The following is a 57,671-nucleotide window of genomic DNA, read 5'->3' on the forward strand; positions in this document are numbered from 1 at the left end:
GGGCATCTTCGCAATGGTAGCAAAATTGAAGCAGATTGCGAGTTACTTGGTCTTGATTCGTTTTCATTTCAATCACTCCTATTGTTTAAGTCGATAAGGGAATGTTCTTTCTGAGTTAAATATATCACACACCTCCTTCTAACAATGTGATTATTTTCACAATTATTTAAACATTTAATGCTTTTACAGAAAACAGCCATCTATCCCCAAACTCAGGAATAAATGGCTGTTGATTTTGCTATATTGCTATAGTACACGCCAGCTGACACCGCCGTCCACGGTTTGAAGCAATAATGAGCGTTTTTGATTGCTTTGGGCGACGAGCAGCCAGCCAACCTTGACCGTCGAGAACTCCAGTTTAACGATCTCTGGATAGTCCGTCAAAATCTTCGTCAATACCTTGCTTTCCGGCAAGAGCGTCCAAGTCTTGCCCTGATCTAAAGTATGATACATCTGGGAGTTCTGCAGCATCCACCCTTCCCCGCTGCTTATAAAGGCAGGAGCCAAAGATTCATTTAATCCGTTCTGCCAAAACGAATCAAATGGCGCCAAGCTCCATGTAGCCCCATTGTCTGCAGTGTAATAACCGTTGAATTTCGTGCTATCCTCTTTTACGCAGCCAATGGGTATCCAGCCGCTTAACGGTTCTGAAGAGAAATATTGCAGCTCCCCTGCCATGAACTTTTCGCAGGATTTATATTTTGCCGTAGAGAAGAAATCTTTGACTTCTGACCAGCTGATTCCGCCGTTATCCGTCGTATACAGCTTGGGAATGCCGGAACTGATCATGCTGACATAACCATGCATCCGGTCCCGGAATACCATGGAAAGCTCACTTCCCGAGCTTGGTAGCATATGCTCAAGAGCGGCATCCGACGTAGAAATGCTTCCCATAATTTTAGACCAGGTCGCTCCGCCGTCTTCCGTTTGATATAGTGTCTTCTCTTCCTTATCCGGGTAAGATTTCGCCGCCAATATCCAGCCATGCGTATCATCCGTGAAATAAATCGCGGCGACCTGCTCCGATCCCGGCAGCGAAGCGATTTTCCATGTAGCTCCTCCGTCGCGGGTACGAAGTACAATCGCATCGCTCGAACCAACCGGATTGCGGACGATCCAGCCATATGTTTCGTCTATAAAGAAAATATCCCGATTGTATTTAGGGTTATACGGAAATTGCACGGAGGCAGCCGGCGATATGCTCGCCCAGGTTTTGCCGCTGTTCTGCGTAAGATACAGACGCAGTTCGCTGCGTGTCGATCCCCAGGCAATGCCCGCGTTCTCGCTGAGAAGATGAAAGTCGGTTAGCCGTGTCTGAATTTGATACTGCTTCCCTTCATCTTTATCGGTAGACGTATGCTCCGTCAATACCTGAGGATTCTCGATCGTAATAACTTGCCCTTCCTCAGCGGCTTCATCCTGAACCAAACTTGGTGTTTCGCCTTGCTGGGAGGAACAGGCTGTCAGGAGCAGGCAAGAAATCAGTACCGCTCCGGTTAATTTATACCATAAACTCAAATATCAGCACCTCACTTACCAGGTTCAAGCTGCAATCATATTATATCATAAGACCGGAATCATAGATTAATAGCTTCGCAAACAGGAAATTACAAGCGGGAATCGCCAGCAAAATTGACGGAGAAATGCTGCTCCGGCTTATAGACCGCAAAGGCATAACCTTTATCCGTTAAATATTGAATGATTTGCGGCAAGGTTTCGACGGTCTGTTTTTTCTCATGCAGTAAAATGACTTCTACATCCCGGTGTGTCTGGCGCTTGATTTCTTGCATGATTTTATCCGGCTTATTAGTATATTTCCAATCCTTGGAATCTATGGTCCAATCCCACATTTTAAAACCAGCTTTTACGATATCGTCACTAAATGCCTTGCCAATCTGCGGTTTGCTGCCGTATGGTGCGCGAATGAGCCAAGGAGTGGTTCCCGTGATCTCCTCAACCATGCCCTGTACTTTCTTGAATTCTTTCAGAAAATTAGCGGAGCTGCCGCTGTTGTACAATATCTTCTTATTATGAGTCATGCTATGTAAACCGATATAGTTCCCCTGCTCTGATGCTGCTTTAAGGGAACCTTCGTAATCCTTGATCTGATTGCCGATCATGAAAAAGGTAGCATGGATCCCATGTTCGCTCAGTATGGCTACAATATCATCGGTATATTTGCTTGGACCATCATCAAAGGTTAGATAAGCTACTTTTGGCTTGGCAGCTTTGGGCGGCGTAGGCGGCTGAAGCGTACCGACTGCAGAATCCTTACCGTTTTGCGGATCATGGTTCTTCTCCGAGGGCTGTGCCGATCCGGCATCATTCTTGGTTTCATGAGTATTTGCGGCCTCGCCGTTCTGCCCTGCTCCTGCTGGAATTTTGTCCGGAAGCTGGGTTTTCTCGTTGCCCCCCGCCAATTTAGGGTTAACGACCGAAGCTCTATTCGTTTTAGCGGAATTGACGTTCATATACGATGTCGCTACAAGTACGGACATAATTAAAGCCACAGAGGATAATACTATTGCCAATAAAATAATGGGCTTTTTGAGTCGTCCGTTCGACTTTTTTCGAGTTCTTGATCTAGTTTCCATCTGTTTGTTATTCGACATCATCATTCATCACCATTTCCCTCTCTCTATGTGTATTACTAGAATAATATAAAAAGAGGGGTTACGTCCTTACAGAATGGTTACCCTCTGGTTACAAAGTTCTCATTAGAATTTGTGAAATAACTCAAAAAATAGCAAATGCCCTACGCCATTATTATTGAAAAAGCGCGGCACAAAGCTCAAATTTTAGTCACTTAAAACTTCGGGATGTGCTTTAAATTTAAATTGATTCATGTACAATGAAACTAGGTGAATACATATTCGTCATATGTTTAGAAGGAGATGAGAATTTGACAACACAATTACGATCTAGCCGAGTTGTTATTATTGGGACAGGTGCTGTAGGCGCGACCACTGCCTATACATTGCTGCTTCGCGAACGGGTATCAGAGCTGGTGCTTATCGACGCCAACAAAGATAGAGCGCTTGGAGAAGCGCTGGACATGAATCATGGCCTTCCCTTTACCGGCGGTGTCAAGCTGTGGGCTGGCGATTACAGCGATTGCAAAGACGCTGATATCATTATCATCGCGGCCGGGGCCTCCCAAGCGCCTGGAGAAACGCGGATTGACTTACTCAAGCGCAATGCGGGAATTTTCGACGTCATCATCAAGAACATCGTAAAATACAACAACCATGGGATCATTCTCGTTGCGACGAACCCTGTGGACATTCTGTCTTACGTATCCCTCAAGAAAAGCGGCTTCCCTTCCAACCGCGTTATCGGTTCCGGAACTCTCCTGGACAGCGCACGCTTCCGTTATTTGATCGGCCAGAATAAGAAAATCAACCCGCGCAGCATCCATGCTCATATTATCGGAGAGCACGGCGACACGGAAGTTCCTCTCTGGAGCTTGGCCAACGTCGCGGGAATTGATCTGGAATTCACGGAAGAAGAACGCAGCAATATTTTTAACAGCACCAAAAATGCAGCCTATGAAATTATTAACGCCAAAGGCGCTACTTTCTACGCTATCGCGCTTGCGCTGGATCGGATCGTCACTTCCATCCTTCAGGACGAAGGCTCCGTTCTTAATGTCTCTACCCTTCTGAGCGACTATAACGGGGTATCCGACGTATACCTTGGCGTACCAAGCATCGTTGACCGTACAGGGGTTCGTGAAGTGCTTGACTTGAAGCTCAGCGGAGAGGAACTGGAGAAATTCCAGCATTCCGCAAATAAGCTAAAATCCGAAATCGAAAAACTAGAGTTATAAGACGACAAACCTGGGGTTCTGAGACCTCAGGTTTGTTTTCGCATTAAAGCATCGCTAGATCAGAAATTAATGCTTGAGCCAAGTCTGGCAAACACATCGTTCACTCAGTTGGCTAACCTGACGGGGACACCGGCTATGAGCTCCCGGTATTTCTCGCCGAAACAGGTTTGCCTTTAAGTGTCTTTAAGTGTGCAAGTCACCTCTGTCAAGGGACGGGAACATGATTTGTTCCCCCTTGCCGATCTTCTAGAAAACTCTTCATTATGGGTCAGAAGCTCAATATTCTAGTCTTAGGTCATTAGTTCATACTAATTATTATTGCGAGTGCGGCCAGGCGGTTGAGTTACCCAGCGAGTGCGGCCCGACGGTTGGTGGGCGTTACTAACGATTGGCGTCTGATAGTTTGACGTTACTTACTGATAGCCGCTGACAGCTCAATTACCTAATGATATGATTGCCGCCTTACGGTTGACGTTATTTAACTGATTGCCACCTGACGGTTCACGCAATCTAACGATTGCTATCGTTGTTATTTCGCGGATTATTCACTGTTTGAGATTCTAACGGTTGTCTATGCGGCTATTCTTGCAAATTATTTCATGTTGCAGCGATTTCAGCGTGAATAACGTAGATTGCAACCGTTAGAATTCCTAAAGCCTCACTTTCGACGGATTAACGACTGTCGCAACCGTTAGTATTCCTTGCTTAAACGATAAGTAGAGTATCTCAAATTTCCGCTAGCAACATCTTGGCCACAAGAGAACGTAGAGTAACTTTGGTTCGATTCAGACAAAGCCCAGATGAGCGGCAAGTTCGCGAGCTTCAAATACGCGCATCAATCCGCGTACATATCGTAGCGTTTCGAATGATAGCACCAATTACTTGCACTTCCCCGGATCGTCACGAAATGGAAAGTAGGCAGTCGGCAAAAAGGACCACTCACCAAGCACCAGCATCGATTGCTTCACGCATAAATCTTAAATCTTTGAAACACTTAACCTCAACGTCCCTGGTGTAACTTCGATAATCGTGAATCTCCATGCGGCCTTTCAGCAAAATTGATCTGCTCTCGAAACTAGGAGCACTGCATCGAAACTAACCTTTGCGTTCTATATACCCCTTTTGTTAATGTCATTAATTATCTCGTATTTCAAACCTGCCTCTTTGTTATTCCTAATTAGTTAATGCCATTAATCCATCAGGATAATTAATCATGTTAAACGCGAGGCTCAGAAAGGAACATCATCATTATCGTCATCGTCCGTATCCTCAACCTTCTTCTCGGCAATTCGCTTCGCCACAATTTCAAACGGCTCCGGATGAAGCAGCTCAACGGGAGAAAAAGCTTTATCGAACACGAATGAATCTCCCTCCAATATAACGGCGTATCGTCCGTTCAACTGGGCAATATGGATTTGGTCACCGAATTCGGCGAGGCGTCCTTTGACCAGCGTATCCCCTATTTTGAATTTAAGCTCGATTTCCGGTTTGATCTCGACAATGCGCTCGGCAGCTTCCGCGACCTGTTCGGGTTCCCATTTCGCTTGGATGTCCCTTTTCTCGCTCGCTGCCCACAGCTCCAGCTCCTTCTGCATCAGTTGGCGTTCTTCTTCATTCTCATCCGGCCATTTCGCCTCTACATAGGTTTGTACATACTCCATAACCTGCTCGTTGACGATCTCCGGAATAGACATTTCATAGCTTACGAACTTGAGGAAATCCTCAAAATACCGGGCATGAGAAGATTGATGAATCTTGAGCTCCCATTCATCTACCATGCCCTCTTCCAGCATGTACGGATATTGGATAGACTTCATATTCCGCGCGCTAATAGCCATTTCCACCTGACTGATCAGACTGCGCTCATCGGATATTCTGGCGATTTTTTGTTCAAAATCGCATTTTAATACGAAGATGTACGGATCATCGGAATATTTCGGCAGAGTCGCCTGCACAACAATTAGTGCGCCACCGCGAACCGAGCTCGTATCCAAATAGCTTCGGACAAGGTCGTCGCAGGCATTCTTGAAATCCTCTTTATTATCAGCTCCGCGCAATCTCGCGAACATGTTGAAGTTCGGATTGCTATCGAGCTCATAGCCTGGCTCGACGATGAATCGGCCGATTTTGGTTGGAGCATGCTCGGCTGCCGGATTTTTCTCTACCTTACGTTTGGCGATCCGGGCAAATTCTCCGTCCAGAAATGATTTGATTTCACTATCGATGTATTCGTAGCCGTCTAAAGTTTGATAGTGCTTATACGAGTTAGTAGATTGCCCCTCTTTGCCCTCTATTTGCAATACGAAAAATGATAAATACATTACGTTAAAATTCATGAAGTAATGCCCCTTCTTATTTCACGTCAATTTCGTTGTTATTAATTAATTATAGCATGAGGGTCTATTCTTTAAGACTCCCTTTTTAACTTGATGAATTTACTAGAATGGGATAATTGGTGGATTATACTTAAAATAACTAAGCAGCGCCAAATAATTTGTTTTCTATTGTGAATTTTTCATATGTTGTAATTTTCATTTAGGTGCCGAAATCTACGCAAATTCGAACTAATTCCCTCTCGTTCTTTCCCACTTCGCCAGCGTGCGATTGGTTTATGCTACAATAGAAACAACATTGTTTGATTCGGAGGTAACGCCCATGAATATTCAAAAAGCGATCGATCGGAAAAAAATGGACGAAAGAGTCGTCCATATGCCCTGGTTCGTTCAGCAATTCATTGATTACAAGCTCCCTGATCTCTCTCCCTCGACCTTGCTGGAGTATATTCGCGATTATGAAGCATTCTTTGGCTGGCTCCGCGCCGAAGGCCTCTCGTCAGCAGCATCGAACGCCGAAGTGACACTGCTTGACTTGGAGACGCTGCGGATGGAGAGCATCGTAGGCTTCCGCCTTCACTTAACGACGCGGGTGGAAGGTACCAACTCCAAAATTACTGTATCGCGCAAAATGTCATCCCTGCGCTCGCTCTTCCACTATTTAAGTCAAATCGCCGAGGACGAGGAGTTCTATCCTCTGCTCAAACGCAACATTATGGCTAAAGTGGAGATTAAACGCATACATAAACCGAAGGATACCGCAGCCAAACTTAAAGGAAAGCTGCTGGAAGAGGATGAGCTGCTGGAATTCATCGGATATATCCGCGAAGGCTACGGAGCCGACGTGCATAATAACAAACAAGCGCTATATGCCCACGAGCTTAATAAAGAGAGGGACGCCTGCATCGCCAGCCTAATCCTGAATTCCGGCCTGCGTGTCTCCGAGGTCGTGAATCTGAATGTAGACGATCTCGATATCGCCGACAAAATCATTTATGTATTTCGCAAAGGGAACAACGACGAGAGCTTTAAAACGCCGGTATACTTCCGCGAGCAATCTAAAGACGAGCTGACCGAATATTTGGAGCTGCGCCAAACGCGCTATAATACGCCAAAACGGGAAAAGGCGCTGTTCGTCGCCCTTCCGAATGGCCAAAAGGAAGGTAAACGAATGACGAAACGCGCGATCCAGGCTATGATCATCAAATACGCAAAACGCTTCGGCAAGCCTTATTTAACGGTCCACAAACTGCGTCATTCGTTCGCGACGGACTATTACTTGCAAAATGATATTTACAAAACCAAGGAACAGCTCGGGCACGCTTCAACCGAGACAACAGAAGTTTATGCCCACCTGACCGACAAAACGATGTCCGAAGCGATCGAACGGCGGGCAAGCTCGGATTCCTAACACGACATGCCTTTCTACGTATCAAATCCCCCTCTGGGCGATCCGGAGGGGGATTTCTCGTCAGCTATTCAATGACAAGACTGATACGATGATCAGCTTGGCTAATTCTTCGACGTCGTCAATGTGGTGACAGGGAATATCTGAGCCGGCAACCACGCCACCGGTACCATCATTTTCTAAGCATTCCTCAGCCTCCTGCCTGAAAACAACGGCGCGTATTTCCGTTAGTTCCTCCAGCAGCGTAAGATCCCCCTTGTCGCGAATCAACACGATCTTCGGGTAGCTCTCCTTCTTAAACCCCTCTACGATGGTCAAATCATAGGCCTCGAAATGTTTGATCAAGCCGCTGAGCTTCGTTTCCCGCTCCTCTATGATCGCCGTGCGCCAGGGAGAAGTAATAGCCGTCGCCACCGCTCCTGCCCGGCGGTGACGAAATGTATCGGTGCTTTCACGGTCCGCTTCAAATCCATGGACGTCATGCTTTATGACGGCGACCCGCAAACTCATGGCATTGAGAATTTCCAGCAGCTTGCCGATCAACGTCGTTTTACCGCTGTTTTTGTAGCCAACGATTTGAATAACCGGCATACATGCCCCTCTCCCTTCTTTGCAATATTATGCGTAAGTTCAGTTGAAGCTTCCTCCTGGCAGCATGAGCACATCGACAAGTTGTCCCGCTTGCATTCCTTGATTGGTGGGCGGTATTACAATGAGTACATCGCTGTCCTTGATCGTTATCATCACGCTCGATTCATCCAGCGACGCCGGGTATGCAACGATCCGTCCATCCTCGAACGCCAGACTGCCCCGGACAAATCGGGTAAAATTGTTCACCTTAGCATATGTCTTTCCCAGCACCGCTTGAAATTTAGGCAAGAAAGGTTCGCGGACGCCAAGCATCAACCCGATAAACGGACGAACGAACAGTTCGCAGCCGACGAAGCAGGCTCCTGGATTACCGGAGAGGGCAAACAGCAGCTTCCCCTCTTTCACGGCAGCGGTAGTGACGCTGCCTGGACGCATCGTCACCTTGTTGAACAGCATTTCGAGCGACTGCTCCCGTACGAGTTCGGCCATGATGTCATAGTCGCCCACGGATACTCCTCCGGTCGTAATCACGATGTCATTTTCGACAAAAGCCTCCTCTACGCGCCGTCGTGCTACCGAGAGTTCATCCTCAATCGCTTCAAGCATATACGGCTCGCCCCCGGCCTCACGGATTTGATGGACCAGCATGTATGTGTTGCTGTTGCGGATCCTGCCGTCCTGCAGCGGTTCATCGACGGCAAGCAGCTCCGATCCAGTAGAGAAGATCGCTACTCGCGGCTTTCTTGCTACGGGAACCTGGTGGATGCCAAACGCAGCCAGCACCGATATTTCACCCGGCCCAATTCGCCGCCCCTTCTCCATGATCAAATCTCCTTCGGCAAGCTCGAAACCTGTCGGTGTAATGTTCTTGCCGGGCTCGATCTCCCGCTTGATGAGAATATACTTTCTCCCATCCTTCTCAAAGGCTTCAGTCATCTCGAGCATAATGACGGCGTCCGCTTCGTCCGGCACCTTCGCTCCGGTCATAATTCTGGAGGCTGTTCCCCGTTCAACGCTTGCTGAAGGAAGCGAGCCGCAGGGAATATCATCGATGACCTCCAATTGAACGGACTGACCGCTGTGGCACCCTTTCGTATCCAAGCTATGTATGGCATACCCGTCCATCCCTGATCTGCGAAAATGAGGAAAAGGATGCGGTGCTTTCACATCGCCGGCGAGAACGCGATTACCCGCCTCCAATATCGGAACAAGCTCGCTACCAACCGGCTGGACATGAGCCAGCACCCTGGCTTGGGCGTCCTGAACCGACACGGCGCTGCGCCGGAATTTATCTTCATTTATCTTCCCTAGCGTCAATGAAAATCCTCCATTCTGCCTATCCTGCAAATAAGTTCATGTTATCCATGTTAAAGCCTACCTTGCTCGAAAAGCAATGATAGGACGAAAAATAGAAGCTACCTGCAAAGTACGCTCCTATTCTTTACCCTAATTTGATTAATGTTCAAACCTGGTGCCCCCATCATGCCCCATCCGCCGGAGCAAGTATTCATCCATGAGCAGCTCGGCGCGCTCGCCAATCGCGATGATGTCCTCGCCGCTAAGCTGATCATAGTGAATGCCCATGACGAGCGTGACCGTCCGCCGCAGCTTCCCGGCGGCCCGTAAAGCCAGGCCTTCGCTTAATACATGTTCCTTATGGCCAGGCACGGTGCTAGTCTGTACATGGGCCCGGGCATCGTTCCAATAGGCGGTCGATGCCGCTCCAATATGCCGGTCTCCTCCAGTAATAATGAGCAGGATGTCTTTGCCAACAGCGATCTCTTGTAAGGCAATATCCGTAAAGCGCTCCACTTAAACAATCCCTCTAATCTCTTCTAGAGATAAGATTCCTTCCCGCTTCATGAAAGCTTGCAACCCGTTAACCAACTGCTCCCCTGCCCGCAGATGGACGAAATTATGCGTCCCCACCTGAACGACCGCTGCACCTGCCATAATGTACTCGACAATATCCTCCGCGCTTTGTATGCCGCCCATCCCTGCTACTGGGATGTCCACCGCTTTGCTCACCTGATGAACCATGCGCAGTGCAATCGGCTTAATCGCGGGACCCGACAGGCCGGCGTACAGATTGTCAAATACGCTGCGCCGCTTGTTAATATCTATCTTCATGGCAGAGAAGGTATTAACCAAGGAAACGGCGTTTGCCCCTTCCTCCTCGCACATGACAGCCATTTGCACAATATCTTCGGCATTCGGGGACAGCTTGACCATTAACGGCAGGGTCGTCGCCTGGCGAATCTCCCTGACGACCTCCCGGGCGACTGCCGTCTTGATGCCATATGCCATGCCGCCTGCTTTGACGTTCGGACAGGAAATGTTAAGCTCAATCATATCAACCGCTTGCTTTCCGGACGCGCTGCGGCGGAGACTATCCTCCTCAATCAGCCGCGCCCCTTCCACATAATCCTCCAGAGTGTTGCCGCCCAAATTAGCGATTCTGGCGAGATCCAGGCCTGCCCAATAATCGCATTCCTCGCGCAAAAATAACGCTACCCCCGGATTCTCCAAACCAACGCTATTCAGCATGCCGGAAGGCGTCTCAAATACGCGAATTCCATCATTCCCCTCCTTCGGATGCAGGGTTAATCCCTTTCCGGAAATGCCGCCTAACCGATTGATGTCATATAGAGCACCGTACTCCTGGCCGAAACCAAACGTTCCCGAGGCCATTACCACCGGATTTTTAAAATGAACGCCAGCGATGCTGCACGACATGTCGATCATTCGAACACCACCTCCTCCGCCAAAAACACCGGTCCGTCCGTGCAAGCCTTTCGCCGTTTATCCCGGCACTTTACGCTGCACACGAGACAAGCCCCGATTCCACAGGCCATTCGATTCTCCAGCGATACGTATACATTGGCCGGGCTGGCCGATTCCTGCTTCCTGCGCTGAACGGCTTTGAGCATGGGTTCTGGTCCGCAAGCAATAATCGTATCATAAGCATCAAAATCGACCTGCTCCAGCACCATGCCGCCTATGTCCACAATCACCTTGCCGCTCGTCGCTTCTTCGAATTGCTCAACCCAATAAGCCTCCCGGCTAAATCCCAAATATACGTCCGAGGCTGAATATTCACGAAGCGCATAAAACAACGGAGCTACGCCAATGCCTCCTCCGACCAGAGCAATTCTCCCGCCAGCCAGAACTTCCGGAAACCCGTTTCCGAACGGACCATCCAGTTGGAGTTCATCTCCTGGCCGCAAAGCGCTAAAAAGCCTTGTCCCTTCACCCGCTACCTGGTACAGAAACTCAATGCCGCCCTCGTCCCGGTCAAAGATGCTGAGCGGCCTGGAGAGCAGAGGATACTTATCCCAAGCCCGTACCATATAGAATTGACCCATCCGTCCCGTAAACGCTCCTGCCGCCTTCAGCCTGAATATGTTCGGGGCTACTTCTACATTTGCCATGACTTCTGCCATGCTTCTCACCTCTCTAGCGAATAAGCGCATCTACTGCTTCACTGCTTTATCTAAGATGCTATTTTTGGGTGGGCTAGTCTGTGACAATTAGCACACCTTTGCGAGGGAGGTCATATTTATGTGAAGTTTTGGGCATACCAGTAGATAACAATTCAGCGATCAAAGGAGAAGGTAATCCATGTCCAAACTCATCAAGGCGCCGCTCGTATGGCTAATGTGCCTGGCGCTTGTTACGGGAATGACCCCCGCATCCGTCGAACCCGTGCCAAATCCGGAACCCACCTCCTCCGAACAAACCGTGAATGCCGAAGCAAAGCCGTTAACGCTGGGAGAGCTCCGGCGGAAATACTCAGAAACGTTTAAATTCAGCGGTCCTGAGGTTAAGCAGGTCGCCCTGACCTTCGATGATGTTCCCGATCCCCGCTTCACCCCGAAAGTACTGGATATACTGAAGAAGAACGGCGTAAAAGCCACTTTTTTCGTCGTTGGCAGCCGGGCGAAGAAGCATCCTGAGCTGCTGCGAAGAATTCACCGTGAAGGACATATCGTCGGCAACCATTCCTACAGCCACCCTTTGTTTAAGAAGAAATCCGTCCAAGAATTCAAAAGTGAAATTGAGCGAACTGAGAAAGTGATCGAACGGATTATCGGCTATAAGCCTCGCTTCATTCGTCCGCCCTACGGAGAAATTAATGAGGATCAACTCAAATGGGCCAAGCAGCAAGGCTACAAAATCATTAACTGGAACGTCGATTCTCTCGATTGGAAAGCGCTCAGCAAAGAAAAGGTAAAACGTAACGTGCTCAGCGCCGTCGGGCCGGGATCGATTGTGCTGCAGCATGCCGGCGGCGGTACGGGTTCCAATTTGACGGGAACCATCGAAGCCCTGCCCGATATCATCAAGGTGCTGCGGAACCGTGGCTACCGCTTTGTAACGATCCCCGAGCTGCTATCTTATAAGAAAGCTTTGTAAGCGGACATTGCTTGCAATGCAAAAAAGGACTTCCATGCGGATCTCGCAGTGGAACGTCCTTTTTAAGATAAATAGTTTAAATCGTGACCAGGCTGATATTAATCCAAAATATAGAGCGTGACATCCTGAAAACCGAACTCGTTAACCTTCTGCGGGCTCGCCGGAATGAATATATCAATCCGGTCGCCTTTGATTGCGCTGCCCTGATCGGTTGCCGTGGCGACGAATGCATTTTTCGGCAAATCGGAATGGCTGTGTCCAGTGACTAGCACTTTCGTGCCCATCGGAATGACATTTGGATCAACAGCGATCGTTCCGAGCTTCAAAGGATTGCCGTAGTAATCGACGGCGCCCCATTTCCCATTTTCACTGGCTGCTGCGGAGTAAGCCGTAGCTTTGACTTTTTTCGTAGATTTGTAGTTAAACGATTTGCCCCAAGCCTGCACTACCCGGTCCGCAGAAAATACCTTAAGCGTGGACAATGTTTGGATTTCGCTGCCCGAAGCAGAAAGCGCCTGCATGTTTTGACCTGGAATCGTAATTTTCAAGCCCTCGTAAATATTCGTTGCTTCTATGCTTGGATTAGCTTGCATAAGCTTGTCCAAATTGACTCCGTACTGCTTGGCGAGAAAATAGAAGGTATCTCCACTCTTTGCCGTATGTACTGAATCCGCATATGCTGGCACGGCATGCAGTGCTCCCAACAACCCTGCTGCAATCACCGCAGTCTTAATCCCCATCCCCAATTTATGAAGACCTTTACGCTGTTTAAACATGATGCTCCTCCTTTAACTTTGCCTGCGGAGTTAGTTGTCGGATTCGGAAAAAAGGATAGCTCCCGGCGCCGGATTATGTAGCGCTTCACCCCGAGACAAGCCAAGCTGTTACCTTTGCATTTGCATCGCTTGTCATAAATCGTCCCCCGCACCTGCCTTAGCAGTGTTTCGGCCGTTATGAATATATCACAACTTTGTAACCTATGGGCCATGCAAATGTTACCAATGGTATAAAAACCAACATTTATCAAGGAAATACAATGACGGAAACCATGACAAAAAATTTAATTTTTACCCGCCAACGCAAAAAGGCATGACCAGTCGGTCATGCCTTTGCCAATCTATCTAATTACAAAACTTTGCTTAAGAAATCCTGAGTCCGCTGATTCCGCGGCGAACCGAACACCTGCTGCGGGGTGCCCTGCTCGATGATAACGCCTTGATCCATAAACAAGATGCGGTCGCCCACCTCGCGGGCGAAGCCCATTTCATGCGTAACGATTACCATCGTCATACCGCCCGTCGCCAGCTCCTTCATGACTTCAAGCACCTCGCCCACCATCTCGGGGTCAAGTGCGGAAGTTGGCTCGTCAAACAGCATCACATGCGGCTCCATCGCCAGGGCGCGGGCTATGGCAATGCGCTGTTTCTGGCCCCCCGACAATTGGGACGGATAAGCCTTGCTCTTGTCTTCCAGTCCAACCTTGCGCAATAGTAAAAGCGCAAATTTTTCTGCGTCCTGCTTGGTCTGCTTTTTTACCTGGACTGGAGCCATCATGACGTTCTCAAGCACCGTCTTATGAGGAAACAGATTAAAATGCTGAAACACCATCCCCATCTTCTCGCGGGTTTTGTTAATATTATGACTCTTGCCGGTAATAAGCTCTCCCTCGAAATAGATTTCACCGCTGGACGGCTCCTCCAACCGGTTCAAGCAGCGCAGGAACGTGCTTTTTCCAGATCCGCTCGGCCCGATGACGACGACGACCTCGCCGCGGTTGATTTTCAGGTCAATGCCTTTTAAAATATGCAGCTGACCGAATTTTTTATGCAAATTTTTAACGGTTATCACTAGCCTGCAACCTCCTTTCGAAACGACCCAAAATGCGGGAAAGCGTAAAAGTTACGATAAAATACATCACAGCAACGATCAGGAACGGCATCATGCCGTTATACGTAATCCCTTGAACAGCACCCGCCTGGAACATAATCTCGGTCACCCCGATAAAGGATACGATCGACGATTCCTTGACGATAACGACGAACTCATTGCCGATGGCCGGCAGCACGTTTTTGATCGCCTGCGGAATAATAATGAAACGCATCGTTTGTCCCTGCGTCATCCCGAGCGAACGCGCCGCTTCGCTCTGACCTCGGTCCACACCCTGAATGCCCGCACGGAATATTTCCGCCAAATAAGCCGAGCTGTTAATGGACAGCGTAATTGCTCCTGATTCGATTGGACTGAAGGCAATGTCGAACATGTATGACAAGCCGTAATGAATGATCATCAACTGCACAAGCATCGGCGTCCCGCGTAGAAACTCAACCCAGGCATGCCCGATAAATCGTACGATCCCCCATGGCGACATCCGGATCAAAGCGACGAGCAATCCGAGTATGAATCCGAATAATACGCCTAACGCAGCAAGCAATAACGTGTACTGCAGCCCAGTTAGAAAATAACTGCGGTATTCCCAAAACATCGTTCCAAACTCAGCAAAAAAGTTCATAACCTATCATACCTCCAATTAAAGCGCCCATTTCTTAAAAAAACAGAAAAATAGCGAAATTGCTCCGCTATTTTCTGCCAAGTTGTCTTATCATCGCATAGCCAACGCCAAGTTATCTAATGGACAGATCGCTGGCTTCTTGCACGAATTTCTCAATACTGCCGTCCTGAATCAGACGATCCAATGTGGCATTCACTTGATCAAGCAGCTCCTTATTGCCCTTCTTAATGCCTACGACGTAGCCTTCATCCTCAGTTACCGGCTCCGCATCCGTAATGACGATACCATCCACGTTCTTCACGAACGATTCGGCGACAGGCCCCTCAATAATTGCGACATCTACGCGGCCCGAGTTTAACTGCATAATGATGTCAGAAATCTTCGCCAGGGAGGTTAGCTTCGCACCCGGAATATCTTTGGCGATGTCCTCCTGGATCGAACTCTTCTGAACGCCGATCTTGAGGCCTTCCAGCGATTCAAGCGTAGAATATTTATCTTTATCCGCCGCGCGCGCTACGACAGCTTGCTTAGCGTTGTAATAGATTTGCGACATCTCGATTTCTTTAGCACGCTCAGGTGTCGGGCTCAATCCGGAAATGACCATATCCACCCGGCCACTGCCGAGCTCATTAAGCAGAGAGGAGAATACCATATCCTTGATCTCGAGCTCTGCCCCTATATCCTTAGCGATTTCTTTGGCAATCTCTACGTCAAAACCGACGATTTGGTCTTCCCCTTTATCGTTCTTGATATGGAACTCATATGGCGGGAAGTCGGCGCTCAATCCGAGAACCAGCTTCTTTGCCCCTGGCGCATTAGTTCCCTGCGAGCTGTTCTTCGCTTCCTTATCTTGTCCGCAAGCTGCCAGCATAGTCGTAAGCAGCAGCACCGCCATCAATAATGTACCCCATTTTTTCATTAATCTCTCTCCTTGCTAGTTATAAAAATTATCATCGTCTCATGATTTCACTGGGCTAATTATAGATCATTATGCATATATATGCAAAAGAAATTTTCGACAATTTTCTTTCATTTTTTATTCATCTATTATACCCACGGTCAATTGCCCTTCTTCATGCTACATAGTCAGTACACGAGTAGGACATTCACAATTACCATTCGAATCCATATTTCAACCCACTCATTTCAGTTCATTGATAAAAGCAATGAGCTTCATCACACTATCGCGTTACCTTAATCAACCATTTTATGCATGCAGAACCGCGAATTCATGGCCTCCCCTTATTCAGGGAATAATGGTTCATACCAAGGGAGATTTGTTTATTAATTAGCTGTAGTACGATGTTAAGGAGGTGGCCGCATGCTGCTTGAAGCTTTGTACCACGTGCCTCGCGATAAATGGGCTTATGCTTATAATCCGACAACGATTCATTTGCGTGTGCGCACCAAAAGAGACGATATACAGCAAGTATTCGCCATGACCGGGGACAAGTATGACTGGCAAAGGACCTATCAGGAATTCGCCATGGAAAAAGCAGCTCATGACGCGATGTTCGATTACTGGGAAATCGCCGTGAAGCCTAAATTCAAACGGCTCTCCTACGCCTTCAAACTTGTAGCGGGCAGCGAAACGGTTTATATGCAGGACAGCGGGATTGGACATGAGCCGCCCACTCCGCCGGGCGAGCTGTATGAATTTCCTTACATTCACGAAATCGATGTCTTCAAAGTCCCGGAATGGGCCAAAGAGGCCGTGTTTTACCAAATTATGCCCGAGCGTTTTGCAAACGGCGACCCGTCCAACGATCCTAAGCCAACCGAACCCTGGGGAGGAACGCCGAAAATTGACAATTTTTTTGGGGGCGACCTGCAAGGAGTTCTCGATCATCTAAACGATTTACTCGACCTTGGCGTCAACGCCATTTATTTTACGCCGCTATTCGCCTCTCCCTCCAATCACAAATACGACACGGTCGATTATAAAAATGTCGACCCTCATTTCGGGGACAACGCGCTATTAAAGCAGTTAGTCGCGTCCTGTCATGAAAAGGGAATTCGAGTTGTGCTCGACGCCGTATTCAACCATTGCAGCGAGCAATTCCCTCCGTTTCAGGATGTGCTGAAGCATGGGCAGGAATCTAAGTATATCGACTGGTTCCATATTAACGAATTTCCAGCGTCCATTAAGAACGGCATTCCAACTTATGATACGTTCGGCTTTTTTGGAAATATGCCGAAATTCAACACTGCGAATCCTGAAGTGAAGGATTATTTGCTTGGCGTAGCCGAATATTGGATCAAAGAAATAAATCTTGACGGTTGGCGCCTTGACGTCGCTAATGAAATTGACCATCATTTTTGGCGCGATTTCAGGAAAGTCGTCAAAACGGCCAATCCGGAAGCTTATATTATCGGAGAGGTATGGAGCGATTCCCTTAACTGGCTGCTCGGGGATCAATTCGATTCCGTCATGAACTATCCCTTCGCCGATAAAGTGCTGACCTTCTTTAACGGCGGCATGGACGGATACAGCTTCTCCAATGAAATGGGCTCGCTCATCATGCGTTATCCTCAGCAGACCAATGAGGTTATCTTTAATATGTTGTGCAGCCATGATACGCCGAGGCTGCTGACCAGCGTAGGAAATGACAAGCGTAAATTGAAGCTCTGCGTCGTCTTTCTCTTCACCTATATGGGTACGCCATGCATTTTCTATGGCGATGAAGTCGGTATATCGGGATATAGCGATCCCGATTGCCGCAAATGTATGGTCTGGGAACCCCACAAACAGGATCGTGAGCTGTATGATTTCTATAAACTGATGATCGCGCTGCGCAAGAAGCATGCCGCCTTGCGTGAAGGCCGCTTCCGCTTTTTGCACGCGGACAGCCACGATCCCTGCATCATTTACGAGCGGATCGACGACAAGGTCCATTTTACGATCTGGATGAACAATACCGGGAAGAAGCGCACGCTATCGCATCCGATGGATACGAGCGATTGGTATGACGCGCTGACAGGCGAACGCGTTATGCCGGACAAAGGCATTATGAATATCAGCCTTGATCCTTACGGATACCGGATACTGTGCCGTAAGCTGAAGTAACCACCTGAATCCACAAATCCCCCAACCCCTCGATAGTAATCGAAGGATTGAGGGATTTTCCTTTGTTTAGGCGTTTTTCGCAGACACTCGCTCATAGATGTCGATATATTGCTTGGCCGACGCCGCCCAGCTGTAGTCCCCGGCAAAAGCATTACGCAGCAGCAGCTTCCAGTGATCTGGCTGATGATAAAATTCGACTCCCCTGCGCAATGTGTACAGCAAGTCATGGGCATTGAAGTTCGTGAACGTAAACCCATTCCCCTCACCCGTCACCTCATCATAGGATTTCACAGTGTCGTTCAATCCTCCAGTTTCGCGGACTACCGGGATACTCCCGTAACGCAGTGCCAACAGCTGGCTGATTCCGCAGGGCTCAAATTTGGACGGCATCAGAAATAGGTCGCTGCCCGCATATATTTTCCGGGACAACGCGTCGCTAAACGTAATTTGCGCCGACAGTTTCGCAGGATGGCGATATGCCGCTTCCCTGAACCAATCCTCATACGCCTGGTCGCCTGTGCCCAGAATAACGAACTGAACGTCGTCGTTTGCCAGCCATTCGTCCAAAATGCGTATAACCAGATCAAGCCCTTTCGGCTCGACGAGCCGCGTTACCATTGCTACGAGTGGAATTCGGGCTGCTACGGGCAGGCCTATTTCCTTCTGTAATGCCTGCTTATTCTCCTCCTTCTTCTTCGCGCTTGATGTGTACTGGGCGGTTAACACCTCATCCGTCGCCGGATTATACAGCTTCGTGTCCACCCCGTTGACAATTCCCGACAATCGGTCTCCAAGCGAGCGCAACAGTCCATCCATGCCGTATCCATAATACGGCGTCTTGATCTCCTCCGCGTAGGTCGGGCTTACTGTTGTAACATGATCTGAAAACACCAAGCCTGCTTTCATAAAACTTACAGCACCGTTATATTCGACGCCCTCCGGCGTATAATAAGTGTGCGGCAAACTCAGCAGGTCACCAAGCACTTCGTCAGGAAACAGCCCTTGATACAGCAAATTATGAATGGTGAATACGGTACGAATGCCAGCATAATTAGAGTTATGGCGGAAATGCTCCTTCAGCACAAGAGGAATCATCGCGGTGTGCCAATCATGACAATGCAATACATCCGGCCAGAAATCGATCGCGGGCAAAATCTCAAGTACGGCCCGGTTCAAGAACGCAAACCTCTCTCCATCGTCCCAGTAACCGTATACCCCTTCCCGGCCAAAGTAATATTCGTTATCGATAAAATACACCGGGATATCCTCCCAGACTAAATACTCGATACCGCCGTACTGCCGGCGCCAGCCGACGGGAACTTCAACCGCCCCCCAGTGTTCAAGGAGGTCACTGAAAGCAGCGGACATATCCCGGTACTTCGGCAGCACGATGCGAACATCGTGTCCCGCCTCGTGCAGCGCTTTAGGCAGCGCCCCAATCACATCGGCCAGACCGCCCGTCTTGATGAACGGCGCTACTTCCGCCGCAGCGAACATAATCTTCATTCCTTCTTCGTCCTCCTCTTTATTGGAGCAGCTTGTCGCTTCACCGTCTTCTTCCAAATCGTCATACTTAAGGGGGCTATGTCCATGACTACGCTCTGGGACTGCTCATGCCAAGGTATTTTAACGGAAGCCAGGGCGGTTTCCAGCATCGTTCCGGCACCACCGTAAGCCATATCGTCACTGTTGAAAACAAGCGAATATTCCCCTGGTTTAGGCACACCTACACGGTAGTCCGTTCGTGGGACTGCCTGAAAATTAATGATCATAAGCAGTGTGTCTCCCGCTTTCTTTCCCTTGCGCAAGTAGCAAATTACGCTTTGAGCGGCATCATGCGGGTTGATCCACTGGTAGCCATCGAAGGTATGATCCAACTCCCACAGCGCCCGTTCCTGCAGATACAGCCTGTTTAAAGCGGCCGTGTATTTCAGCATTTGCCGGTGCGTATCATATTCAAGGAGGAGCCAGTCAAGCTGATCCTGATCTTTCCACTCAATGAACTGCCCGAACTCACCGCCCATGAATTGCAGCTTCTTCCCCGGAGAAGTGAGCTGATAACCAAGCAGAAGGCGCAGTCCAGCAAATTTCTCTTCATAGCTGCCCGGGTTTTTATCCAGCAATGATTTTTTTCCATGAACCACTTCATCATGCGATAAAGGTAAAATGAAATTCTCCGAATAGGCGTAACAGATCGGAAAGGTCAGTAAATGATGATGGTTTGGCCGTTCCCGGAAATGCATCCCAACATACTCGAGCGTATCGTTCATCCAACCCATATTCCATTTGTAGTTGAAGCCGAGCCCTCCATCCTCAATCGGCGCAGTTACAAGCGGCCATGCGCTGGATTCCTCAGCCATCATCAGCGCATGCGGATAATACTGGAATACAGCAAGATTGAGCTGTCGTAAAAAAGAAATTGCCTCAATATTCTCGATGCCGCCCTGATCATTCAGCCGGTACTGCCCAGCCTGCTTCTCAAAATCCATACGTATCATGCTAGTGACCGCATCGACACGAAGCCCGTCGAAGTGGTATACATCCATCCAATACAAAGCATTGGAAATAAGAAAGGAACGTACTTCCGGCTTGGAGAAATCGAAGCTGAGCGTCCCCCAGCCCGGCTTCTCAGCCAAAAGCGGATCACCGTATTCGAACAGCGGGGTCCCGTCGAACATACGCAGTCCGTGCGCATCCTTGGTGAAATGCCCTGGCACCCAGTCCAGCAGCACCCCGATACCTGCCTGATGGCAGCGGTCGACGAAATACATCAAATCTACTGGTTCACCGTACCTACTCGTAGGCGCAAAATAACCGGTAGCCTGATAACCCCAGGACAAATCATAAGGATGCTCGGCAAGCGGCATGATTTCAATATGGGTGTATCCCATATCCACGACATAAGGGATTAGCTCATTGGCCATTTCTCGGTAAGTGAAAAAACTGCCATCGGGCTTTTGCCTCCACGTGCCAAAATGCACTTCATAAATGTTCAACGGCCTCTGGAATGGCACTCTGTTCTTGCTTCTCCATTTCCCGTCATTCCATTTGTAGCCTGATAGCGATTTAACAATGGATGCGGTCGCCGGTCTTACCTCCGCATAAAACGCATATGGGTCAGCTTTTAGGAAGGTATCGCCGTCTGGTCCCGTAATTTCGTACTTGTAAAAAGTTCCTTCTTCAACACCGGGGAAAAAGCGAGTCCAAATTCCCGAATCGGGTATCTTATATAATAAATCGTTCTGCCCACTCCACTCATTCCAATCCGACGCAAGGCCAACACGGATCGCATTCGGAGCCCAGACGGTAAATCTGACTCCCGTACGGCCATCCTCAACCGTCGGATGCGCACCGAATATGAAATAGCTGCGATACAGTGTACCTTCATGAAATAAGTAAATGTCGCTTGCAGAAATGGCTTGCTTGGACGATCGCTCTGACAATGACAAGGGATCACCTGCTTTTTTTTAAGTTCCACCAACTAATTTACCCATATATTTCCGGACTGAATAACAATTTCAAGTTTGAAAAATAAAATGTATCTTTTCATCCCTTTTTTCTTCTGATCGTTTCAAGGGCTGCATATCTCGTTTATGTAAGTACTACATTGAAAACCCACAGGGAGGGAAAACGACATGAACAAAAAGGATTGCATTGCCATGCTGTTGGCCGGAGGAGAAGGCCGGAGATTATCTCCCCTCACGTCCAAACAGGCAAAGCCGGCAGTGCCATTTGGCAGCAAATACCGTATTATCGATTTTCCTCTCAGCAATTGCGTTAACTCAGGAATCGATACCATCGGTGTTCTGACACAATATGAAGCTGAATCGCTCCATCAACACATCGGAAACGGCGAGGCCTGGGGATTGCCCAGAACGGAGAATGGCGGCATTGCTTTACTCCCTTCTTACAGCACGGACAATACCGGAAACAATGAATATACAGGTACCGCCGATGCCATTTATAAGAACATCGAGTACGTTGACCGTTACTCGCCCGACAACGTCCTTATTTTGTCCGGTGATCACATTTATCACATGGATTATCGCGAAATGCTGAAATCCCATATCAAGCAATCCGCTTCGGCGACCATTTCCGTTATGCCGGTACCTTGGGAGGAAGCTCATCGTTTTGGCGTCATGTCCATCGATAAGGAGCATCGTATCACGGAATTCGCCGAAAAACCGGAGCAGCCAGCAAGTAATCTGGCCTCCATGGGCATTTATCTGTTCAAGTGGGATTTTCTGAAACAGCATTTGATCGAAGATGCTAACGACCCACATTCCAGCCACGATTTCGGCAAAGACGTCATTCCTAAAATGCTAGCCGGCTCCATGCCGCTGCATGCTTATGAATTCAAAGGGTACTGGCGCGACGTCGGTACTGTTCAGAGCTTATGGGACGCTCACATGGATCTGCTGAGCGGCAGTGATTGGGCGTTTCCGAATGAGCAATGGCCGATGTATACGCGCGAAATGCGAACGAAGCTGGGGTCCATCAAAGCCCGGAGCGCCGAAGTTAAAGCATCCATGATTCATGATTGCTGCACTCTAGAAGGCTGCGCGGAGCAGTCGGTCATTTTCGGAGGATCAATCATCGGGCGCTACACCAAAATCAAAGACAGCATCGTGATGCCGAACGTGGAAATCGGCCGGAATGTGCTCATCGAGCGAGCGATCATCGGTGAAGGAGCCGTCATAAAGGACGGAGCGATCATTAAGGGAACTGCGCATGAAATCATCGTGATCGGGCCGAACGAGACGGTGCTGGCAAAACCTGCCGTCCGTACCCAGCCTTCCCGCTTACTCAAGGAAGTATACGACAATACGGCTCGCTTGCGGGCTGAAGGACTGTCATCCTGAGGGCTTTGTCCAAGTCCATATTACTATGTATATAATAAAGAGCGGATCCTCATGATCCGCTCTTTAAAATTATCGCATATTAAAATTCATTTCATACAGGTTATAGCCTCTTCCCTGCTTCTCGCCCGTACCTTTATGGGCGAATCCCATGCCGGCGTACATGCGGTTAAGCTTCGCGTTTCCGTCCCAGCAGTCCAGGCGCAAGGCTCTTCTGCCAAGCTGCTTGGTACGCTTGACAGCCCATTCGATCATCGCTCCCCCTAGCTGTTGGCCTCGCCAGGAAGTGCGAACCGTTAATCGATGCAGATAGCTGCAGTCCTCTTCATTTAGCGCTCCCCAATATTCGGGATCGCTGCTCTGCAGCGTAAACATCCCGACTGCCTGATCCTCGCGCACAAGCAGGTAAACTTCCCGCTCGGCAAAATACTTATCGATCTCCGATGGCGTAAATTGCTGCGGATTCCATTGCTGCACACCGAGGCTTGCCATCCACTCCGCCGCTTCGATCAGCATCTCGCGGACGATCTCCTTGTCCGGTGCACTGGCAAGCTCAATGGCGAACGTTCCGTGCGGCGTAATGATCTCTTCCCGTATTTTATTCATCCCCGCTCATCCCATCTTGACTAATTTGTTCGTTCCCATTCGACAGAGCAGAGCTATTTGCTGTTTCTGCCTCCTCCGCTCCGGAGCCCGTGTCCCCTACCATTTCCAGCAGTGGCAGCGTAACGGATACCGTGGTCCCGGCACCGAGCTCGCTATGGATATGCATTTCGCCCTTATGCAGCCCGACGAGTTGCTTGCTGATCGCCAGCCCGAGTCCTGTCCCGCCCCGGTTATGATTAACTTGGAAGAACCGGTCGCTCACTTTGCCGAGATGCTCATCGCTGATCCCGATTCCGCTATCGACCACTTGAACAAGTGCCGTACTGCTGTCCTTTAAGGAAATGACGAGATGAACCCAGCTGTTCTCATTTGAGAATTTCACTGCATTGTCCACCAGATTCAAGAACACCTGCTTCAAACGGTTGCCGTCCCCGACAATGATCACGGGACGGTCTGCGCGATCGTCCAGCTGCAGCTGGATCTGCTTCTGCTCGGCCTTGGCCCACACATTAAGCATCGTCTCCTGCAGCAGCTCCTTCAAGTTTACCTTGCCGATAACGAGCTTCATCTCATTTTGCTGAAGCTTGGAGAAATCGAGCATTTCCTCAACAAGGCCGATCAACCGCTCCGTCTCTTTGGAAATAATCTGCATGCCGATTTTCGTCTCTTCCGGGTCAAAACCGCCGGAGGTCAACGTTTCGCTCCAGCCTTTGATGCCGGTCAGCGGCGTTCGCAGCTCATGGGAAATTGAAGAGATGAAATCATCCTTGATCTGGTTGCTGCGGACGATTTCCTCTGCCATGTAATTCAAGGTTGTCGCAAGCTCACCGAGCTCGTATTTATAATTTCCTTTGATCCGCGCATCGAATTTCCCTTTAGCCATCTGCGCGGATACGGCACGGATATTATTGATTGGCTTGACGATCGAATTGGCAAGACCGATGCTGAATAGTGTGACCAGAGCCAATACGGCTGCACCTACACCCACGGAGAGCAGCGTCATATTCATCAGCTTAGCATTAACGTCCTCTAGGGAGGTGACGTACCTAACGATGTAGCGATTCTCCCCTCGGACTTGCAGTGGCGTCGATACGGCCATGACCCATTCACCAGTAGACTGCCGTCCTACCCATTTGCCCACGCCTCCAGCGACGGCCTGCGGCACATCGCTCGTCTGAATCGGCTTATCCGCCTGGAACTGCGTGCTGCTGGCCTTGATCTCGCCCTTGCGGTTCAAGATCATCAGTTCCGTATTATCCAGCTCAAACGTGCGGAGAATTTCAGTGAAATAATCCGGATCCTTCTCTGCGTAGAGCTTTACGAATTTTTGGAAATAATCCGTTGTCCTTGTGGCATGGTTGGACATATGATTTTCGATCGTTTGGTAGTAATACGTCCTCAAGGCGAAGGCGAAAATAACTTCAACCATGAACAAAGTTACGAATACTACGATGAAATAGTGCAGGACGATTTGGCGCCCGATCCCTTTTTTGATCATTGCCCCTCGCCCTTCCACTTATAACCGTGTCCCCATACAGTTTGCAGGAAGGTCGGTTCGGAAGGGTTGTTCTCGATTTTTTGACGAAGTCTGCGAATGTTTACGTCAACAATTTTGGGATCGCCCATATATTCCTTGCCCCAGACATGATCGAGCAGCAGATCACGGCTCAGCGGCGTATTCTCCTTCTCCAAAAAATACTGAATAAGCGAAAACTCGGTTGGCGTAAGCTCGATAAGCTGTCCGTTTTTCTTGAATTGCTTGCTGATCAAATCAAGTGTGAACGGCCCGGAGGTAAAAGAGACCTTCGCGCTGCTCTCCCTGTACACATTCACCCGTCTTAATAAGGACTGGATGCGGGCAATAAGCTCGGTCGGGCTGAACGGCTTGCTGATGTGGTCATCCGCCCCGACGGACAGAGCGTATACTTTATCTTGCTCCTGCACCTTGGCCGTTAGGAATATGATGCCGATTCGTTCATTCGACTCCCGGATTTTGCGGCATACCTCAAAACCGTCGATACCCGGTACCATAACATCCAGCAAAGCGATATCGATGTCCGGGATGCTGTTATACCGGTCCCAAGCCTCATTGCCGTCCGCTGCCTCGATCACTTCGAAGCCATTGCGCTTCAGGTTTATCACGATAAAGCTGCGGATGGATTCTTCGTCTTCCAAGATTAACACTTTACTCAACTTTGCCTTCCTCCCTTTTGCTTGCATTAAGCGGTTAACGCTTAATTTCTTTCTCGCCTTTATTGACTCTCAAATCGGTATGGCTGAGGAAACCGATGACTTTATCGTTATCGCGCGCGAGCAATTCCCAGTCGTCCTTGACCTGCTCCCATTCTGCTAAGGAGAAAAAGCGAATTTCCGCCAGCGTCGCGTTCGTATCGATATCCACGAAATTGATATGCTCATCCTTGATGGATTTAATATCAATCGTTACTTTACCCCACCATTCCTTCGGAAGATTGAAATAGAAACGGCCTTCCAAATCCATATATTGCTGCATGACAAACGTCAAACCCTTGCTCGGATCCCAACCGTAATACGAGAACAACCAAGGAATATCGTCAAAAGCGATATACTCCCAGCCTTTCGGGGTTTCCAGCATGCCGATTTCCAGAATGCCATCGTCATTAACATCACCGCTCATAATCTGGTAATCCTTAAGCGTCGCGCTTTGGTCGGGAATAAGATCCACTAGTTGGTCGTCTTCCATGACAATAATGATGGAATATCCGGAGTGCTCGCCCGAAATGGCATCAAGGATAATTCCCCGCTTATCCGCTGTAATATTGCCATGAACAACGTTGTAGTAGCCGCTTACCGCATCATCCAGCTGCAGCTTAGCCAGCTCCTGAAACGATTGATCATATTGGTAAGTCGTTATCGTTGTAAATTGATCCTTCCTAACGGATACGACCGTAATATCGAGCTGGCCGTCATCGTTCAGATCATCAATGATGAAATAATTGTAAGGAAGCTCCAAAATCCGCTCCACCGTAGAGCCCGTATAGGAATAAACGATTAGGCCTTTCTGGGTCTGTTTCTCCCCGCTCGAGAACCCGGCAACGATATTGATCTCCCCGTTCCCGGTCACCTCCTTGAGCTCAAAAGATTCAAGCACCTGGCCTTCCCCATCGAATCTGACCTTCGGTATCCACGTGTTGTCCCGATTTTCCAGAATTAAGCCATGAACTTTGACCTTCTCCAGCGGTGTTTCGTAGAACACCACCGCTTCCATGATGCCGTCCTTGTTGAGATCGACCACCCGGATCGAACTGATATCAGCTGCATCCCGGGGCCGAATTACCGCACCCTTCAGCTCGGCATTAATGACGCTTCTCAGCGTTTCTTTATCGGAGCTTAGCTCGGGCGTCTTCATCAGCAGCTTCGGGTCCATCATAAAGTTGCATCCGCTTAGCACAAGCAGCAGCAATGCGCTTCCCAGAAGGGGAAGCCATCTGGTTACATTCAATCGTATCACTCTCTTCATGCTAAATCGATTTGCCGCTTCTCTTCGCCGGTTAGACGTCTTCCCCTCACGTCAAGCTTGAGCTGCCCGTCGTAAATGCCCCAAATTCTCGTGCAGTACCGCTCCGCCAGCTCGATCGGCAGCGCCGCGATGACTGTCTTTCCTTGTTCGGTGCATAAACTTTTGAGCGTGGCCATGACTTTGTCCGCAGAGTGAGGGTCCAATCCGATAACCGGCTCATCCGCGGCAATAAAACCTGCGCCGTGCACAAGCGCCCGGCATATCGCCACGCGCTGCCGTTCACCGCCGCTCAAATTGCCGGCTTTGAGATGCGCTTTGTCCAGTAAGCCGAATTTCTCCAGCTCGTCCATCGCCCCCATATAATCGTCCGAGCGAACCATGCCTGTCAGGCGTCTCAGCAGCGAGGTTTGCCCGGCTTGTCCGATCAGCACATTTTTCAGCGCGGTTTTCTCGGGGTTGAGTGTAGGATTCTGTTCCAAGTATGCGCATTTGGAACGAAATTTCCCCGCCCCCTTGCCGCCGCCGCGAATAACCGTTTTACCATCCCACGTATAATCACCGTCATTCCAGCTTTCCCGAAGAGCGAGGCATTGGAGTAGAATGCTCTTGCCGCTGCCGCTGGGTCCGACAACTCCGACCATTTCCCCTGCTTCAAACTCGGCGCTAATTCCGTGCAGAACTTCTTTAGTATTGCCTTCTACCGATTTCTTGAGGTTATTCACCTTAAACATGTCGATTCTCCTTTGGTCAATGCTTCTCTTCCTTTAGTTTATTGGAAATAGCTCTGAAAATCCATTACACCATGTTCATATTTGAGGATTATAAAAATTTAAAAGCGTGAATTTTGCTAAATAGTTCTATATTTGAATTTTTTTATGATTTTTTTGCAGTTTCCGGCCGAAACATGATACCCGCCACCGTAAATGCTAAATAAAACAAACCAAGAATTACGAACAGCAAACCTGCAGCACCGAAATGCATAGCGACTCCTCCCAAATTCGGCCCCACGATGCTGCCGACATTGAAATGGATAGAAGCGATCACGTTAGCCGTAGGAAGCAGATGCCGCGGCAAAATATCGGCAGCGTAGGCCAAACCAAGCGAAAAGAATGAACCGACCAGGCCGCCAGTCAGCATGAAGATCAGCAGCAGTCCAAAATAATCGCTACCTATTAAAGGAACGATGAGAAACAGCAAGCCGCCTAAACTTCCCGCGATCATAAGAATAATTTTGCGTCCGTAACGATCGCTCAAGTAACCGAGCGGCAGCTGAAGGATTAGCCCGCCGATGCCGAAAAACGGCAGCAAGGTCGATATTTCGGCTGCGGTCAGCCCGGTACGCAGCCCATAAATCGGGAAGTTGCTGTTCATCGCAGCCTCCATATATCCATATAACATCGACGGAATTAAGGCAAACCAAGCCAAGCGGTAAATAAGGAGCGTTTTGCGCGGGCCGGACGCCTCCTCTTTCCCCTCATCCAGTTTATCAGGTACGGTATCCGGCATTTGCAAATATACAAGTAAAGCCACTAAAGCAATCAAAATCGCAAGCAACAGGAACGGGACGAGCTGTCCGTAAGGCAGCAGCCGGATAGCCAGAGGCCCGATGGAAAAACCGATGCCGTATGACATGCCATAAATGGAAATATTTCTGCCGCGCTGATTCGGGGGTGTGATGAGCATCATCCAAAGCTGGGATGCGAAGTGCAGCGCGTTGTCTCCTATGCCCACAAGCAGGCGGAGGACAAACCAGACTTCGAGATTGGAGATGAGCGGAAATAGAGGAAGTGCCACCATGACCAGCACCATTCCCCCGAGAATCAATTTCTTGAAGCCGATCCTCTTCAGCACCTTCACCGCAATCAGAGACATGCCGAAAGAGCCGATGTAAAGTGCGGCGGCATGCAAACCGTTCACCGAAGAAGAAATCCCCCTCTCCTCCATAAATATGGATAGAACGGGCAGCAGCAGTCCCTGGCTCAACCCAGCGACAATAACGACTAAAATGAGAATAAATACAGGTGAAACAAAGCGTTTGTGATGATATTCCATAGATGTAAATTCTGCTCCTTCACTAAAAAGAAAGAAAATCGTCAACAGATGACGACTTTCCGCAATCATTTGTAGGTTATAATTCAAATCAAGCTGTCCATTGGCAGCCAGCAACAATAAACATTATAGTAGACAATCTAATAGCAAACAAGCCATAATGGATATGGTTGTAAAGATGTCTGGGAGGTTTCTTGTCATGGCATACAATGTCAAAGTTGACGTTTCTCCAATATATGAGCTCATTAGCAGCTTCATAGTATTTACTACCCGCAAATGGGTGAATAATTTAGATGTAGGACTGGAATGGCCGGAAGATATCGGCTCCCGCTTCACCCCTGATGTACAGAAGGATTTCGCCGCTGCGGCGAATTTCCCTTTTTCCGATTATGACGTGCTGTACGCCTGGGCGATGGATCGTTCCAGCTATAGCATCGACGCCTTCCTCGACGACCTGGAGCATGCCGCGAACGATACCCTTTACCATAGTGTTAAATCCTATATTCCCGATATGACTTCTCATGAAGTCGAGCGTATTCGCAGCAGTTACGTCCCGCTTCTTCGAAAATGGAACATGTTGTACTTCGAAGACGTTGCACCGCAGTATGCGCCCCTGCTGGAGGAGGATGCGGCCGAAAAATCCACCTTATTGCATAAAATGGACCCAGAGGCGCTCGTAGAATATGCTTCGGGAGGAATCGTTCTCGAGCTAGGCTTGCCAATTGAAAGAGTGGCGCTCGTCCCATCTGTGCACTTCCGGCCAATCAACACCTATTGTTTCTATAACGGCGTACTTTTGATTCAATATCCGATCGATATCCCCGAGCTGGACGAGGACGAACCGCCTACGGTCCTGCTGCGGCTAACGCGGGCTCTCGCCAATCCCGAGCGCCTTCGCCTGCTCCGTTATGTGGCTAATGAGCCGAAATCGTTGCAGGAAATGGTTAATAACCTCCAGGAATCGAAGGACAAACTGATGCATCATCTCATGCGCCTGCGGGTAGCCGGCTTGCTTCGCGTGCATCTCGTCGACACCGATACGGAGAAATTCAGCATCCGCCCGGATGGGGCTGCTGAACTGCAAATGTTTTTGGAATCTTATATTCGGTTATAGTAATATTGTTGTTCGCTGTACAAAAGGAGTGACCTGTTTTGAGCGATACACTGCGCCAGCAGATTATTTTTGATCTGGATGACACCTTGATTTACTGCAATAAATATTTCGATCAAATTCTGGATCGATTCGCTGACCAGCTGTTGGAATGGTTTGGGGCAGAGCGGCTTACGGCAAAGGAAATCCTTGTCAAGCAAACGGAAATCGACGTTGCCGGCGTCAAGAAGCTGGGCTTCGTTAGCAGCCACTTTGCGGAATCGCTCGTCGACACGTACCGCTATTTCAACTCATTGATCGGCCGGGATGCCGACTTGATCGAAGAGGAGCATCTATCCCAGCTTGGCATGAGCGTCTATGACCAGGATGTAGAGCCCTATCCCGGCATGGTGGAAACACTGAATTTGCTGAGCGAGCAGGGCCATGAGCTGAACTTATATACGGGCGGCGACGAATTGATTCAGCAGCGCAAAATTGAACGAATGAAGCTGTCCGCATACTTTAGCGACCGAATTTACATCCGCACGCATAAAAATGCCGAAGCGCTGGAGGAAATTTTACGGTCGCGGCACTTCAACCGTAAACGCACCTGGATGATCGGCAACAGCTTGCGCACCGACATTGCGCCTGCGCTGACCGCAGGAATCAATTCGATTTATATCAAGCATCCGACGGAATGGTCTTATAATTTGGTTGACATCAAGAAGCCTACGGATACGTCGATGTACACGATATCCTCCCTGGAACAAGTACCGGGCATTATCGCTGAAAGCTTGGCGATGACGATTCGGAAGAGCACCAGATAAATTGCCGCAGGCTTCAAATCGTTTTTTAAAGAAACCGCAATAAGGTTGCCTAACTTAAGGCAACCTTATTGCATTTTCGGTTCATGATGAAATTTTGCAATCTATTCTTCCGCCCTCTGCAAGTCCAGCTTTCCACTCAGCGGATCGGCAAGCACGATGCGCGCTTTGAAATCACCCTCGGGCTGCTTGAAGGTCAACAGCTGCGTCTGGCCCTTGCCGACCAATGAAGTCAGCATATTGACGGAAATATTCTTCCCTGCGTATTCCTTCCAAATGACAAATCCGCAGCCTTGTTTATAATGAGCACAGCCGTAGCCTTTGCGCCCTTCGATGAGCTGGCCGCCACAGCCCTCCCGCGGGCATGGCGCAAGCGGCTGCAATGAGCCCGGTGCCGAGGTGCTTCCACTCTTTTCCGAGCCGGATGCATTGCGCTGGGCTGAGCCTTTCGCTTTCGAAGCTTTGCCGCGACCGCCCTTCCGCTCTTCCTCTGCCATCTCGAATAAGGAGGCATCCGCCTTCGGCTGAACTCTGACTTTATCGATGATCGACAGCGTGAAGCGCTTGACGTTATCCATGAATTTCTCACTAGCCGCCTCACCCTTGGAAATTTGATACAGCCTGCGCTCCCACTGTCCGGTCATCTCCGGCGAGGTCAGCAGCTCGACGCCGGCATGGCGAATGAGCTCGATGGCCGTCCTTCCTTTTTGGGTTACAGTAATGCGCTTGCCCTGCATCGTAATGTAACCGACATTCTTAAGGCGTTCAATCGTCGCGGCCCGAGTAGCTGGCGTGCCGAGCCCCGCGTCTTTCATCGCGTCCCGCAGTTCCTCGTTCTCGAGCTGCTTCCCGGCGCTCTCCATCGCTTTCAGCAAAGTGCCTTCCGTATAAGCCTTTGGCGGCTGGGTAGCCTTCTCCTTTGCCTGCGCATCCAGGCACTGGACTGGCTTATCCTTCTCTACGTGAAATGGTTCGCTGACCAGCTCTTCCTGCTCCTCTTCCTCATCCTTCTTCTTCCCGCGGCTGCCTGCCCGCGGATCTTCAGGCTGGCATACTTTCCAGCCCAGGGATAGCAGCTCCTTCACGTTCGTCTTGAAGGATTCGCCGGCAACCTCGGTGAGCACGGTATGCTGTTTGTACTCAGCAGGCGGATAGAAATGGGATAGAAAACGGCGAATCACCAGATCATACACATTCTGCTCTTCCTTACTGAGCGTCCCCGCCCGCCGAAGCGTCGGCAGGATCGCATGGTGATCCTCAACCCGCGCAGGGTTGCAAACCGATTTGTTGTTCACGTGCACGAGCCGCTGATTCGCGCCCTCCGCCAGCTGCTGATAAGGCCCTGATTTCAGCATATGCAGCGCTTTATGCATCCCCTCGATATTTTGCTCTGTCACATAGTTCGAATTCGTCCGGGGATAAGAGATGACTTTATGGCGTTCATAGAGCGCCTGGGCCAAATCCAATGTCTTCTTGGCCGAATAGCCGTATTTTGCGTTCGCATCGCGCTGCAGCAGCGTCAAATCGTAAAGTTTGAACGGATATTCCTTCGTATCCTTGACTTCATACTCACTGATCCGGCCTTCCTTGCCCCGCACTTTATCCGCGATGGCTGCCGCCTTCTCTGCATCCGTCAGCCGCTCTCCCTGCCATGTTCCCGTATACTTTCGGCCTAGCTGCTCCAGTTCTGCCTTAATTTCATAATAGGTCAGCGAGTCGAAGCTCTCGATTTCCTTTTGCCGGTCGTAAATAAGCGCCAGAACCGGAGTCTGCACTCGTCCGACCGATAGCAGCGTACGATGCTTGGTCGTAAAAGCGCGCGACGCGTTCATGCCGATCAGCCAATCCGCTTCGCTACGCGCTCTCGCCGCCTGCGTCAAATTCTCGAACTCCGCCTCTTCATGCAGGGTATCGAACCCCTTCTGGATGCTCTCGGCCGTCAAATCGGAAATCCACAGCCGCTTCACGGGCTGCGTCAGCTTCAATTGCTGCTGGATCAAGGCGAATATGTACTGGCCTTCCCTCCCGGCGTCACAGGCGTTGACGATGTTATTGCAGCGCTTGGCCACTTCACCGATCGTCTTCAGCTGATCCTTCGTTTTCGGATTAGGCACAATCTTGAATCGATCGGGCAGGATCGGCAAGTCTCCGAAGTTCCAGCGCTTGTATTTCTCATCATACGCGTCTGGCTCAGCCAAGCCAAGCAAATGGCCGATCGCCCAAGTAATAATGTAATGCTCGCCTTCCAAATAGGATCGGTTATTTTTCGCTCTCGGTTCGATGACGGCAGCGATCGTTCGACCCATGTCCGGTTTCTCTGCGATTATGAGCGTTTTCATCGGTTAAGCCGCCTTTCTTTCACAATTACGTCTTCATTTCCAGTCGTAGCCAAAACAAAGAGCTGCGCTCCGCGCAGCTCCGATGCACACTCTATTATATCATATTTTAGAAGATTGCTGGTCTAATTTCTATTCTTTAGCCTCTGCGGCGCTCATAGATCATAAACCGGTGATCATATAAATTCTTCTCATCCCGAATGCCGGAGATCTCCTCGGCCAGGACAAACTGCGACCAATCCAACGGCGGAAAATGAACATCTCCCTCAAATTCGGCGTCGATCCGGGTAACGAACAAACGATCGGCATGGGAAATAAATTGCCCGTACACGCTGCCGCCGCCAATGACCATCAAGTCATCGTTCTTCGCGATATCCAGCACCTCGTCCACGGAATACACCACTTCAGCTCCCTCGGCTTCGTACGAACGGTCGCCCGTCAGCACGATATTCCGGCGTCCAGGAAGCGGCCTGACTCTTAAGGACTCCCATGTTTTTCGGCCCATGACAACCGTTTTGCCCTTGGTCTGCTGTTTAAAGAAATTCATGTCGTTTGGCAACCTCCAGGGCAAATCATTGCCCTTGCCAACCAAGCCATTTCGATCCATGGCCCAAATTAGCGATATGCCCATATAGGACACCCCTTTTCTCACCTATTAAACTTGAGGTTGCTATACGGCTACCGTCGCTTTGATCGTCGGATGATGCTCATAACCGATGAACTCGAAGTCCTCATATACGTAATCAAAGATCGAATCCGGCTTGCGCTTGATAACCAGTTTAGGCAGATCGTAAGGCTCCCGTGCCAATTGCGTCTTCACCTGCTCCAAATGGTTGCTGTAGATGTGAACGTCCCCGCCAGACCAGACGAACTCTCCGACCTCCAGCCCGCATTGCTGCGCCACCATATGAGTCAGGAGCGCATAGCTGGCAATATTGAATGGCAGGCCGAGGAACGTATCAACGGACCGCATCGTCAGCATACACGACAGTTTCCCGTTCGCGACATAAAATTGAAATACGAAATGGCATGGCGGCAGCTTCATATTGTCGACTTCCGCCACATTCCAGGCGCTGACGAGATGGCGGCGCGAATCAGGATTATTCTTGATCGCATCGATCACATTAGCGATCTGGTCGATCTTTCTGCCGTCCGGCGCTTCCCAGGATCGCCACTGCGAGCCGTACACCGGACCAAGGTCGCCGTTCTCATCCGCCCATTCGTCCCAAATACGCACGCCGTTTTCTTGTAAATAAGCTATATTCGTATCCCCTCTAAGGAACCATAGCAATTCATGAATAACCGACTTCAAATGGACTCGTTTCGTTGTGACGAGCGGAAATCCCTCACTTAAATCGAATCGAAGCTGGCGGCCAAATACGGACAGCGTGCCCGTGCCCGTGCGGTCTTCCTTGACCGTTCCGTTATCCAGCACATCCTGCAGCAAATCTAAATATGCTCTCATGTATCGCACCCCGTACTGTAGTCTATTATCAGATCCTAAATTATTATAGCAAAGTGTTCCGCAGAATGGGAGCATAGGCTCGAATTAAGATATGCCAAATGCGGATTACTTCACCCGAACGCCCTCATCATAATAGGCAACCTCGGCGCCTCTACGCACGATATCCCTAAGCTTCTCCTTGTAATAGGGCATCAGTTCATCAGCGTGCTCCACATCGACCCATTCGATGGCCGCAATTTCATCCGGCCTGACGATTTCCATACTTCCCCCGGTAATTCGTCCGCGAAAAGTGACGAAGACGACATGCTGCCCAGGCTCCGTAAATATGCCTTCATTGACCGCCACTACGCCGCCGACTTCCACGTCCAGCCCCGTCTCTTCCTTCGCTTCGCGGATTGCGGCCGTTTCCAGCGTTTCGCCCTGCTCTACCGCGCCGCCCGGGAGCGTCCACGCATCCCTGCCATGGTTTTTGACCATAAGGATCTTCGTCTCATCTTCATTAAGCAGAAGCGTATACACGACATCAACACGTTTCAATTGTATTTACTCCCTTTCCATTTATTCATTTAAATGAACGAGCCATCCCTGCAAGCATTGACGATTAATCGGTGATCCATGTCAACATAGGCCAGTCCTGTAGCCATTTTTTCCCGCGAACCCTCTCCAAATAATATAGCCGATCCGCAAAAAGAGGACTTCGCCTCACCACCATGCGCAACAAATCGTCCATGCCATAAGGAGCGCACAGCTCCAATTCATCATGATCCGTCAAGCGGACTCCGATGGCCGTGGCAGTCTCCGGCCACCTGCTCATCGCATCCGCCGTTGACGCATATGGCGGCGCTCCGTTGCGGATATGCATCCGCGCCTGATTCTTCACCGACCACTGCGGATTGCCGCTCTCTTCGATCAACCGTAATTGCAGCGCCTCATCCTGCTGTTCGCTGCAATGCCGCGGATTGAAATAAACTACATCGATATCCTCATGCCGAAAACGAGCGTCATAGCCATGCAGGCGATCCCATACATACCCCCGAATATATCCCGCTGCTATGTAACCATCGGGCAGTCCCAATCTCCTAACCGTACGCAAATCCTGCATTAACGGTTCGCATTCCCTAATCAGCCGCTTTACACGCTCTTCATTTTCGCCGCTTTCCCTGCTCAATGAAGGTTCATTCATTTCGCGAGTAACCCCTGGATAGCTTCTCCCATTCATCCAAGGAGAGCTTGTCCGTAATATGCTTTAATTCATCGGGAATCTCAACATAACACATCAGCTCGAGACTGTTTCCGTCTGGATCGTTGAAATAAACCGAAGCATTACCTTGATTAGGACGGACAAAGGGCTCGACCGTGTTTCTGCGGCCGAAGGGAACGGCCTCAACTTCGATCGATGCCAGCCAGTCCAGGGATCGTTTCAAATCGTCATATGCCACGCGGAACGCGATATGCCGCAAGGACGGATGATAAGGAGTTTCATGCTCCGATCCTTCCCACAGTCCGAGCCAGCTAAGACCTTCCTCGATCCAATAAAACGCCGTATCCTCGTCTCGCCAGGCTAATTTCAGCCCTAATTTATTGTAGAAGGCCATCGAAGTCTCTAAATTTTTGACCGGTAAATGCGCTTCATACAGACCTTGAATCATCTCCATCCCCTCCATAAAGCAGCAAATTCATTATGCCGCCTCTTATGTATTACATCATATTGTAAAGCAAATGGCTGCGAATTTAAATTGCAAAAAAGCACCTTTCGGTGCTTATAAATCATAGGGCCTGCCCGTCTCCCGGCTCCGGTTAGCAGCTTCGACGAAACCTATTACCTCAAGGGATTCCTCGGGAGCTACCGGAGATATTCCCTTGCGAAAAAAATGAGCGGCCTGCTCCAGCAGGCTCTCATAATACGGCTTGCCACCGGGTTGAATATCTACATGGTCACTGCCGCGTTCCCTATGAATGAGAGCACCAAAACTGCCTCTTTGCCGCCTGCCGCGCACGGCGCCAATCCGGCCATCCCCCCAGATCCCAGCAATCACCTCATGGTCCCCGCTGCAAATCGTATGAACCTGGCGGCATCCATAGCCCATAATCGCGAACAGCATCTCCACCGTGTGAATACCATACCAGAAATAATCCTCCTGGCCTTGCACGAATGGCATCGGACCGTACACATCCGCCCCGATAATATCGCCTTGGCCAACACGCTCGAGCGCATCCGTCAAAGCCGAGGCATAACGAAGCGATGAGGCGCTCATGATCGGTACGCTATAACGTTTGGCAAGAGCGACAATGGCACGCGCATCGGCAAGACATGTCGTAAACGGTTTATCGATGAACACGGGTTTCCCATATGGAGCTACTTTGCTGAACTGCTCTAGATGCGTGCTGCCGTCCACCGATTCAATCATGATCGCATCCGCTGCCTCCGCGACAGCTTCAATGCTGCCAAGCATGGGCACACCATACTCCCGAATGAGCTCATCACGATACCTTTCCACCCGGCTGTAGCTCAATTCCATGCGCGATGAGCCGCCAGGATAGGCACAGCCGATCGTGATGCCGCATAGGCTGGAGGTTGTATCTGCAGCCTGATGACGATGCAGCAGCGCCGCAAAAATGCTGACATGCGAAGTGTCTAGACCAATCATCCCAATCTGAAGAGGGCGCTCCAGCTTGATCACCACGCTTTCAAAGTTAATCGAGTTGCGCTATTTCATTTTTATGTATCCACGGAGCAGTTTCTTCCTCTCAAGATAAAATTCGATGACCAAAGCGCGCAAAAAAGAGCGCTTCTTACGCACTCTTCTTCTTTGCATTTCTGCGGTTGTCATTTTTCTTGGAAAGAAACTCCGTCAAACACAAATGTATTCATCGTCGTAACCGGTTTTCCCTGAACCGTCTCCGCGTCATCCTCCAGCAAACTTAACGTCTTCCAAGCGTATAGAACATCGTCGTACACTCGGTATCCTGCCACAGTGAGCGAATAAGATCCTGGTATCATCGCGTTCATTTCCTTTGTGATCCCTTTCCAGGCCTCTACGACTCTCCCCTGCTCCATATACCAAAGGTGAGTGATCTCAACGTCCAGCCCGGTCCCCCCGGTCCGTTCGACTGTCTCATATAGCAGCTTGTCGCCTACAAGAACAGAAGCTCCAGGATTCATGGAATCTACCTTCCAAGGACTCTCGAAAATCAATCGGTAATTCCCTGCCGCATCCCGGTCAAAAATAAAAAAATTCCCTAGATGTACTCCCCCGTCGATGGCAGCTAATACTTCCGCTTCCCCATCCCCGTCGAGATCGACCATTTCGTAGGACAAGCCCTCCACATAATAACGGTCTTCTTTCCCTTGTTCAACAATCCAATCCGTTACCCGCTGTTTTGTAATTCCAGCCTCTCCCTGATCCTTGTCGGCTCTCTTCGCATCGGATACGATATCTATTCTATCGCTCCGCTTGTTCCAGTTTACTGAATAACCGAGTTCTGCGGCTAGAGGAAGCAGCGGGGCGTATACTTCCCCATCATTCACTTCAATCTGGGACTTTAGTTGCTGTCCATCCAAAGTTACGATTAACGGATGATCCGCTTCCACCGGAGGGGTTACCGTTATACCTATGACCAACAAAGCTGCAACAGCTAAGGATCTGGCCTTGTCCTTATACTGCATTCATCCGTCCTTCCCTTCTCCGCAAGCGATTTCACATTAACATACAAGCTTTGTAAACTATAGTTACATCTTACCATTAATCTATCAACCCTTGGTATATTTTTTGTAATTCTTTTAATTGAAATAGAGCTATAACAACAGAACTATTAATAGTGCAAGAATCCCACAACGATCATATTTAAAAAAAGAGCTGCCCGCAGGTTTATGTAAACCTGCAGAAGCAGCTCATCAATATGCTTAGGAGTTTGTGTAACTCTTAGGAGTTACGTGAAATTAACGAGAAATAATGTGGATCGGTTTGCCTTCGACAACCTCAGCCGCTTCCATCGCGATTTCGCCCAGCGTTGGGTGAGCGTGGATCGTCAAGGAGATATCTTCAAGCGTCGCGCCCATTTCAATCGCAAGCGCGATTTCAGTAATGAGGTTGGATGCTTCAATACCTACGATTTGCGCGCCGATAACAAGATTGTTCTCTGCGTTGGCAACAAGCTTCATGAAGCCCTCAGGATGATTCAAGGAGACAGCACGGCCGTTTCCGGCAAACGGGAATTTACCCGATTTTACTTTTATGCCTTTCTCCTTGGCTTCCTTCTCGGTCAAACCTACGCTAGAGCATTCTGGATCGGTGAATACAACAGCAGGAATCGCTTTGTAATCCACAACAGAAGGCAGTCCCGAGATAGCTTCAGCCGCCACTTTACCTTCGTAAGAAGCTTTGTGGGCAAGTGCCAGACCAGGCACGATATCGCCAATCGCGAAGATCTTCGGATTGGATGTGCGTCCTTGATGGTCAACTTTAACGAGGCCGCGATCGTCCAGCTCAACGCCTGCCAGATCAAGACCAAGCTCACCATCTGTATTAGGACGGCGTCCTACTGTAACAAGCAAGTAATCAGCCGTAATTTCTTTGCTTTCACCGTTCACCGTGTATTTAATCGTAACATCTTTGTCAGTTTGAACTGCACTTTCCGCTTTTGCGTTAGTTACGATCTCGATCCCTGTTTTCTCCATGCTCTTCGCTACAAGGCGAGTCATGTCTTTGTCAAAGCCAGGGAGAACAGTGTCAAGTCCTTCAATAATCGTTACTTTGGTTCCGAATTTGGACAGCATTTGTCCGAGCTCGGCACCGATATATCCACCGCCGATTACAACGAGGCTTCCAGGAAGTTCTTGAAGCTCCAACGCTTCAGTAGAAGATAGGATGCGCCCGCCGAACGGGAATGGCTTGAGTTCGATTGGACGGGAACCCGTTGCCAAGATGCAATTTTTGAAACGGTAACGAGGTGCTTCGTAATCGTTAAATACGCGAGCTTCGTTCTCATTGATGAACATCACTTCGCCATTGAATACCTCAACTTTGTTGCCTTTCAGCAAACCGCCAACACCTTGGGTCATTTGATTAACAACGCCGTTTTTGAATTCCTGTGTTTTCGAGAAATCCACTTTTACGTTCTCCACAGAAACCCCGAATACATCTGCATTTTTTGCAGACTCATATTGGTGTGCAGCGGAGATCAAAGCTTTGGAAGGAATACAGCCGCGGTTCAAGCACACGCCGCCGAGTTCCGATTTATCGACAATCAATACTTTTTGTCCGAGCTGGGCAGCGCGAATGGCTGCCACGTAACCGCCGGGACCTGCACCGACTACCAGTGTATCAATATCAAGAGAAGCGTCTCCTACGACCATGTTGTTATACCTCCATTACGAGCAGCTCAGGATTGGAGAGCAGCTCTTTGATATAGTTCATGAAGTATTGAGCAGTAGCACCGTCGATCAAACGATGGTCAAAGCTGAGGGACAGAGCCATAACCGGAGCTACGACGATTTCCCCGTTCTTCACAACCGGCTTCTCGCTAATGCGGCCAGTTCCGAGAATTGCTACCTCAGGGTAGTTGATGATCGGAGTAAAGAACATACCGCCGGCAGAACCGATATTCGTAATCGAAATTGTGCTGCCTCTCATTTCGTTAGGGGACAATTTGCCTTCGCGTCCGCGGGCAGCCAAATCGCGAATTGCGTCTGCGATCATCCAGATGCTCTTACGATCCGCATCCTTGATGACCGGAACGATCAAGCCGTTATCCGTATCGGTTGCGATACCGATATCGTAGTGTTTCTTGTATACAATCTCGTTGTTCTCTTCGTCGATCGAAGCATTAAGCGCAGGGAATTGACGTGCAGCCGCAACAAGCGCTTTGACGATAAACGGAAGATAAGTTACTTTCGTGCCTTTCTTCTCGGCGATCGGCTTCATGCGCGTACGGAACGCTACAAGCTCGGTTACGTCAACTTCGTCCATGATCGTAACGTGAGGAGCCGTATATGCGGATTTAACCATCGCATTGGAGATCGCTTTACGAATACCCTTGAACGGTACGCGCTCTTCTTCGGCACTTACGCTGACTGCTGTTGACGCTGCGGCCGCCGGAGCTGCTTCTTCTGCCTTCGCGTTCTCTTGGGCAGGAGCTGGTGCACCGCCGCCGCTCAAGAATGCTTCTACATCTTCGCGTGTGATTTTGCCCGCTTTGCCGGAGCCTTGAACCTGGCTCAAATCGACGCCTTTCTCACGAGCAAATTTGCGAACGCTTGGCGTAGCCAGGATTTCACGGTTAGGTGCCGCTGGAGTTGCAGCGCTGTCCTTGCCAGCAGCAGGGTTCTCGGTTGCCGGAGAATCTTTCGTATCCGCTCCGCCTTGAGCTGCATCGGCTTCTTGTGCGCTATGCTCTTCTGAAGCTGGCTCTTGCTCAGGAACTTCGCCCTCAGCGTCGATGACAGCTACAACTTGACCTACACGGAATACAGCGCCGTCTGTACCGAACACCTCTTGTACCGTACCGTTAACAGGACATGGCACTTCAACGACAGCCTTGTCGTTTTGCACTTCCATAATAATATCGTCGTCGGTTACTTTATCGCCGACTTTGATATGCATTTTAATAATTTCGCCTTCATGAAGTCCCTCGCCAAGCTCAGGGAAACGATATTCAAATTTAGCCACCTGGAAGACCTCCTAGTTCATTAAGATTAAAATTCGAGTACTTTATTTACTCCTGCAATAATCGTAGCCGGAGACGGAAGCCATTGATCTTCGATTTGCGCGAACGGATAAATGGTATCCGGCGGAGCTACACGAAGAACTGGCGCTTCCAAGTGAAGGATCGCTTTCTCGTTAATTTGCGCGATGACCTCTGCAGCGATACCTGCAGATTTTTGAGCTTCTTGAACGATAATAGCGCGGTTCGTTTTCTTAACCGATTCAATGACGGTGTCAATGTCAAGAGGCACGAGCGTACGAAGGTCGATAACTTCTGCCTTGATGCCGTTCTTCTCCAGCTCTTCTGCCGCTTTGACCGCCGTATGAACCATCAGGCCATAGGCTACGATCGTTACGTCAGAGCCTTCGCGAACAACTTTCGCTTTACCGATTTCAACCGTGTATTCGCCTTCCGGCACATCTTCCCGGTAAGCATGGTACAGGTTCAAGTGCTCCATAAAGAATACAGGATCGTTGTCGCGAATTGCGGAAATCATCAAACCTTTAGCGTCGTAAGGGTTGGATGGAATTACTAATTTAATACCCGGAGTTTGCGCGATCAAACCTTCAAGAGCATCCGTATGAAGCTCAGCCGCTTTAACACCGCCGCCGAATGGCGTACGGAATACGATCGGAGCATTGTAACGACCGCCGGAGCGATAACGCATACGAGCCGCTTGAACAACGATTTGATCCAATGCTTCAAAAATAAAGCCTACGAACTGGATTTCCGCGATCGGGCGAAATCCTTGAATCCCCAAACCAACCGCCATACCGCCGATTGCGGATTCTGCGAGTGGCGTATCGAATACGCGCTCTTCGCCGAAATCTTTTTGTAAACCTTCTGTAGCGCGGAATACGCCACCCACATTACCGACGTCCTCGCCGAAAATCAGAACGTTAGGATCACGTTCTAATTCCACGCGCATCGCATCACGAATCGCTTCTTTTAAATTCATTTGTGCCATTAGATTCATATCCTCCTCATTAAGAAACAATCAGACTTTACTGCCAAGCATTCACTTATGCTTTTGTAGGCCTTGCCCTCGCTTATTGGAAATCTGCTTTTTGCTCTTCCAGATGTTTAGGCGTAGTTTCGAACATGCTATCAATCAGACCAGGAATGGTCATTTTCTCAGTTTGCTCTGCTTTTTTGATTTGCTCGTTAACTGTAGCTTTCGCTTCTTCTTTCACACGAGCCGTATCTTCTTCTGTCCAAAGACCTTTTTTCTCCAGGTATTTGGCAAGACGGGCGATTGGATCCTTCTCGCTCCACTCACCTTCTTCTTCTTTCGTACGGTACTTGGAAGTGTCATCAGACAAGGAGTGTGGACGGTAACGATAAGTAACGGCTTCAATCAATGTTGCGCCTTCCCCTTTGAGAGCACGCTCTTTAGCTTCCTGTACAGCGCTGATTACAGCGAATACGTCCATACCGTCGATCTTAATGCCGCGGATACCTGCTGCAACCGCTTTGTGAGCGATCGATAGAGCCGCTGTTTGTTTGGAGAACGGAGTTGTGATCGCATAACCGTTGTTTTGCACAAAGAAAATAACCGGCAGTTTATAAACTCCAGCAAAGTTCAATGCTTCATAGAAATCGCCCTCGGAGGAACCTCCATCACCTGTATAAGTGATAGCGACTTGTTGTTGTTTCTTCAATTTATAGCCCATCGCGATTCCCATCGCATGAAGTACTTGGGCACCGATAATAATTTGCGGCATAAGTACATTAACGCCTTCTGGAATTTGACCGCCATGTTGATGACCACGGGAATACAGGAACGCTTGATACAACGGAAGACCGTGCCATACAAGCTGCGGCATATCGCGGTAACCAGGGCAAACGAAGTCATTCTTATCCAGTGCGAACTCACTGCCGACCATCGTAGCTTCTTGACCGGAAACCGGCGCATAGAATCCAAGACGGCCTTGACGACCCAGGTTAATGGCTCTTTCATCCCATGTACGGGTAAATACCATGCGGTACATTAATTCTTTCAATTGATCATCACTTAAATTAGGAACTTTATCTTTGTTAACGATTTCACCGTCCGGGGATAGCACGGACAAAGCTTCGACTTCCTCAGTGTATACTTCGTAAGGAACCCTGCTCTTGTTCTTGCTCATTTTCTTCACCTCGACAAAAAATTTGATTATCATGTGCTGCTGTTATAGAATTATTATACATCTGTTTCACTCAATAAGTCAAAGATAATCCTGTAATTTGTACTTTACACTTATCTTTGTATGTATAACAGTGCATTATCATTACTATAACAGTTGGCTGATTTAGAGCCGATGAAATGTACAGTTACTCTAACGGTTATCTTATCTTATCAGCCATTTAAAAGCAAAATGCTAAGACGGGAGCGTGTTGTATTATGACGGATTCGCGCTATTTAAAACGAACGATCGTCAAGGAAGAAATCGACAGCAAATACTTGGGTGAGAAACGGTCGCTGCGAATTTATTTGCCTCCGGGCTATAACGAGATCCTCAGTTATCCTGTCGTATATTGTCAGGACGGAGAAGAATTTTTCAATTACGGCCGGATCGCCACCCATGCGAACCGCCTCATCCTGGATGAAGGGGTTGACCCGTTCATCATTGTAGGAGTCGAGGTCGATACATCGGTCCGTACCGAGGAGTACGCCCCTTTCGGCAATCGCTTCGACGCTTATATTTCCTGCTTTACTGAAGAAATTATTCCCTACGTCGAGAGCAAATATCCGGTTCGCCGCGAACCAGACGAACGTATTTTGGCCGGAGATTCGCTAGGAGGCACCATCTCGCTGCATATCGCTATGAAAAAACCTGAACTGTTTTCCAAAGTGATCAGCTTGTCCGGTGCGTTTTACGAGAAAACCCAGCAACTCGTAGCCGAGGAAACCGATTTGTCCTTCCTTTCCTTATATATGATCGTTGGTCTGCAGGAGGACCATTACACGACCGACACGGGGACGTATAACTTTGTCGAGCTGAACCGGACGACGAAGTCCCTATTGGAACAGCGCGGCGCCAAGATCAAATATTTCGAAAAGGACGGCAAACATCTTTGGGGTTTCTGGCAGAACGAACTGCCAGACGCACTCCTCCACTTCTTGAAATAATTCGCGCTTTAGCCATCAAAAAATAAGCTGCCCCCAGAGCATGGTGGCGCTTTCAAATCACCCTAATTCAGAGAGAAGCCGCTGTGGCTTCTCTCTTTGCTTCTATATAATGCAATCACTAAAACTATTGTAGTCTGACCTGGCAAAATTGTGCAAGCACCAAATCTGTTTTATACTGGAGTTGGAGCATGTCCCGCAAAATGAAAGGAAGTAGAAATATGACAGAAAAACGTGTGCTCATCTTTGCAGGCGGCAATATGAATCCTGTATTTTTAGAGGAAATCAGGCAGAATGACCTGGTGATCGGCGCAGACCGAGGTGCGTTATTTCTTGTAGAGCATGGGATCCACCCTCACATCTCCGTCGGCGATTTCGATTCCATAACGCCGGAGGAACTGGAGAAGGTCAGAAACAACAGCGGCAAGATCATCACTTGTGATCCAATAGATAAAGATTTGACGGATACTGAGCTGGCCTATGTTACCGCCATGGACAATGAAGCTACGGAAATCGTCATGATGGGCGTGACCGGTTCAAGAATGGATCATACGCTGGCCAACATTCAAATCATGCTCCGAGGATTACAACATCAAGTTCAAAGCGCGATTTACGACACTCACAACTATATTACGCTTACCGGCTCGACAATTACCATTCAGGAGCGCGGCTTCACTTATGCCTCTTTGGTTCCCCTTACCCCAGAGGTAACCGGAATATCCCTGCAAGGATTCATGTATCCCTTAGACAATGCTACGCTGCGAATGGGGCAGTCGCTAGGGATCAGCAATCGCCTAGTCGGTCAGGAAGGAACTGTCCGGATCGAAAGCGGCCTGCTTTTAATCATCCAAAGTCGGGATTAACAAAAATTTAAGACAAAGTTGTAACCATTCGTTACAGCTGGCCCAATGCAGAAGAAACCTTGGCATACCAAGGTTTCTTCTTTGCTTCCTACTTTTGTCCGCCCTACTTTCTTAATTTTTTGTAAACTTTAATAGTATTTTAATAAACGCCTTCAATCCTATGGGAGACAGCAAGCTTCGCAATTCTACCAAAATATTGCTGGTATCAAACCTGTTATACTTCAAATCGAGCCGGTCAAAAAAAACTTTGGAGGTACAAAACAACATGAAATTATACACTTTAACCCAAAAAGTATTGACAGTAGGTATCGTATCAGCTATTGGTTTCGGAACTATGCTTGCTGGCGGCGTCGGTACAGCACAAGCGGCTTCAGCTCCTCAAAGCGTAGAAAGCGTTGCTGTTTCTAAAGGAACTCAAGTCGTCAACTTCGGAAAAAAATATATGGGCACACCTTATAAATTCGGTGCATCGACTTCAACAACAAGAGTATTCGACTGCTCTTCGTTCATGAAACATATTTTTAAACAATTTGGAGTTAACTTGCCGCGTACATCAGCTGCTCAATCGAAAGTAGGGGTTGCGGTTTCCAAAGCAAACCTGCGTCCGGGCGATATGGTCTTCTTCTCCAGCGGCAGCCGTTCGACAGGAAGCAATATTACACACGTAGCCGTGTATGTGGGCAACGGTAAAATCCTGCACACTTACGGTAAACCTGGGGTAACGATCTCTGATTTGAACTCCGGAACATGGAAAAGAACTTACATCAAAGCTCGTCGCGTACTGTAGTTTGTATTGATTCGATCACGTCCGAATGATAGCATCAGCAGATCCTTACGTTATGGCAATGGGACTGTATAACTGACATATTATATTCTTCTTCTTGCAAAAGAGGCTTCCCGGCAGATTACTTCTGTCAGAGGTAAGCCTCTTTTGTTATCAATGCATCATATAGCCAGTTCCCCGGACCGTGTGGATAATCTTTCGAGCGCGGCCTCGGTCGATTTTTTTACGTAAATGGCGGACATACACGTCCACGACATTCGTGCCCGTTGCAAAGTCATACCCCCATATCTCCTGTAAAATATCATCACGGCGGCAAACGGTATTGGCACGTTTAGCGAGATAGACGAGCAAGTCATACTCCTTCGGTGTCAGCCTGACGATATCCCCTTCCCGGAACACCTTGCGACTTTTCGGCTCAATACGCAAATCCTCGAAAATGATTTCGCTCGGTTGGCCGTCGTTTAATCTCAAGAACAGCCTGATCCAATGCTCCATTCGCACAGTCAGCTCTCCGAAAGGGACGCTGCCGTCCACCACGTCGCTCGCCCCGGCTGCGAACGCCTCGGCAAGCTGCTCCGTGCTGCGTTCAAGGAGCACGGCTATGACGGGAAACGATAACACACCTTCATGGGCTTTAAGCAGCGCCAAAGCGTCGACGTCCGAAATTCCTTTTTCAACCAGCATAATATCTGGCTTTTGCTTAAGCAGTTCTTCCTTCGTCACATCTTTGTTGCAAAACCACGTGACGTTATATCCCGCTTCCTTCAGCTGTCGGTACAAGCGACTGCTCTCCCGGGAATCCCCTCCTGCCGACAATATGTGAACTTCCATACGATTCGCCGCCCACCTTCTGCTTCCACATCCCGAATTTATTAATTAAGATGGACAAAACGCAAACAAACCATTCCTAATTTAACGGAAATGGTTTGCTGCTTTATTTGTGTTAGCCGAAGTACCTGTCATAAAGCACTTTAGCCTCTACAATATCCTTCGTTCCATGAATCAACGCCCGTCCGTCATTAAATAATACCAGTCGGCGCTCCCCAATCGTAAAGGACAGCAGAAATTTATTGAATTCTGCCGTTCCTTCCCCGAGACGCATCAGAGTTTTGGCCGTTTCCTCCAAATCCCACTTCCGCGGCTTGGCGGGACGGATTTGGACGGTATCTCTGCCGCAGAGCACTTCGGTCTTTCGCGAACCGGAGTGGGACAAGTACGGATAGGTCGGTTGAGAGCCGCAGGACGGACAATCCTGCTTACGGGCTGCATCCATCTTGAGCGATGCCTGCTCATTGCGCCATAAGTCGAACGTCAGCAGTGTCCCTCGAAGGTGATCGGTCTGTCCCGTGAGGAGCTTCAGCGCTTCCGTCGTCTGATGAGCAACGACCGTCTGAACCGCAGGCGGTATAATCCCTGCCGTATCACAAGTATCGCCACCAAGCGGAATCGATCCCAACAGACAGTTCAAGCAAGCGGTCACCCCCGGCAAGATCGTATACGTAATGCCATAGCTGCCAACGCAGGCCCCGTAAATCCAGGGAATTCCCTCCTTCTGAGAGATGTCGTTGATGACCATTCTCGTGTCAAAATTATCGGTAGCATCCAGTATTAGCTGGATTCCCGGCAACAAGGAGCTTATCTCTGCGTAGGTCACGTCCATAACATGGGCTTCTATGGCAACTTCACTATTGATAGCCTGCAGCCGCTTCTGGGCAGCGATTGCCTTGGGCAATCGGAGCTCGGCATCTTCTTCCGCAAACAACTGCTGCCTTTGTAAATTACTCCACTCCACGTAATCCCGGTCCGCTATGACAACGCGCCCAACGCCGGCCCTTACGAGCGTTTCTGCAATTCCCGTTCCCAGCGCTCCGGCGCCTACCACAAGAACTGCGCTTTCCGACAGCTTGCGCTGCCCTTCCGGACCGATCATCGCAAAACGTTCCTGCCTGGAATACCGGTCCGTCCGGCCTCTTAGCCCCGTGGACAAGAGTGCAGCTGAGGATTCAGATCGATTGCCTTGCATTCCGCTCTCGCTCCTTTTCGTCAGAAACTGTGAGTTAACTATACGACAATTGCCTTATTTGGTGGACCACTGCTCGACGTCCCAAACCTTCGTTACCCAGTCTTCATAGAAGTCGGGTTCGTGGGATACAAGTAACACCGTGCCCTTGAACTCCTTCAGCGCCCGCTTCAGTTCCTCCTTGGCAACAACGTCCAAATGGTTCGTCGGCTCGTCAAACAATATCCAGTTCGTCTCACGCATCATCAGTTTACAAAGGCGTACTTTGGCTTGCTCACCACCGCTCAGCGCTCTGAGCTGGCGAGTAATGTGATCGTTCTTTAGGCCGCAGCGCGCCAAATGCGCCCGCACTTCATGCTGGTTTAGATGCGGAAACTCATTCCATACGTCATCGATCGGCGTTGCGTTTCCTGGACGTACCTCCTGCTCGAAATAAGCAGGATACAGGAAGTCCCCCTGGTACGTTTTGCCGCTGATCGGCTGGATTTTACCGAGAATTGTCTTCAGCAGCGTCGATTTACCGACGCCGTTACAGCCGACAATGGCGATTTTCTCGCCCCGTTCAATCGTCATCGACATTTTAGGCAGCAGCGCATGCGTATAGCCAATTTCAAAGTCGATGCCTTCAAATACCGTTTTTCCGCTCGCTCTCGATTCCTTGAAGCCGAATACAGGCTTTGCCGCCTCCTCAGGCTTGTCGATCCTTTCCAGACGATCCAGCTGCTTCTCCCGGCTCTTCGCCCGGCCGGAAGTCGAATACCGCGCCTTGTTGCGTTGTATGAAATCTTCCTGTTTCTTGATAAATTCCTGCTGTTTCTCGTAAGCTTCAATATGCTGGTTCTTGTTCATATCCGCCATGTCCAGGAACTTCTCATAATTCGCCGTATAACGCGTCAGTTTGGCAAATTCCAAATGATAAACGACGCTGACGACTTTATTCATGAACTCCGTATCATGTGAAATGAGCATGAAGGCGTACGGATAATTTTGCAAATAGCTCGTGAGCCACTGGATATGCTCCACATCCAAATAGTTTGTCGGCTCATCCAGCAGCAGCACGTTCGGCTTCTCCAGCAACAGCTTGGCCAGAAGCACCTTCGTCCGCTGTCCTCCGCTTAAAGCCGAAACGTCACGGTCAAGGCCGATCGCGGACAAGCCTAGACCGTTCGCCATTTCCTCGACCTTCACGTCGATCAAATAGAAATCGCCGATATCCAGCTGCTCCTGAATTTCACCCATTTGCTCCAGCAGCAGTTCCAGCTCCTCGGGCGAGGCATCGGCCATTTTCTCGGTAATCGCCATCATTTCTTGCTCCAGCTCAAGCAGCGGAAGAAATGCATCCTTCAATATATCACGAACCGTCTTGCCAGGTGTCAGCTTCGTATGCTGATCGAGGTAACCGTACCGAACCTTCGGCGTCCATTCGACTCTTCCTTCATCCTTTAGGATCTGTCCGGTCAAAATATTCATTAAAGTGGACTTGCCTACACCATTTGCCCCGACCAAGCCGACATGCTCACCGGCCAACAAGCGAAACGAGACATTTTTGAACAAGGTACGGTCCCCGAAATTGTGGGAGACGTTCTCTACAGTTAATAAACTCATATTAGTGACCCATACTCCTTCTATATGACATTCAAGAACCTATTTTAGCATAAGAGGGAGATGGTCTGAAACTGTTTTTATTAAAACGTTAGCGGCAGTCATCCTCATAATATCCTTTAGCAGCGGCAGCCCTGCGGTTCGTGAATGCTTGTTCAGCGCGGTAAATGGACGGGCAGCCTTCCCGAAAATAGTAATGAAGTCCCGTCGTTTCATCGATGCCTCCAACCAGCAGCTTGCTTTGCATCAATCGTCCGCCGCCAAAGGCATAATTGTTATAATAACGATCACCCACCGGAATGCCCTGCACAAATACAATCACACCGACATCATTGAGAGTATTCGTCCATTCCTCTTGGGACAAGGTCGGCAATGTAAAAAGATAATTCACTCCGATCCGCGCTGCGTACTCGTTATGACGGTTCATGTATCCCGCTAAATCCACTTCGATAGCCCGCACAATCGTCGCTCTCCTAACTTGTTCAAACGTCTCTGTATCTTGCAGCAACGGAATGGCAGTCGTAAGCTTAAGCTCACTTTGTCTGCCTCGCTGCCACTCGCCTGAACGGCTCTCATATGCGGTCACGGCATCATCCAGTGTGAAGGCAATGCTATTGCCGGTCTGATCCATATAAACATAAGGCCTCTTCGCCCTCCAACGATGCGATATTTCAGGCAAGCCTGTGCTAGCCTCAATGCTCTCATGTAAGGCGTATATAGAATATCCGTCATATTCAATGACTGCAATCGCCGGTATATAAGCCATCATCGCACTCTGGGCATACGGATCATCCTCGATACCCAGGTTGATCGACAACGTCTCGATAAATGCGGAAAGGGCTTCCTCTTTATCCGTTCTCATATATTTCGCCGAACCATAACCCGCTTCGAAATGCTGCCGTTCATTCAGGTTGAGAGCGTGGGCAGCATCCTGTACAGCCGTGCGAAGAGCTGAGGTATAACGCAACTGCAGCCGGTGAGCTTCCTTTAAATCCCCGGTATGCAGATGAAGAACCCATAGGAGAGGTGAAGCAATCAGAACGAAAATAATCGCCCAGTCAGTAATCTTCATTGAGCACCATCCCCCCGTAATTCAAGACATTCCATCCGCCCGGCTTTGCAGCCCCGTATAATAATTCATTCAACACCGTGATCGGCGTTCGCTCCAAACCTGTAATAGTTACCGTGAAATAATCACCGATTTCCATTTCATATCTGAGGTCCCCGCTTACGCCGGCAGAAGCTTGTTCAGGAAAAAGCAATGGCAATATGTCATGTTCATAATAAGCTTCATAATGAATGCTGAAGCGGTTAAGAAAGGAACCGGGATCGGATGGGTCGCTGTATTCGGGATGGTATTTTTTGTGCCTGTGCTCCAGCTCAATTTTGTATTCGCCTCCCGGCGCACCAAGCTCAGTCACGAACTCCGTGTACATCCCTGGAGATAAATATCCTTTGTTCCTGACCGCATCCGCAAACCGAACCAGCGTGTTATAAGCCGCAAGCGCCCGATAATCCTCCTCCCGCTGTGCCGATTGAACAGCCGGTACCAAATACAGCAAGACGACGGCCAATAGCGCTGCAAAAATTTTAGATAGAGCGTTTGACATCGTTCAGCCCCTTTATTTCTTTTGAAAAGCTATTTTTCGCATGCTTCCTGCGGAATCATATTCCATCAGCACCTTATAGCTCGCCTGTAAATCCAGGAAGGCTGATACTCTCATTACAGCCGCATCCTGCAAAAAGTAATCGTCGCTGCCTGCTTCGTTCAAATCTGCTGTCCTACCGTCAATTTCTACAATAACGCCTTGTCTAGCCAATTCTCCCAAGCTGTACATGATCTCAGCTCCGCTGTAACGTTCATCCCTTACTTCAATGCCAATCGCAGTATGAATGCTATCCTTTTGCCCTTGTGTAAAAGGAATTAACCGATCCAATACGTCCTGCTCCAGACGGGACTGATCCGCTGCAAGCCACAAAGCGCTTAGACATCCCATGCAAGCGATAAGCAGCCAGAGAAGGCTTTTCAGTGTGCTCTGCATATCATCATTAAGGGGATGCCAGCACAGTCGTCTGCGTAAAAATAATTCCTCTCACGACGTTCGAATTGTCCTTAATGACTTTAGCTTTGAATTTGCCGCTCGGATTGACGTATTCATCCAATATTTCGTTCCAGGAATTGTTGATGTTGCCGAGCTTATCGCTTATGACAGCGCCGAAATCTTCAACCGGCACATAATCGCCTACGCGTAGCATATTGCCGTACCACTGGCCATTCTTATTTTTCCCGGTCTTCACCTGAATTCCGAATTGCTCACGGTCCTTGAATTTTCTGAGAGCATTCGTTACTTGCGATCCGCTAACCGTCGTATCGTCATACACCGTAAATGATGCCTGCGACAACTCAGTTTGGATATCCGAAAAATTATTCTGCGCCGCCTTGGTCGCCTCTTGTGCGGATACGAATAAAATAACCACGATCGTTATAAGAGCAATCGTCAGGAAAATACCTGCTGCGACTTTTAATGCGGATGAAGCGTTATTCATAGTTATTCCTCCAAATCGTTATAATTTCTGAATATGCTCAAAATATAAATCCATTTGTTTGAAGCTCATCCAGATGAGCGGGATGACCAAGTAAGCAAACACGAGGCTGTACATCGGCGTAAAGCCAATTATTCGTCCGAGTTCTGCCCGGGTATTCAGTGATTTCTCGTAATCGAGGCGCCTGCGCTCAAATTGAAACGACATCTCATGCTCGAGATCATCGAAAGCCTTGTCAATGGTGATTTTCTCCGCAGCCAGCAGCAGCTTATCCACGAACCGCCCGAAGTCTTCCAAAGTAACTTCTTCTTTCATTTCCCTAAGTGCCCTTTCCCCGCCCTGGCTGTAATTCAGAAGACATTTCTCTATCGGCACTTTGAAAATTACGGCATAAACGTAGAGCCATTCCAAAATTTCCTCTACCGAAATCCGCTCCAGCTCTTTAAAAATCCCCACCATCGTCATGAATTGATAGACTTCTTGACGCATATCCGAAAGCCTCATTTTACGTTGGAACCACAGCAGCCACAGCGGCATCTCGAACGCTAAGCAGCCTGCCGCCAATGCGGCTGCAACTTCCCACCATTTCAAATACTCCTGGTCAAGCCTGTTCAGTTTATCGATGATCCGGCCCGCCATGGCAGTCAAATCGTCATGGTCCAGCGTCTCTCCATGTGCAGCAACAGCTGTCTCTGCAGATTTAAACGCAGCGTCATATCCAGCCTGGGAAGACATGCCCAGCTCTTCCATCGCCGTTTTCTCAAGTGATGCTAGCCTATCGGCTCCCCCCTTCTCTTGAGGAGTCATCGTGCCGAAGAATATCGTACTCTGCGGCGGTTCCCGTAGGATCTGATGATGCGTGACCGCATGCAGTATAATGCAAAGGGCGATTGTCGATATAAAAGATAGCAGGAACAAGCCAACCCTTTTTAACTGAAACCATTCGACCCTCGTTTGCAGGTTGTTATCCTTGAATAATTGCGTTAGCCGATAGTAAGAAAACGATGAACGAGGCGGTACGAACCACAGGACGGCGATTCTTATCCAGCGGACTTTGTAAACCCTTGCATCCCAGGATTTTTTGCTACCAGATGCCCGATATGATGTCTCTTCTTCGTTTTTTAATTTCTGCAGCAAAATATAAGAGATCAGTATGATCAGAAAAATCAAAATCTTGAGCACGATCCCCGCTTTGCTTAAATAAAAATGATCCATGAGCGGGAAGTTCCGTCTGGCCCAAATCTCGATCGGTCTTGTAAAGAACAAAGGCGCAAGGGCAATAACATGCAGACCCTTAAGTAAATAATCCAGTTTATTACGGCGAATAAGATCCAGATGGACTTCTTGCGTCAGACTGGCGATTGCCCGCAGATACACCGAGCCCTCCTTCGAAGACTTATCGCCGAATTCCAAAACCAAGCTGGATATTCCCGCAAACGCCTTTAAAAACCGATTGGGCGCCGTCTCGTAATACTGCTCCAATGCTTCCTGCTGCTTGGGCGCAGTCAACGCTTCATTGATTCGATAGGCATGGGATCCGATTTCCTCCCCGATCCCTTCCGCCGCTTCGTCTATCGCATCGTTAATCATGCCGTGGCGGTGATAAGCATGGCGCACCGCCGCGAAAAATTCCAGCATTTGCTCCAGCAGCTTGCGTTCGAGGCGATTCACAAAACCGTCCAGGAACAGCCCCTGCAAAACCGCTGCCGTAATCAATAATGTCATGAAAAACAATATGCTCGGATTCATCCAGGTCAGTAAGGCTATACCCAGGCCGAAAGTAAGCAAAATAACATAAACAAGCGCCATCGTCTTCCTGCGCAGCTCAAATTCGGCATACGTATGCATCAACGACAATTTACCGCGCACCTTGCGGACGTAATAGCGCAGAGGGGGTACCTTCAGAAATACGGCATACGATCGCAAAAGAAAACCGGTAATATGCTTGCGGATGTGAACAGCTAAGCCCCGACTGCCGTCCGCATGAGATTCAAAGCGGGAAATACGCCTAGATGCCACCCATAAACCGATAAATAACAGCATAGAGATAAAGAGAATCCAGATTAATACAGCCCTAAGCTCCAATGTTTTCCCTCCAGTAACGATCCAGAAAGAGCGCAAAAGCCGCACTGTCCTCTACCGTCATTTCTCCGGCCATCTCCCGTCTCATGCTCAGGGAGATCGGCTCAACAGGGATATATTTACCGTTCCGGTATTCCAGCACCACCCTCTCACGGTAGCCTTCCTTATGGCGTTCGCATTCGGTTATTTTCTCGATATATCGCCGGCCGGACATATCTTTCCGCAAATGAACATCGAAATCGATCACGCTAACGACCTGCAGCTCCGCAACCTGTTCGTCACGAAACATGCCTGTCTTTAGCAAGGAATTGCGCAGCGAGTCGATTAAATCACGGAACGTTTTGGCATGATGGGTAAACAAGGTGAATAAGCTCGCTACCTGCGCCATCTGAATCATCCAAGCCGCAACATCATCGGTGGCTACTTCGCCAAGAATATTCACAGTACCGTCCGTTTTCTTCTGAAGATCCAAACCAGCCTGCCCCGAGATATACTCCGTCTCCCGGAACGTCAAAATATTTCTATTGCTGTACAATTTGCGCAAGTTCAGTTCAAAAGACATCTCTTGAACCCTTAATGTATAGGTGGGATAAATGTGTCTCACTAAAGCCATCAGCAACGTCGTCTTGCCGGAACCCTGCGAGCCGGTAATCGATGTAATCCGATTGCCTTTCATCAGATATTTGAGCATGCTTACCGGCAATTCCGCATCTTCCCCGTCAATGAGCTGCTCCAGCGCCGCGCTTCGCAAATCGAACTTCCGGACGAAAAAGGCCCACGACTCGGCAAAGGGCGGTCGAACGACGACAACCCGTGAACCGTCCTTCATTTCATTGACTTTGTACCCGTTGGCCTCAGTTAGCTGGCCTGGCAAGTTATATTTGTAAATGTTCTGGCAAACCCGCTTGAGCTCAGCCTCTTCTCCGAAATTCAGAAAAGATAAGCGAATGCTTTTTCCCTTGTAAAAAATCCAGACACTCTCCCAAATCCGGGCTTTTGGCTGACCATCTTCATCGTCCGCTTCTTCACGGCCTTCCCTTCCTAGCCCGGGTCGGGGCCGCACGTTATCCCCGTCATCATCCATAGCAGCAATGCCGTTCACCCCTCCGCTAAACCCGTCAATCCGCTGTTCACAAATTTCATCCACTACCGAAAATCCTTTATACTGCTGGTAGACTCGCTGTACGAGAATATCCAGTTTCTCCCGAAAATCGAGCTCCCGGTATTCGGCATAAAATACCTCGTCGATATCCTCGTCGTTGATATCGTAATAAGCAGCATCCTGTTCGTTCAACTGCTTGGGCTCATCAAGGCGATATATTTCAATCAGCATCGCTAAAGCCTCGTCACCGAAGCGCTGGGCATACAGATACAAGACGATTTCGAAGCGATCCTGCGCAGTCAACCGTTCGCGTTGGTGAAAAGGAATATACTTGCCGATCGTCTGCTCATTGACACCGCAGCCCTTCACCAGCAAATCCTTGATATAAGATTTCACGTACCGCTTATCTCCGCGATCGCCCCAAGTGCAGCACCGAAGTGCTTTGCGGAGCTCTGCACGGCTCTTCAATTTACGTTGCCAGGCGTCCTCACTCAAGCCCCAATCGTTCAGCTGGGCCCTGCTCAATTCGTGAAGCTGTTTTTTTACATAGACAACAAGCGTATCTATTGGAGAGGCCTCTTCATGAATGACCGATTGGGCGGGGGGCTTCTCCGTGGCACGAGCTTTGATCCATACATAAACTACGCCCAGGAGTAGTACGCAGAATATACCGAGCAGGTTGGCCAATTGAGTCACTTGTCATGCTCCTTTCACTTTGCTGTCCAGCGCGGTCTCGTTGGCCCGCTCCTTCGATGAAAGCGCTAGGCGGACGAGCTCTTTACAGCTGAATAAAAATTGCTCCCTTTCATAGCCGCGCCCCTTCAGCAATCGGTACCGCCGGAAAAAGGATATGATATCCTGGCCGTTCCACGCATCGCTAAACTCTGTATGATACGGAATGCCAATCATCGGTACATCACAGTTATAACGGCGCTTAATATTTTGCAGGCTCCATTTGGAAGCGGCGTCATACTGGTGGACAACAATAGCCTTAGGCATATCACAGGTAGCCCACTCGATCCTTCCGTTCATTTCAAAAAACGTATCCAGCTCAACCCGATTTTGACGTAGTACCGCAACAAACGTATCTTCATTACGAAGCATCCCGCTATCCAGAGACATCGCATCGACGCCGGATAACTGCATAACGATGATGTCATAGTACCGCTCTGCGATATTCAAGATCGCTCCCAGCCCTGTAGTAAGCAGCGACTCTCTCGGGGCACTCATCGGCTTTAGGCCATCTGCTAGATCGAGCCTCCCCGGCAATAGAGGATAAGTGTAGTCTGTCATATCTGCCTGAAGCAATCTTCCACTTTCGGCAAGGCGCATCAGCGCCTCCATGCCATAATCCTGAACAGGCAAGCTCAGGTCGATGTCGAGCCCGTCATCCCGCAATAAAAATCCTTCCTCTATGCCTGTACCCGCAATTCCGCAATTTATGAGCAGCAGATGATGTTTCTCGTGCAGGCCCGCTTGTACCCCAAAGGCCGCAGCCACCTCAGCCGAACCGCCATAACCCATATCCCAAAACACAACTTTACTCATGCCTGCCTCCTTTCGGCTTTGCGCAGCGCTTTTTTGACCGTTTTGGATTCCCAGCCGGCCAGTTGACTTATCAAATCCGCAATCGCCCGCTTGTAGGCACGGGTAATCCGGTTCATGCGCAAGGTTTGTGAATGCTCATTCTCCGTTTGCACAGCAATATTGATTTCATCCCAGGGGATTCGAATATTCGCTTCCGTCCATTCGATAGGCAAATCCTCCATCAAGCTCATCACATATCGTTCATCGACATAGGTGTCCATCGTTCGCGTAAACACAGGGTGTACCTTCATCCCCCGAAGCTGCGGCCATGTCATGAACAAACGGCTGTAAAACTCGCAGCTGTCAGCAATTTCATAGCGGTCATAACTTGCAACCCAAATCACCTGCCATGCCTCACTCCATACCTGCCCGCTTGCCGGGAGCAGATGATT

The 57,671-nt window shown here is 49.2% G+C and carries 54 protein-coding genes and 1 riboswitch (2 of these 55 running past the window's edge); of the genes, 10 read left to right on the forward strand and 44 right to left on the reverse strand.

The window, feature by feature from the left end; genetic code table 11:
* The 3 genes from ACYUJT_RS20200 to ACYUJT_RS20210 form a co-directional block, all read right to left on the reverse strand.
* On the reverse strand, nt 1–67 hold the beginning of the coding sequence (locus ACYUJT_RS20200) for a hypothetical protein (protein WP_460325617.1). 128 nt of this gene lie to the left of the window's left edge; the window shows 67 of its 195 coding nt (coding positions 1–67); the start codon lies at nt 65–67; the stop codon falls past the left edge of the window.
* Nucleotides 68–246: 179 nt separating this feature from the next.
* Nucleotides 247–1,518, reverse strand: a complete 1,272-nt coding sequence (locus ACYUJT_RS20205) for a WD40/YVTN/BNR-like repeat-containing protein (protein WP_460325619.1) — start codon at nt 1,516–1,518, stop codon at nt 247–249.
* Between the two features lie 89 nt (nt 1,519–1,607).
* On the reverse strand, nt 1,608–2,531 hold the full coding sequence (locus tag ACYUJT_RS20210) for a polysaccharide deacetylase family protein (protein WP_460325621.1): 924 nt from the start codon (nt 2,529–2,531) through the stop codon (nt 1,608–1,610).
* A 371-nt stretch (nt 2,532–2,902) separates the two neighbouring features.
* Here ACYUJT_RS20210 and ACYUJT_RS20215 point away from each other — a divergent pair, with 371 nt between their 5' ends.
* Complete coding sequence (locus ACYUJT_RS20215) at nt 2,903–3,829, forward strand: L-lactate dehydrogenase (protein WP_460325623.1); 927 nt, start codon at nt 2,903–2,905, stop codon at nt 3,827–3,829.
* A gap of 1,229 nt (nt 3,830–5,058) precedes the next feature.
* Here ACYUJT_RS20215 and ACYUJT_RS20220 read toward each other — a convergent pair.
* Entirely contained in the window at nt 5,059–6,165 is a 1,107-nt protein-coding gene (locus ACYUJT_RS20220; RefSeq protein ID WP_460325625.1) for a DUF3900 domain-containing protein, read from the reverse strand.
* Between the two features lie 319 nt (nt 6,166–6,484).
* Here ACYUJT_RS20220 and xerS point away from each other — a divergent pair, with 319 nt between their 5' ends.
* On the forward strand, nt 6,485–7,573 hold the full coding sequence (xerS, locus tag ACYUJT_RS20225) for a tyrosine recombinase XerS (RefSeq protein WP_460325627.1): 1,089 nt from the start codon (nt 6,485–6,487) through the stop codon (nt 7,571–7,573).
* 60 nt (nt 7,574–7,633) lie between these two features.
* Here the strand turns inward: xerS and mobB are convergent, their stop codons facing one another.
* From mobB to ACYUJT_RS20250, 5 genes are all read right to left on the reverse strand, one after another.
* Nucleotides 7,634–8,161 carry a molybdopterin-guanine dinucleotide biosynthesis protein B gene (mobB, locus tag ACYUJT_RS20230; RefSeq protein WP_460325629.1) on the reverse strand — a complete coding sequence of 176 codons (528 nt, stop codon included), beginning with the start codon at nt 8,159–8,161 and terminating at the stop codon, nt 7,634–7,636.
* A gap of 39 nt (nt 8,162–8,200) precedes the next feature.
* On the reverse strand, nt 8,201–9,478 hold the full coding sequence (locus tag ACYUJT_RS20235) for a molybdopterin molybdotransferase MoeA (RefSeq protein WP_460325631.1): 1,278 nt from the start codon (nt 9,476–9,478) through the stop codon (nt 8,201–8,203).
* A gap of 138 nt (nt 9,479–9,616) precedes the next feature.
* Nucleotides 9,617–9,973, reverse strand: coding sequence for a prenylated flavin chaperone LpdD (gene lpdD, locus ACYUJT_RS20240; protein ID WP_460325633.1), 357 nt, complete (start codon nt 9,971–9,973; stop codon nt 9,617–9,619).
* Nucleotides 9,974–10,906 carry a dihydroorotate dehydrogenase gene (locus ACYUJT_RS20245; protein WP_460325635.1) on the reverse strand — a complete coding sequence of 311 codons (933 nt, stop codon included), beginning with the start codon at nt 10,904–10,906 and terminating at the stop codon, nt 9,974–9,976.
* Complete coding sequence (locus ACYUJT_RS20250; RefSeq protein WP_460325637.1) at nt 10,903–11,604, reverse strand: dihydroorotate dehydrogenase electron transfer subunit; 702 nt, start codon at nt 11,602–11,604, stop codon at nt 10,903–10,905. The genes ACYUJT_RS20245 and ACYUJT_RS20250 overlap by 4 nt, the downstream gene beginning before the upstream one ends.
* A 178-nt stretch (nt 11,605–11,782) precedes the next feature.
* On the opposite strand from ACYUJT_RS20250, the gene ACYUJT_RS20255 reads away from it, so the two are divergent.
* Nucleotides 11,783–12,577, forward strand: coding sequence for a polysaccharide deacetylase family protein (locus ACYUJT_RS20255; protein ID WP_460325639.1), 795 nt, complete (start codon nt 11,783–11,785; stop codon nt 12,575–12,577).
* A 98-nt stretch (nt 12,578–12,675) separates the two neighbouring features.
* Here ACYUJT_RS20255 and ACYUJT_RS20260 read toward each other — a convergent pair whose 3' ends face one another.
* The 4 genes from ACYUJT_RS20260 to ACYUJT_RS20275 form a co-directional block, all read right to left on the reverse strand.
* Nucleotides 12,676–13,353 carry a 3D domain-containing protein gene (locus ACYUJT_RS20260; protein ID WP_460325641.1) on the reverse strand — a complete coding sequence of 226 codons (678 nt, stop codon included), beginning with the start codon at nt 13,351–13,353 and terminating at the stop codon, nt 12,676–12,678.
* Between the two features lie 2 nt (nt 13,354–13,355).
* A riboswitch (cyclic di-AMP (ydaO/yuaA leader) is annotated at nt 13,356–13,537 on the reverse strand.
* Nucleotides 13,538–13,702: 165 nt separating this feature from the next.
* Complete coding sequence (locus ACYUJT_RS20265; RefSeq protein ID WP_460325643.1) at nt 13,703–14,425, reverse strand: amino acid ABC transporter ATP-binding protein; 723 nt, start codon at nt 14,423–14,425, stop codon at nt 13,703–13,705.
* Nucleotides 14,412–15,086: an amino acid ABC transporter permease gene (locus tag ACYUJT_RS20270; protein ID WP_460325645.1), complete on the reverse strand. Its 675-nt coding sequence runs from the start codon at nt 15,084–15,086 to the stop codon at nt 14,412–14,414. The genes ACYUJT_RS20265 and ACYUJT_RS20270 overlap by 14 nt, the downstream gene beginning before the upstream one ends.
* A 112-nt stretch (nt 15,087–15,198) precedes the next feature.
* Nucleotides 15,199–16,005 carry a transporter substrate-binding domain-containing protein gene (locus ACYUJT_RS20275; protein WP_460325647.1) on the reverse strand — a complete coding sequence of 269 codons (807 nt, stop codon included), beginning with the start codon at nt 16,003–16,005 and terminating at the stop codon, nt 15,199–15,201.
* A gap of 402 nt (nt 16,006–16,407) precedes the next feature.
* Between ACYUJT_RS20275 and ACYUJT_RS20280 the strand changes: the two genes are divergently transcribed.
* On the forward strand, nt 16,408–18,153 hold the full coding sequence (locus ACYUJT_RS20280) for an alpha-glycosidase (protein ID WP_460325649.1): 1,746 nt from the start codon (nt 16,408–16,410) through the stop codon (nt 18,151–18,153).
* A gap of 66 nt (nt 18,154–18,219) precedes the next feature.
* Here ACYUJT_RS20280 and glgA read toward each other — a convergent pair whose 3' ends face one another.
* Nucleotides 18,220–19,659 (reverse strand): glycogen synthase GlgA, encoded by a 1,440-nt coding sequence (gene glgA / locus ACYUJT_RS20285; protein ID WP_460325651.1) that lies wholly within the window; start codon nt 19,657–19,659, stop codon nt 18,220–18,222.
* Entirely contained in the window at nt 19,656–21,596 is a 1,941-nt protein-coding gene (gene glgB / locus ACYUJT_RS20290; protein ID WP_460325653.1) for a 1,4-alpha-glucan branching protein GlgB, read from the reverse strand. Before glgB ends, glgA begins: the two co-directional genes overlap by 4 nt.
* Nucleotides 21,597–21,788: 192 nt before the next feature.
* Here glgB and ACYUJT_RS20295 point away from each other — a divergent pair, with 192 nt between their 5' ends.
* A complete protein-coding gene (locus ACYUJT_RS20295; protein ID WP_460325655.1) occupies nt 21,789–23,015 on the forward strand; it encodes a glucose-1-phosphate adenylyltransferase in 1,227 nt (408 codons plus the stop codon).
* A 69-nt stretch (nt 23,016–23,084) separates the two neighbouring features.
* Here ACYUJT_RS20295 and ACYUJT_RS20300 read toward each other — a convergent pair whose 3' ends face one another.
* The 6 genes from ACYUJT_RS20300 to ACYUJT_RS20325 all read right to left on the reverse strand — a co-directional run bounded on the left by ACYUJT_RS20300 (nt 23,085) and on the right by ACYUJT_RS20325 (nt 29,169).
* The gene (locus ACYUJT_RS20300; RefSeq protein ID WP_460325657.1) at nt 23,085–23,618 is read right to left on the reverse strand and encodes a GNAT family N-acetyltransferase; all 534 of its coding nucleotides are present in this window, start codon (nt 23,616–23,618) and stop codon (nt 23,085–23,087) included.
* On the reverse strand, nt 23,611–25,116 hold the full coding sequence (locus ACYUJT_RS20305) for a sensor histidine kinase (RefSeq protein ID WP_460325659.1): 1,506 nt from the start codon (nt 25,114–25,116) through the stop codon (nt 23,611–23,613). Before ACYUJT_RS20305 ends, ACYUJT_RS20300 begins: the two co-directional genes overlap by 8 nt.
* Nucleotides 25,113–25,811 carry a response regulator transcription factor gene (locus ACYUJT_RS20310; RefSeq protein WP_460325661.1) on the reverse strand — a complete coding sequence of 233 codons (699 nt, stop codon included), beginning with the start codon at nt 25,809–25,811 and terminating at the stop codon, nt 25,113–25,115. Before ACYUJT_RS20310 ends, ACYUJT_RS20305 begins: the two co-directional genes overlap by 4 nt.
* Nucleotides 25,812–25,845: 34 nt before the next feature.
* On the reverse strand, nt 25,846–27,117 hold the full coding sequence (locus ACYUJT_RS20315; RefSeq protein ID WP_460325663.1) for a hypothetical protein: 1,272 nt from the start codon (nt 27,115–27,117) through the stop codon (nt 25,846–25,848).
* Complete coding sequence (locus tag ACYUJT_RS20320) at nt 27,114–27,848, reverse strand: phosphonate ABC transporter ATP-binding protein (protein ID WP_460325665.1); 735 nt, start codon at nt 27,846–27,848, stop codon at nt 27,114–27,116. The genes ACYUJT_RS20315 and ACYUJT_RS20320 overlap by 4 nt, the downstream gene beginning before the upstream one ends.
* Nucleotides 27,849–27,990: 142 nt before the next feature.
* Nucleotides 27,991–29,169, reverse strand: a complete 1,179-nt coding sequence (locus tag ACYUJT_RS20325; RefSeq protein WP_460325667.1) for an MFS transporter — start codon at nt 29,167–29,169, stop codon at nt 27,991–27,993.
* 196 nt (nt 29,170–29,365) lie between these two features.
* Between ACYUJT_RS20325 and ACYUJT_RS20330 the strand changes: the two genes are divergently transcribed.
* Together ACYUJT_RS20330 and ACYUJT_RS20335 are read left to right on the forward strand one after the other, a co-directional pair.
* Entirely contained in the window at nt 29,366–30,280 is a 915-nt protein-coding gene (locus tag ACYUJT_RS20330) for an ArsR/SmtB family transcription factor (RefSeq protein ID WP_460325669.1), read from the forward strand.
* A 38-nt stretch (nt 30,281–30,318) separates the two neighbouring features.
* On the forward strand, nt 30,319–31,083 hold the full coding sequence (locus ACYUJT_RS20335; RefSeq protein ID WP_460325671.1) for an HAD family hydrolase: 765 nt from the start codon (nt 30,319–30,321) through the stop codon (nt 31,081–31,083).
* A gap of 101 nt (nt 31,084–31,184) precedes the next feature.
* On the opposite strand, the gene ACYUJT_RS20340 is transcribed toward ACYUJT_RS20335, so the two are convergent.
* The 12 genes from ACYUJT_RS20340 to pdhA all read right to left on the reverse strand — a co-directional run bounded on the left by ACYUJT_RS20340 (nt 31,185) and on the right by pdhA (nt 43,748).
* Nucleotides 31,185–33,419 (reverse strand): type IA DNA topoisomerase, encoded by a 2,235-nt coding sequence (locus ACYUJT_RS20340; protein ID WP_460325673.1) that lies wholly within the window; start codon nt 33,417–33,419, stop codon nt 31,185–31,187.
* Between the two features lie 136 nt (nt 33,420–33,555).
* Complete coding sequence (locus ACYUJT_RS20345) at nt 33,556–34,047, reverse strand: dihydrofolate reductase (protein WP_460325675.1); 492 nt, start codon at nt 34,045–34,047, stop codon at nt 33,556–33,558.
* Nucleotides 34,048–34,086: 39 nt separating this feature from the next.
* Nucleotides 34,087–34,881 carry a thymidylate synthase gene (gene thyA / locus ACYUJT_RS20350; protein ID WP_460325677.1) on the reverse strand — a complete coding sequence of 265 codons (795 nt, stop codon included), beginning with the start codon at nt 34,879–34,881 and terminating at the stop codon, nt 34,087–34,089.
* A gap of 105 nt (nt 34,882–34,986) precedes the next feature.
* Complete coding sequence (locus tag ACYUJT_RS20355; RefSeq protein WP_460325679.1) at nt 34,987–35,418, reverse strand: NUDIX hydrolase; 432 nt, start codon at nt 35,416–35,418, stop codon at nt 34,987–34,989.
* Nucleotides 35,419–35,482: 64 nt separating this feature from the next.
* Complete coding sequence (locus ACYUJT_RS20360; protein ID WP_460325681.1) at nt 35,483–36,064, reverse strand: nucleotidyltransferase family protein; 582 nt, start codon at nt 36,062–36,064, stop codon at nt 35,483–35,485.
* Nucleotides 36,057–36,530, reverse strand: coding sequence for a VOC family protein (locus ACYUJT_RS20365; RefSeq protein WP_460325683.1), 474 nt, complete (start codon nt 36,528–36,530; stop codon nt 36,057–36,059). Before ACYUJT_RS20365 ends, ACYUJT_RS20360 begins: the two co-directional genes overlap by 8 nt.
* Nucleotides 36,531–36,641: 111 nt before the next feature.
* Complete coding sequence (locus ACYUJT_RS20370) at nt 36,642–37,565, reverse strand: Gfo/Idh/MocA family protein (protein WP_460325685.1); 924 nt, start codon at nt 37,563–37,565, stop codon at nt 36,642–36,644.
* A gap of 143 nt (nt 37,566–37,708) precedes the next feature.
* Nucleotides 37,709–38,548, reverse strand: coding sequence for a hypothetical protein (locus ACYUJT_RS20375; RefSeq protein ID WP_460325687.1), 840 nt, complete (start codon nt 38,546–38,548; stop codon nt 37,709–37,711).
* Nucleotides 38,549–38,821: 273 nt separating this feature from the next.
* The gene (gene lpdA, locus ACYUJT_RS20380) at nt 38,822–40,237 is read right to left on the reverse strand and encodes a dihydrolipoyl dehydrogenase (protein WP_460325689.1); all 1,416 of its coding nucleotides are present in this window, start codon (nt 40,235–40,237) and stop codon (nt 38,822–38,824) included.
* Nucleotides 40,238–40,241: 4 nt separating this feature from the next.
* Nucleotides 40,242–41,549 carry a dihydrolipoamide acetyltransferase family protein gene (locus ACYUJT_RS20385; RefSeq protein WP_460325691.1) on the reverse strand — a complete coding sequence of 436 codons (1,308 nt, stop codon included), beginning with the start codon at nt 41,547–41,549 and terminating at the stop codon, nt 40,242–40,244.
* Nucleotides 41,550–41,575: 26 nt separating this feature from the next.
* On the reverse strand, nt 41,576–42,553 hold the full coding sequence (locus ACYUJT_RS20390; protein WP_460325693.1) for an alpha-ketoacid dehydrogenase subunit beta: 978 nt from the start codon (nt 42,551–42,553) through the stop codon (nt 41,576–41,578).
* Nucleotides 42,554–42,635: 82 nt separating this feature from the next.
* On the reverse strand, nt 42,636–43,748 hold the full coding sequence (gene pdhA, locus ACYUJT_RS20395; RefSeq protein ID WP_460325695.1) for a pyruvate dehydrogenase (acetyl-transferring) E1 component subunit alpha: 1,113 nt from the start codon (nt 43,746–43,748) through the stop codon (nt 42,636–42,638).
* Between the two features lie 221 nt (nt 43,749–43,969).
* Between pdhA and ACYUJT_RS20400 the strand changes: the two genes are divergently transcribed.
* The 3 genes from ACYUJT_RS20400 (at nt 43,970) to ACYUJT_RS20410 (ending at nt 46,345) form a co-directional block, all read left to right on the forward strand.
* On the forward strand, nt 43,970–44,698 hold the full coding sequence (locus tag ACYUJT_RS20400; RefSeq protein WP_460325697.1) for an alpha/beta hydrolase: 729 nt from the start codon (nt 43,970–43,972) through the stop codon (nt 44,696–44,698).
* A 218-nt stretch (nt 44,699–44,916) separates the two neighbouring features.
* Nucleotides 44,917–45,558: a thiamine diphosphokinase gene (locus tag ACYUJT_RS20405; protein WP_460325699.1), complete on the forward strand. Its 642-nt coding sequence runs from the start codon at nt 44,917–44,919 to the stop codon at nt 45,556–45,558.
* 265 nt (nt 45,559–45,823) lie between these two features.
* Nucleotides 45,824–46,345 (forward strand): C40 family peptidase, encoded by a 522-nt coding sequence (locus ACYUJT_RS20410; protein ID WP_460325701.1) that lies wholly within the window; start codon nt 45,824–45,826, stop codon nt 46,343–46,345.
* 150 nt (nt 46,346–46,495) lie between these two features.
* Here ACYUJT_RS20410 and ACYUJT_RS20415 read toward each other — a convergent pair whose 3' ends face one another.
* The 11 genes from ACYUJT_RS20415 to ACYUJT_RS20465 all read right to left on the reverse strand — a co-directional run.
* Entirely contained in the window at nt 46,496–47,173 is a 678-nt protein-coding gene (locus tag ACYUJT_RS20415; protein ID WP_460325703.1) for a winged helix-turn-helix transcriptional regulator, read from the reverse strand.
* Nucleotides 47,174–47,285: 112 nt separating this feature from the next.
* Nucleotides 47,286–48,365, reverse strand: coding sequence for a MoeB/ThiF family adenylyltransferase (locus tag ACYUJT_RS20420; protein ID WP_460325705.1), 1,080 nt, complete (start codon nt 48,363–48,365; stop codon nt 47,286–47,288).
* A gap of 54 nt (nt 48,366–48,419) precedes the next feature.
* The gene (locus ACYUJT_RS20425) at nt 48,420–49,967 is read right to left on the reverse strand and encodes an ABC-F family ATP-binding cassette domain-containing protein (protein WP_460325707.1); all 1,548 of its coding nucleotides are present in this window, start codon (nt 49,965–49,967) and stop codon (nt 48,420–48,422) included.
* An 88-nt stretch (nt 49,968–50,055) separates the two neighbouring features.
* The gene (locus tag ACYUJT_RS20430) at nt 50,056–51,036 is read right to left on the reverse strand and encodes a hypothetical protein (protein ID WP_460325709.1); all 981 of its coding nucleotides are present in this window, start codon (nt 51,034–51,036) and stop codon (nt 50,056–50,058) included.
* Nucleotides 51,023–51,574: a hypothetical protein gene (locus ACYUJT_RS20435; RefSeq protein WP_460325711.1), complete on the reverse strand. Its 552-nt coding sequence runs from the start codon at nt 51,572–51,574 to the stop codon at nt 51,023–51,025. The genes ACYUJT_RS20430 and ACYUJT_RS20435 overlap by 14 nt, the downstream gene beginning before the upstream one ends.
* A 12-nt stretch (nt 51,575–51,586) precedes the next feature.
* Nucleotides 51,587–52,006 carry a hypothetical protein gene (locus ACYUJT_RS20440; protein ID WP_460325713.1) on the reverse strand — a complete coding sequence of 140 codons (420 nt, stop codon included), beginning with the start codon at nt 52,004–52,006 and terminating at the stop codon, nt 51,587–51,589.
* A 7-nt stretch (nt 52,007–52,013) separates the two neighbouring features.
* Nucleotides 52,014–52,511 (reverse strand): ABC transporter permease, encoded by a 498-nt coding sequence (locus tag ACYUJT_RS20445; protein ID WP_460325715.1) that lies wholly within the window; start codon nt 52,509–52,511, stop codon nt 52,014–52,016.
* Nucleotides 52,512–52,529: 18 nt separating this feature from the next.
* Nucleotides 52,530–54,593 (reverse strand): hypothetical protein, encoded by a 2,064-nt coding sequence (locus ACYUJT_RS20450; RefSeq protein ID WP_460325717.1) that lies wholly within the window; start codon nt 54,591–54,593, stop codon nt 52,530–52,532.
* Entirely contained in the window at nt 54,583–56,388 is a 1,806-nt protein-coding gene (locus ACYUJT_RS20455) for a pilus assembly protein CpaF (protein ID WP_460325719.1), read from the reverse strand. The genes ACYUJT_RS20450 and ACYUJT_RS20455 overlap by 11 nt, the downstream gene beginning before the upstream one ends.
* Nucleotides 56,389–56,391: 3 nt before the next feature.
* Entirely contained in the window at nt 56,392–57,240 is an 849-nt protein-coding gene (locus ACYUJT_RS20460) for a hypothetical protein (RefSeq protein ID WP_460325721.1), read from the reverse strand.
* Nucleotides 57,237–57,671: the 3' portion of a hypothetical protein gene (locus ACYUJT_RS20465; RefSeq protein ID WP_460325723.1), read on the reverse strand. It continues 258 nt past the right edge of the window; only the last 435 of its 693 coding nucleotides appear in the window; the start codon falls outside the window, past its right edge; the stop codon is at nt 57,237–57,239. Before ACYUJT_RS20465 ends, ACYUJT_RS20460 begins: the two co-directional genes overlap by 4 nt.

This window comes from Paenibacillus sp. YSY-4.3, from assembly GCF_054767475.1.

What these genes read in the sequence shown, in the direction of transcription:
- ACYUJT_RS20220 (WP_460325625.1), bottom strand. Translation starts at nt 6,165, where the DNA reads ATGAATTTTAACGTAATGTATTTATCATTTTTCGTATTGCAAATAGAG.
- xerS (WP_460325627.1), top strand. Translation starts at nt 6,485, where the DNA reads ATGAATATTCAAAAAGCGATCGATCGGAAAAAAATGGACGAAAGAGTC.
- mobB (WP_460325629.1), bottom strand. Translation starts at nt 8,161, where the DNA reads ATGCCGGTTATTCAAATCGTTGGCTACAAAAACAGCGGTAAAACGACG.
- ACYUJT_RS20245 (WP_460325635.1), bottom strand. Translation starts at nt 10,906, where the DNA reads ATGATCGACATGTCGTGCAGCATCGCTGGCGTTCATTTTAAAAATCCG.
- ACYUJT_RS20250 (WP_460325637.1), bottom strand. Translation starts at nt 11,604, where the DNA reads ATGGCAGAAGTCATGGCAAATGTAGAAGTAGCCCCGAACATATTCAGG.
- ACYUJT_RS20255 (WP_460325639.1), top strand. Translation starts at nt 11,783, where the DNA reads ATGTCCAAACTCATCAAGGCGCCGCTCGTATGGCTAATGTGCCTGGCG.
- ACYUJT_RS20260 (WP_460325641.1), bottom strand. Translation starts at nt 13,353, where the DNA reads ATGTTTAAACAGCGTAAAGGTCTTCATAAATTGGGGATGGGGATTAAG.
- ACYUJT_RS20270 (WP_460325645.1), bottom strand. Translation starts at nt 15,086, where the DNA reads ATGAACTTTTTTGCTGAGTTTGGAACGATGTTTTGGGAATACCGCAGT.
- ACYUJT_RS20275 (WP_460325647.1), bottom strand. Translation starts at nt 16,005, where the DNA reads ATGAAAAAATGGGGTACATTATTGATGGCGGTGCTGCTGCTTACGACT.
- ACYUJT_RS20280 (WP_460325649.1), top strand. Translation starts at nt 16,408, where the DNA reads ATGCTGCTTGAAGCTTTGTACCACGTGCCTCGCGATAAATGGGCTTAT.
- glgA (WP_460325651.1), bottom strand. Translation starts at nt 19,659, where the DNA reads ATGAAGATTATGTTCGCTGCGGCGGAAGTAGCGCCGTTCATCAAGACG.
- ACYUJT_RS20295 (WP_460325655.1), top strand. Translation starts at nt 21,789, where the DNA reads ATGAACAAAAAGGATTGCATTGCCATGCTGTTGGCCGGAGGAGAAGGC.
- ACYUJT_RS20300 (WP_460325657.1), bottom strand. Translation starts at nt 23,618, where the DNA reads ATGAATAAAATACGGGAAGAGATCATTACGCCGCACGGAACGTTCGCC.
- ACYUJT_RS20305 (WP_460325659.1), bottom strand. Translation starts at nt 25,116, where the DNA reads ATGATCAAAAAAGGGATCGGGCGCCAAATCGTCCTGCACTATTTCATC.
- ACYUJT_RS20315 (WP_460325663.1), bottom strand. Translation starts at nt 27,117, where the DNA reads ATGAAGAGAGTGATACGATTGAATGTAACCAGATGGCTTCCCCTTCTG.
- ACYUJT_RS20320 (WP_460325665.1), bottom strand. Translation starts at nt 27,848, where the DNA reads ATGTTTAAGGTGAATAACCTCAAGAAATCGGTAGAAGGCAATACTAAA.
- ACYUJT_RS20325 (WP_460325667.1), bottom strand. Translation starts at nt 29,169, where the DNA reads ATGGAATATCATCACAAACGCTTTGTTTCACCTGTATTTATTCTCATT.
- ACYUJT_RS20330 (WP_460325669.1), top strand. Translation starts at nt 29,366, where the DNA reads ATGGCATACAATGTCAAAGTTGACGTTTCTCCAATATATGAGCTCATT.
- ACYUJT_RS20340 (WP_460325673.1), bottom strand. Translation starts at nt 33,419, where the DNA reads ATGAAAACGCTCATAATCGCAGAGAAACCGGACATGGGTCGAACGATC.
- ACYUJT_RS20345 (WP_460325675.1), bottom strand. Translation starts at nt 34,047, where the DNA reads ATGGGCATATCGCTAATTTGGGCCATGGATCGAAATGGCTTGGTTGGC.
- thyA (WP_460325677.1), bottom strand. Translation starts at nt 34,881, where the DNA reads ATGAGAGCATATTTAGATTTGCTGCAGGATGTGCTGGATAACGGAACG.
- ACYUJT_RS20360 (WP_460325681.1), bottom strand. Translation starts at nt 36,064, where the DNA reads ATGAATGAACCTTCATTGAGCAGGGAAAGCGGCGAAAATGAAGAGCGT.
- ACYUJT_RS20365 (WP_460325683.1), bottom strand. Translation starts at nt 36,530, where the DNA reads ATGATTCAAGGTCTGTATGAAGCGCATTTACCGGTCAAAAATTTAGAG.
- ACYUJT_RS20375 (WP_460325687.1), bottom strand. Translation starts at nt 38,548, where the DNA reads ATGCAGTATAAGGACAAGGCCAGATCCTTAGCTGTTGCAGCTTTGTTG.
- lpdA (WP_460325689.1), bottom strand. Translation starts at nt 40,237, where the DNA reads ATGGTCGTAGGAGACGCTTCTCTTGATATTGATACACTGGTAGTCGGT.
- ACYUJT_RS20390 (WP_460325693.1), bottom strand. Translation starts at nt 42,553, where the DNA reads ATGGCACAAATGAATTTAAAAGAAGCGATTCGTGATGCGATGCGCGTG.
- pdhA (WP_460325695.1), bottom strand. Translation starts at nt 43,748, where the DNA reads ATGATAATCAAATTTTTTGTCGAGGTGAAGAAAATGAGCAAGAACAAG.
- ACYUJT_RS20400 (WP_460325697.1), top strand. Translation starts at nt 43,970, where the DNA reads ATGACGGATTCGCGCTATTTAAAACGAACGATCGTCAAGGAAGAAATC.
- ACYUJT_RS20405 (WP_460325699.1), top strand. Translation starts at nt 44,917, where the DNA reads ATGACAGAAAAACGTGTGCTCATCTTTGCAGGCGGCAATATGAATCCT.
- ACYUJT_RS20410 (WP_460325701.1), top strand. Translation starts at nt 45,824, where the DNA reads ATGAAATTATACACTTTAACCCAAAAAGTATTGACAGTAGGTATCGTA.
- ACYUJT_RS20415 (WP_460325703.1), bottom strand. Translation starts at nt 47,173, where the DNA reads ATGGAAGTTCACATATTGTCGGCAGGAGGGGATTCCCGGGAGAGCAGT.
- ACYUJT_RS20420 (WP_460325705.1), bottom strand. Translation starts at nt 48,365, where the DNA reads ATGCAAGGCAATCGATCTGAATCCTCAGCTGCACTCTTGTCCACGGGG.
- ACYUJT_RS20425 (WP_460325707.1), bottom strand. Translation starts at nt 49,967, where the DNA reads ATGAGTTTATTAACTGTAGAGAACGTCTCCCACAATTTCGGGGACCGT.
- ACYUJT_RS20430 (WP_460325709.1), bottom strand. Translation starts at nt 51,036, where the DNA reads ATGAAGATTACTGACTGGGCGATTATTTTCGTTCTGATTGCTTCACCT.
- ACYUJT_RS20435 (WP_460325711.1), bottom strand. Translation starts at nt 51,574, where the DNA reads ATGTCAAACGCTCTATCTAAAATTTTTGCAGCGCTATTGGCCGTCGTC.
- ACYUJT_RS20440 (WP_460325713.1), bottom strand. Translation starts at nt 52,006, where the DNA reads ATGCAGAGCACACTGAAAAGCCTTCTCTGGCTGCTTATCGCTTGCATG.
- ACYUJT_RS20445 (WP_460325715.1), bottom strand. Translation starts at nt 52,511, where the DNA reads ATGAATAACGCTTCATCCGCATTAAAAGTCGCAGCAGGTATTTTCCTG.
- ACYUJT_RS20460 (WP_460325721.1), bottom strand. Translation starts at nt 57,240, where the DNA reads ATGAGTAAAGTTGTGTTTTGGGATATGGGTTATGGCGGTTCGGCTGAG.